35 protein-coding genes, 1 tRNA gene and 2 pseudogenes (1 of these 38 cut by a window edge) are annotated in these 43,773 nt (G+C 60.3%); 24 read left to right on the top strand and 14 right to left on the bottom strand.

Annotated features, from left to right (window positions below):
* Nucleotides 1-91 carry the end of an exopolysaccharide biosynthesis polyprenyl glycosylphosphotransferase gene (locus AC0L3P_RS25755; protein ID WP_473306161.1) on the top strand. The gene continues 1,379 nt to the left of window position 1, outside the view, so 91 of the gene's 1,470 nt are visible here — the last part of the coding sequence; its start codon lies off the left edge, out of view; it ends in the stop codon at nucleotides 89-91.
* A 63-nt stretch (nucleotides 92-154) separates the two neighbouring features.
* On the opposite strand, the gene AC0L3P_RS25760 is transcribed toward AC0L3P_RS25755, so the two are convergent.
* Entirely contained in the window at nucleotides 155-523 is a 369-nt protein-coding gene (locus tag AC0L3P_RS25760; protein ID WP_473306163.1) for an H-NS histone family protein, read from the bottom strand.
* 713 nt (nucleotides 524-1,236) lie between these two features.
* Between AC0L3P_RS25760 and AC0L3P_RS25765 the strand changes: the two genes are divergently transcribed.
* A complete protein-coding gene (locus tag AC0L3P_RS25765) occupies nucleotides 1,237-1,620 on the top strand; it encodes an H-NS histone family protein (RefSeq protein WP_473306167.1) in 384 nt (127 codons plus the stop codon).
* A 70-nt stretch (nucleotides 1,621-1,690) separates the two neighbouring features.
* Here AC0L3P_RS25765 and AC0L3P_RS25770 read toward each other — a convergent pair whose 3' ends face one another.
* Both AC0L3P_RS25770 and AC0L3P_RS25775 read right to left on the bottom strand, forming a co-directional pair.
* Nucleotides 1,691-2,716 (bottom strand): nucleotidyltransferase family protein, encoded by a 1,026-nt coding sequence (locus AC0L3P_RS25770; protein WP_473306169.1) that lies wholly within the window; start codon nucleotides 2,714-2,716, stop codon nucleotides 1,691-1,693.
* Between the two features lie 37 nt (nucleotides 2,717-2,753).
* A complete protein-coding gene (locus tag AC0L3P_RS25775) occupies nucleotides 2,754-3,872 on the bottom strand; it encodes a serine/threonine protein kinase (RefSeq protein ID WP_473306171.1) in 1,119 nt (372 codons plus the stop codon).
* A 1,153-nt stretch (nucleotides 3,873-5,025) separates the two neighbouring features.
* Between AC0L3P_RS25775 and AC0L3P_RS25780 the strand changes: the two genes are divergently transcribed.
* From AC0L3P_RS25780 to AC0L3P_RS25815, 8 genes are all read left to right on the top strand, one after another.
* On the top strand, nucleotides 5,026-5,241 hold the full coding sequence (locus AC0L3P_RS25780; RefSeq protein WP_246649160.1) for a hypothetical protein: 216 nt from the start codon (nucleotides 5,026-5,028) through the stop codon (nucleotides 5,239-5,241).
* 2,397 nt (nucleotides 5,242-7,638) lie between these two features.
* Nucleotides 7,639-9,039 (top strand): coiled-coil domain-containing protein, encoded by a 1,401-nt coding sequence (locus tag AC0L3P_RS25785; RefSeq protein WP_473306174.1) that lies wholly within the window; start codon nucleotides 7,639-7,641, stop codon nucleotides 9,037-9,039.
* A gap of 124 nt (nucleotides 9,040-9,163) precedes the next feature.
* Nucleotides 9,164-10,183 carry a TAXI family TRAP transporter solute-binding subunit gene (locus tag AC0L3P_RS25790; RefSeq protein WP_473306176.1) on the top strand — a complete coding sequence of 340 codons (1,020 nt, stop codon included), beginning with the start codon at nucleotides 9,164-9,166 and terminating at the stop codon, nucleotides 10,181-10,183.
* Nucleotides 10,180-10,740: a hypothetical protein gene (locus AC0L3P_RS25795; protein ID WP_473306179.1), complete on the top strand. Its 561-nt coding sequence runs from the start codon at nucleotides 10,180-10,182 to the stop codon at nucleotides 10,738-10,740. The genes AC0L3P_RS25790 and AC0L3P_RS25795 overlap by 4 nt, the downstream gene beginning before the upstream one ends.
* 34 nt (nucleotides 10,741-10,774) lie before the next feature.
* On the top strand, nucleotides 10,775-11,371 hold the full coding sequence (locus AC0L3P_RS25800) for a DsrE family protein (RefSeq protein ID WP_473306181.1): 597 nt from the start codon (nucleotides 10,775-10,777) through the stop codon (nucleotides 11,369-11,371).
* A gap of 484 nt (nucleotides 11,372-11,855) precedes the next feature.
* Nucleotides 11,856-12,152: a hypothetical protein gene (locus AC0L3P_RS25805; RefSeq protein ID WP_473306183.1), complete on the top strand. Its 297-nt coding sequence runs from the start codon at nucleotides 11,856-11,858 to the stop codon at nucleotides 12,150-12,152.
* 135 nt (nucleotides 12,153-12,287) lie between these two features.
* Nucleotides 12,288-12,575: a DUF7662 domain-containing protein gene (locus AC0L3P_RS25810; protein WP_473306187.1), complete on the top strand. Its 288-nt coding sequence runs from the start codon at nucleotides 12,288-12,290 to the stop codon at nucleotides 12,573-12,575.
* Nucleotides 12,544-12,786, top strand: coding sequence for a hypothetical protein (locus tag AC0L3P_RS25815; RefSeq protein ID WP_473306226.1), 243 nt, complete (start codon nucleotides 12,544-12,546; stop codon nucleotides 12,784-12,786). Before AC0L3P_RS25810 ends, AC0L3P_RS25815 begins: the two co-directional genes overlap by 32 nt.
* On the opposite strand, the gene AC0L3P_RS25820 is transcribed toward AC0L3P_RS25815, so the two are convergent.
* Nucleotides 12,767-13,297 (bottom strand): hypothetical protein, encoded by a 531-nt coding sequence (locus tag AC0L3P_RS25820; RefSeq protein ID WP_275173771.1) that lies wholly within the window; start codon nucleotides 13,295-13,297, stop codon nucleotides 12,767-12,769. The genes AC0L3P_RS25815 and AC0L3P_RS25820 overlap by 20 nt on opposite strands.
* A gap of 181 nt (nucleotides 13,298-13,478) precedes the next feature.
* Between AC0L3P_RS25820 and AC0L3P_RS25825 the strand changes: the two genes are divergently transcribed.
* On the top strand, nucleotides 13,479-13,637 hold the full coding sequence (locus AC0L3P_RS25825; RefSeq protein WP_275173770.1) for a hypothetical protein: 159 nt from the start codon (nucleotides 13,479-13,481) through the stop codon (nucleotides 13,635-13,637).
* A 661-nt stretch (nucleotides 13,638-14,298) separates the two neighbouring features.
* Here the strand turns inward: AC0L3P_RS25825 and AC0L3P_RS25830 are convergent.
* The 3 genes from AC0L3P_RS25830 to AC0L3P_RS25840 all read right to left on the bottom strand — a co-directional run bounded on the left by AC0L3P_RS25830 (nucleotide 14,299) and on the right by AC0L3P_RS25840 (nucleotide 17,210).
* A complete protein-coding gene (locus AC0L3P_RS25830; RefSeq protein WP_473306191.1) occupies nucleotides 14,299-14,553 on the bottom strand; it encodes a hypothetical protein in 255 nt (84 codons plus the stop codon).
* Between the two features lie 122 nt (nucleotides 14,554-14,675).
* A complete protein-coding gene (locus tag AC0L3P_RS25835; protein ID WP_083926448.1) occupies nucleotides 14,676-14,990 on the bottom strand; it encodes a hypothetical protein in 315 nt (104 codons plus the stop codon).
* Nucleotides 14,991-17,003: 2,013 nt separating this feature from the next.
* Entirely contained in the window at nucleotides 17,004-17,210 is a 207-nt protein-coding gene (locus AC0L3P_RS25840; RefSeq protein WP_473306196.1) for a hypothetical protein, read from the bottom strand.
* Between the two features lie 1,690 nt (nucleotides 17,211-18,900).
* On the opposite strand from AC0L3P_RS25840, the gene AC0L3P_RS25845 reads away from it, so the two are divergent.
* Together AC0L3P_RS25845 and AC0L3P_RS25850 are read left to right on the top strand one after the other, a co-directional pair.
* Complete coding sequence (locus AC0L3P_RS25845; RefSeq protein ID WP_275173764.1) at nucleotides 18,901-19,113, top strand: hypothetical protein; 213 nt, start codon at nucleotides 18,901-18,903, stop codon at nucleotides 19,111-19,113.
* Nucleotides 19,114-20,352: 1,239 nt separating this feature from the next.
* Nucleotides 20,353-20,690 (top strand): annotated as a pseudogene (locus tag AC0L3P_RS25850) (SAM-dependent methyltransferase); the annotation flags it as partial.
* Nucleotides 20,691-20,970: 280 nt separating this feature from the next.
* Here AC0L3P_RS25850 and AC0L3P_RS25855 read toward each other — a convergent pair.
* Together AC0L3P_RS25855 and AC0L3P_RS25860 are read right to left on the bottom strand one after the other, a co-directional pair.
* A complete protein-coding gene (locus AC0L3P_RS25855; RefSeq protein WP_473306220.1) occupies nucleotides 20,971-21,924 on the bottom strand; it encodes an ABC transporter substrate-binding protein in 954 nt (317 codons plus the stop codon).
* Between the two features lie 168 nt (nucleotides 21,925-22,092).
* Nucleotides 22,093-23,820 carry a cache domain-containing protein gene (locus AC0L3P_RS25860; protein ID WP_473306200.1) on the bottom strand — a complete coding sequence of 576 codons (1,728 nt, stop codon included), beginning with the start codon at nucleotides 23,818-23,820 and terminating at the stop codon, nucleotides 22,093-22,095.
* A 515-nt stretch (nucleotides 23,821-24,335) separates the two neighbouring features.
* On the opposite strand from AC0L3P_RS25860, the pseudogene AC0L3P_RS25865 reads away from it, so the two are divergent.
* Nucleotides 24,336-24,491 (top strand): annotated as a pseudogene (locus AC0L3P_RS25865) (transcriptional regulator); the annotation flags it as partial.
* 262 nt (nucleotides 24,492-24,753) lie between these two features.
* On the opposite strand, the gene AC0L3P_RS25870 reads toward AC0L3P_RS25865, so the two are convergent.
* The 5 genes from AC0L3P_RS25870 to AC0L3P_RS25890 all read right to left on the bottom strand — a co-directional run bounded on the left by AC0L3P_RS25870 (nucleotide 24,754) and on the right by AC0L3P_RS25890 (nucleotide 29,318).
* A tRNA-Lys gene (locus AC0L3P_RS25870) sits at nucleotides 24,754-24,829 on the bottom strand.
* A gap of 179 nt (nucleotides 24,830-25,008) precedes the next feature.
* Nucleotides 25,009-25,632 (bottom strand): Spy/CpxP family protein refolding chaperone, encoded by a 624-nt coding sequence (locus AC0L3P_RS25875; RefSeq protein ID WP_473306202.1) that lies wholly within the window; start codon nucleotides 25,630-25,632, stop codon nucleotides 25,009-25,011.
* A gap of 194 nt (nucleotides 25,633-25,826) precedes the next feature.
* Nucleotides 25,827-26,831: a TRAP transporter substrate-binding protein gene (locus AC0L3P_RS25880; protein WP_354208896.1), complete on the bottom strand. Its 1,005-nt coding sequence runs from the start codon at nucleotides 26,829-26,831 to the stop codon at nucleotides 25,827-25,829.
* A 223-nt stretch (nucleotides 26,832-27,054) separates the two neighbouring features.
* Nucleotides 27,055-28,617: a 2-isopropylmalate synthase gene (locus AC0L3P_RS25885; RefSeq protein WP_354208897.1), complete on the bottom strand. Its 1,563-nt coding sequence runs from the start codon at nucleotides 28,615-28,617 to the stop codon at nucleotides 27,055-27,057.
* A 437-nt stretch (nucleotides 28,618-29,054) separates the two neighbouring features.
* Nucleotides 29,055-29,318 carry a hypothetical protein gene (locus AC0L3P_RS25890; RefSeq protein ID WP_354208943.1) on the bottom strand — a complete coding sequence of 88 codons (264 nt, stop codon included), beginning with the start codon at nucleotides 29,316-29,318 and terminating at the stop codon, nucleotides 29,055-29,057.
* Nucleotides 29,319-29,597: 279 nt separating this feature from the next.
* Between AC0L3P_RS25890 and AC0L3P_RS25895 the strand changes: the two genes are divergently transcribed.
* The 10 genes from AC0L3P_RS25895 (at nucleotide 29,598) to AC0L3P_RS25940 (ending at nucleotide 43,636) form a co-directional block, all read left to right on the top strand.
* Entirely contained in the window at nucleotides 29,598-30,821 is a 1,224-nt protein-coding gene (locus AC0L3P_RS25895) for an SMP-30/gluconolactonase/LRE family protein (RefSeq protein ID WP_354208898.1), read from the top strand.
* A 198-nt stretch (nucleotides 30,822-31,019) separates the two neighbouring features.
* Complete coding sequence (locus tag AC0L3P_RS25900; RefSeq protein ID WP_473306205.1) at nucleotides 31,020-32,201, top strand: calcium-binding protein; 1,182 nt, start codon at nucleotides 31,020-31,022, stop codon at nucleotides 32,199-32,201.
* Between the two features lie 9 nt (nucleotides 32,202-32,210).
* On the top strand, nucleotides 32,211-33,314 hold the full coding sequence (locus AC0L3P_RS25905) for an NAD(P)/FAD-dependent oxidoreductase (protein ID WP_473306208.1): 1,104 nt from the start codon (nucleotides 32,211-32,213) through the stop codon (nucleotides 33,312-33,314).
* 316 nt (nucleotides 33,315-33,630) lie between these two features.
* On the top strand, nucleotides 33,631-34,809 hold the full coding sequence (locus AC0L3P_RS25910; protein ID WP_473306223.1) for an ABC transporter substrate-binding protein: 1,179 nt from the start codon (nucleotides 33,631-33,633) through the stop codon (nucleotides 34,807-34,809).
* Nucleotides 34,810-34,913: 104 nt separating this feature from the next.
* Nucleotides 34,914-35,789 (top strand): branched-chain amino acid ABC transporter permease, encoded by an 876-nt coding sequence (locus AC0L3P_RS25915; RefSeq protein ID WP_247358895.1) that lies wholly within the window; start codon nucleotides 34,914-34,916, stop codon nucleotides 35,787-35,789.
* 1 nt (nucleotide 35,790) lies between these two features.
* Nucleotides 35,791-36,717: a branched-chain amino acid ABC transporter permease gene (locus AC0L3P_RS25920; RefSeq protein ID WP_027570853.1), complete on the top strand. Its 927-nt coding sequence runs from the start codon at nucleotides 35,791-35,793 to the stop codon at nucleotides 36,715-36,717.
* A complete protein-coding gene (locus tag AC0L3P_RS25925; RefSeq protein WP_354201254.1) occupies nucleotides 36,717-38,198 on the top strand; it encodes an ATP-binding cassette domain-containing protein in 1,482 nt (493 codons plus the stop codon). The genes AC0L3P_RS25920 and AC0L3P_RS25925 overlap by 1 nt, the downstream gene beginning before the upstream one ends.
* Nucleotides 38,199-38,239: 41 nt before the next feature.
* A complete protein-coding gene (locus AC0L3P_RS25930) occupies nucleotides 38,240-39,481 on the top strand; it encodes an ABC transporter substrate-binding protein (RefSeq protein WP_473306213.1) in 1,242 nt (413 codons plus the stop codon).
* A gap of 174 nt (nucleotides 39,482-39,655) precedes the next feature.
* Nucleotides 39,656-42,169 carry an excinuclease ABC subunit UvrA gene (gene uvrA / locus AC0L3P_RS25935; protein ID WP_473306216.1) on the top strand — a complete coding sequence of 838 codons (2,514 nt, stop codon included), beginning with the start codon at nucleotides 39,656-39,658 and terminating at the stop codon, nucleotides 42,167-42,169.
* 156 nt (nucleotides 42,170-42,325) lie between these two features.
* Nucleotides 42,326-43,636, top strand: coding sequence for an ABC transporter substrate-binding protein (locus AC0L3P_RS25940; RefSeq protein WP_354060746.1), 1,311 nt, complete (start codon nucleotides 42,326-42,328; stop codon nucleotides 43,634-43,636).
* Nucleotides 43,637-43,773 lie beyond the last annotated feature (137 nt).

Raw genomic sequence — 43,773 nt, forward strand, 5'->3', positions numbered from 1 at the left:
CTGGTACATCGACAACTGGAGCCTTCGGCTTGATCTCGTAATCCTGCTGCGAACTCCCCTCGAAGTGCTGCGGGGACGCAACGCCTATTAGGCCCACAGGATCACGGCACTGCGGCGGCCATTTTAACCACCCCGTCGAACAGTGCAGATCAGGTTACGCGCGCTGACGAAGCTTCGGACTTGCATCCCCTATGCGAAAATCCTCAATTCTCCGGCCAGACTTCATGGCAGCAACCAACCACCGCGGCCGCTTGCCGCGCCCCGACCAGGTCTCGGAGGTCTGGGGGTTCCGGTATTTCGGCAGCACACGCGGATATTTTCGTCTCGCCTTGGTAGTCGGAGACACGCCCGGTCCGCTTGAGTCCGCCAAAACAGCCACCCCGCCCCCGAGAACCGCCAAGCGCTTCTCCAGTTCGTGCTTTTCTGCCTTAATTCGGTCCGATAAGATCCCGCTAATTTCCTCATGAAGCGACCAGAGATCGTCAAGGGACATCGATTCTAACTCGAGTTTCTTAGCTGGCATGCTCGCACCCTGTAGTTGCGCCAAACTTAATATGTCCCGGATCGACATTAATCAAGATGGTGAACTAGATTTACCCAACAAAATGTATGGAACCGTACTTAAATCCGCATTCCCAGATAACTGCGTCGCAGCAATCAATCAAGCCGAAACGATGGGCTATCCGCATAATTTAATTGCGGAGCGGGTAAATTCACACGTCCAGCGGGCAGCCGTGGAACCATTCAAGCGAACTGATATGACGGGATCACATCAAGCGCCCTACGCGTCATCCGCGCCGCAATATTCTCGATGAATATGGTTGGCGCGTTGGCTGCCCCCGTTTTGGGCAATCTCGATATTGCAGCCTTCGGATATGCACGAGCGCCAACCAACTCAATGTCCCTCAGCGCTAGCCGCCTGAACTCGATTTGAGCTTCAGGTCCCGAATGTCCGAGGGTCCAGCCGGGGAAGGATGCTCCGAGTTGAAGACGCCGAGAGGAACTCGATTGAGAGACTCCCCTTTCTTGCTTTGCAGCAAGTCATTGATCTGCCTATCCCCATTTAATAAAATAACCCTGGTAATAGTTATTAAATAATATACCATTTATTTATTGTAGCGTGGATTTGAAACACTGACTTTGGTCCATCGTTGATTCGGGTGCTGGGGCAATAATTGCTCGAAAGCTGAGGATGACAGATGGATCAGGAGTCAGTCGAACGGTGACGAGAATGCTATGCGTCGGCAAGATCTCGAAGCCATGGACTTTGAGGAACTTTGGCTCCTTCACGAAGAGCTAACAAAGATACTTGCCGAAAAGATCACAGTCGAGAAGCGAGAGCTCGAAAAGCGTCTTGCGCAACTCAACCAGCCGGATCAATTCGGTGAAGCTGAACGCCGGGCCGCCAATGCCGGAACGAGCGAGCCGCCGCGCCGCAAATACCCGAAAGTCGTGCCAAAATACTTCAATCCACTCCGCCCGACGGAGACCTGGTCGGGGCGTGGTAAACAGCCTCGCTGGCTAGTTGCCGCGCTCCAATCGGGGCACACGCTCGAAGAGTTCAGGATTCGCGAGAACGACGAGTCGCCCGATCGGAATGCCGGTGGACAAGGGCATTAACTCCGCGCAACTGCAGACATGTCGTTTGCTAAAACTGTTTGGCCTTGAAGGCGTGCGAGCGTTGCTGGCTTTACACCTTTCCGACACGAACGGCGGTGGCGGCCCTCAACAGGAACTGTAAGGTGTCCGTTCTTGGCACGGACCACAATCCGGGCCGGCGCATACCGGTTTGCGTGCAATCAGAGGTTGCTTCCCGCCGGTAGTTTCTGAGGTCCAGGACCGTCATTGCGAGGAACGGCACACGTGTGGCCGGAAAGCGCGCTTGCATTAATTGTCGCATGAACTGCAGACGAGGAATCAGCCGGGTGCGCATTGAGCGCGGGATATCGACCCCAAGCAGCGCAGCAAGGGCGAGCAGTTGGGTTTCGACGGCGTTCTTCATCAATTCGCCCGAGACATGAGAGGCAAGTTCCTGCCAGTCCAGCCCTTCGGAATCATTCAAGTCGCGCAACTCAACCAGATGCCGCAGATCGAGTTCGCCAAGCCAGTAGCCGTAGTCTTGAAACTGATCGTGGATGATCAACATCAGCGCTCGATAAGTGGGCGTCGGGACGTACACGCGTCCCCGCCCCAGCAGCGCGGGGACGCAATGGTTCAGGGCATGTCCGGGGCCAGCATAGAGGTACGCGGGGCCTGGAGCGGCCCGTTGCAGATCGATGGTTCCGACATCCCGCGGTCGAGTTAGCTCGACATACCACCTCGCACTTTCGGGCCGCGCTTGATCATGAACTTCATAGCCAATTGCGCCCAGAGCGGCGACCGCCCTTTCAGCTTCGTCCGGCACGACCATGATGTCCAGATCGGACATCAGCCGAACTCCTCGCCGCTCGACAGGTGCTGTGGCTAGCGTTGCCGCACCTTTGAGCAACACCGGCGTAACTCCCTGGCCGTTCATCGCAATGACAGCCTCTTCCAATTGACCGGCCAACCGGTCGTTGCGCAGCACGTTTCGGCGATGGATCTGGCGGATATAGGTGCACACGTCCTCCGGCAACACCGATGCAAATTGATCGACGAAGCCAATGAGCGCAGGCGTCGTCAACGTCTGGTTTGCGAGCCCGATGACGGAGGTCCACTCCACTTCGACGGGCGGCAAGCCTCGCAAGCAGTTGCAAAGGCTTATCAGTGCCGCACTATGTCTTGTCATTGCACAAGTCCATCAGCAGCTGTCGAGCCTGCGCCGATTCCGAATAGGTAAGTTGGAACGATCGTGCGCCCGCAACAATCCGCTTCAAAGCGAAAAAGCCGGACTGCGACAGCTTCCCGTCTGCGGCAAACGCGCCCTCAATGAGTCGCTTGATTGAATCAAGCTGATCCAGGGGGATCAGCTCGACGGGGCCGCTTGCAACCCGGTTCAGAAAGATGATCCAGTTGGCAGAGAGGCTCCCATTGTGCGCATCCGGAATCGGCAAATACCGCACTTCGGCGCCATCGGACCGGCGGTGCGTCACGTCGTTCCAATCGCCATACAGTCGGGATAGCAACCGCCACGATCCCTGCTTGAGGGTGAGGGCAAATGGGATGCCGCAGATCGTTCCGTCAGCCCCAATCAGCGCAACGTCATCGCCGGCATACTGAAATCCAGCGTCTACGAGTTCTAGTGCAAGAGTCGACTTGCCGGCTCCCGGTTGGCCGCACAGCAGCAAGCCCATGCCGCACTTTGCAAGAGAAGCGGCGTGGAGCGCGAAAGCCCACTGATTGCTTCGGATAAGTCGCTCGGTGATGTGAGCTTTGATTGCAGGGGCCAGAGCTGCGGCTTCGCATCTTTGGATGTTCGCGTCATTCCCGCGGAAGAATACCTGATCGTCCAGCACCGTTGTCTCGATCGCAATATCCTCCGCCTCCCCGCCGCTGCCGTCCGGAACACAAAACAGCGAAATCAACTGTTGCAGGAGGTCCCAATTTGAGGCCCGGATACTGATCCTGCGCCGACCAAGAATCGTTGAGAAGGCGCAATTGGCCGACATTCGCCAGTCGAGCTCGAGCACCCCTCGATCGATCCAGACGTTCATCGCCTGCCACGTGAACTCGCGCGCTGCGCGCTCGCCAATGCCTAGCTGCCCAAGCTCCTGATGGACGTCTTCCAAAGAAGCACCTTGTGCCAACTTGCACCAAATGAATGCCCCTAGCTGGTCCAACTCATAGAGCTTCTGCCTTGTCTCGCTGAAAAGCACTGATCGACCGTCCACCAGCGCGAAGACTGCACCCGCGGCGGGTCTCAACACCATCTCTGCCGATGTTTTTTCCAGCATGGCTATGCCCGATAGCAACGATATCTGTTTCGCCGCCGTGTCGACGCGGTGGCGACAACATCCTGCAATGTCCTGTCCGCGGCGCGTTCAAACGAGCTGCAGTTGCCGAGAAAATTCGGCTTGATCGCCGTGCTACAGCGGTGCAAATCCACCTTCAGTGCGGCTGCACATCGCCTGACTGGGATTCGTTCGAATGACCGTACGGCCCCGGGTCACGCCGCCAGCTGACCACCCTCGTTCACCCCAGATGGAGAAATATTCAACACTTGTCCTCCGAGAAAGGTCGCCGGCGCGGTCAACCGGTGAGAGTCCAGCAGATAGCGGTAAACTTCGCGAGCAGCACTCCGCTCTCGTAGAACGTGCTCCCTCTCGCTGATACTCGCTAGTTTCTCGCGCATTTGAGCCAACTGCTTCGCAGCCGAGGTGGAGTTGCGCTTCTTCTGGACTGATTCCCGCATCGTCTCCTCCGACCAAAAAAAATGACGAAAACAGCTTACGTCATTGACAACAATTAACAACGAGATTTATATGATCTCAATATAATAAATATTTATTTCATGTTTGAACCGGATGCAACGGTTCAAATACCAAGAAGCGGGCCCTGCGTCGAAATAACAGCCGACCGAGAACAGCGTCGCAGAAATTGCCGCGATGATCTTGGCCTCCTGCGTGCGGGACAGCAAAAAATAGAAACTTGACGAGAGTCGCAAACCAGACCGACAGCGCAAGGCTTAATTTGCAGGATTAAATCCTAACGACGAATATTCGCTGACGAGAGTGGGGTGAAACCGGTGATCGAATTAGCCAATTTGCCCATCACGGGCGACATGATCGTCTTCGTCGCGAGCGGCATAGCACGCGCAAAACTCCCACCCGCTCAGATTCGCCGATTTTCAGTGGCGCCCCAGGAGCTTTCGAGAGACGAATAATCAACGCCCGCGCTGCCGAGCCAAAGAGCGGCGGCGTCCAAGGAATCGCTCAAGCAGCGATCCGGCCGGTTGGAAAAACGTCGTCACGAGCAACCCGCCCTGCTCGAACAAGCACTCCCAGTGTGCGATGCCCCCCAAGTAACCCACACTGAGATGACGACGCACTCCAGCCGGCCGGTTCTCTTTCGTTCGACAACGAATAATAATTTCCTAGGGAGGCTCGCATGGGAATGATCATGGTCAAATGTCCGCAAACCGGTCGCGCGATTCCTACTGGTATTAGGTCGGACCGTGAGGCTTTCCTGCGGAGCGTTGTGTTTTATGGCAATACTCGCTGCCCGGTGTGTCGCGCCAATCACAACTGGTTCGCTCGCGAGGCCTGGGTCGATGAGCCGGTCGTGCGGCCCAGGGAGATATTCGAGGAAGCGCCGCTGTGTTGATGCGTAGCGGGCTTCGGTACAGACGCGGAGCCGAACTGACTAGCATTACACGAATTTAGGCCGACCGCCTCATTTGACGCCGCGTGTGCGGAGTTGATCTGTTGCGGCATGGCTGCCGCACCGGCTGGGAGCTAATCTTGGTACGGACTGGATGCGCTCAATCATGGCGCAGCGTTCCTCTAAATTCCTGTCTCGGCGGCTATTTCTGCCAGGGCTTACTGGAGGGATGCGAAATATTTTGGCCTATCGTCGTAAAGCGAACTGACGCCCTCATGAACCGTAAGTTAAGCGTCACACCGGCAGATCGGCGCAAACTAACGATTCCGATCGCTGATCCTGCAAGGGCCTGTTTGGGGGTATTGTAGTGAGTAGTGGGGTTTGCAGCCGCTTGGCTGTTCTGCGTCAAACGGCGATGGAGCTCGTTAGCCTGCTTGCCCAGTTGCACAGGCTACGAGAGCAAGTGCGAAGGGCGGAAGGGCGAAGCCGCGGAGAAAGAGCGAGACTAGGGCCGGCGTCACGGATGCGTAGGCCCCGGTTTGGGACGAGTTGCCGCACGCGGATCCAATGATGGCGAGCGGCGCGCGTAATTTTAGCGAACTCGAAGACGATCGTTTTACGGATCGACCTTGAAGCCTCCGGTAACCCCTTGGCACAGCTTCAAGCCGCCCGATCGCTCCCCGATGAGGCGTGCGCGCAGCGGAGTTTCAAGGCAGGCCGATGCGAGTGAAGGCTCTGCGCCAGGAAAAGTGCTGCACTTGGATCCGGCGTCCCTTTCCGGCTCTGACCGAGATCATCCACGAGCGGCATGCTGCGGATCATGTCCCGCACCTGAGTCGGTTTAAGCCTGACTTTTTACCTGTTTAGTTTTATGAAGCAGCACTTCATCTGAAAGACAATTTGAAAGAAAAGCGAAAGTCGTTCGCGTCAATCGTTTCGGTAGTGCGCCATGGAAGGAAAATTAGTTATCCGGTATAATCATAATTAATATGACGCAAAACAGAAAATAAGGTGAGGAAAAACTAATGGGAGGAGTGGATGGAGACCGTACGCCGCTTGCGCGCGATGGCGTCGCTGTGCCGACAGACTTCTGCGCATCATCCTGATCGAAGCTGGAAGCTTCTCGCCGAAGCTGAGTTCTGGGAGCACTTGGCTAATGACATGCTTCGCGAGCATTTCGAACATGCACGGCTGGCTCCTCGCTCCGACCGATCGGACATGATCCGAATGCCGCGGAATCGAGCGCTCGCATAACCGCGTGAATGCTCTCGCCTAGCCCAAATCCCGCTCGGCCGCGTGCCGGGCGTCAGTCCTCTTCAAGGCGCCCCATGGAGTACCAAGCCCTGCCGGCGCCTTTGTCTGGCGGCGCGCAGACCTGAGCAGGGACGCCAAAGGGCGCTCGGCTGCCCGGCTCGGTCCGCTCAGACTACCGAGTTCTGTTTTCTGGGTCGGGAATACGCTTATGCGAAACTGTCGTTCGCCGTTGGACTTGCACTTTGGCGTCCAGCACTTTTTCCCCAGCTCGTGCGGCGCGCGGCCGGCTCACCTGGTCCGAAAGGCTGGAGCCCCTACCAACTGTTCCAGCGATATTTCCGTCGACCTTCGCTGCCGGTATTTTTCGGTTAGGTGACGGTCCAGCGATCATCTGCTCCTCGTTGCTCGTGCCGGTGCCAATAGCTCCGATCGGCAGACCATTTTGAGTGTGGCCAGCGCCGGCATTTCTTTTGGCCTGCGCCGCCGCCCGCGAGTTCGACGTGGCGGGTTGAACGTCCGGGCTGTTGGTTTGACTGGTGCGGTTCAGGTTTGCACCGGTACCAACGTCTCGTGTCCCCATTCCTGGAGGCGCCGATGGAGCAGGGTTGGCGCTGCTCGCATTTGTACCCATGCCGGACGGAGCTGACCCACCAGTGTTGGCGCTCCCCGTGCCCGTCCCAGTGCCGGCACCCGCGGAGCCCGCCACTGCGCCGCCTGCTTGGGCCAGGGCCAGCACAGATACGCTCGTGATAGGCGCAACGATCAGCGAAGGGATTCGGTGGAGCATTGGACGATCTCCTTCTCAAGCGACCGGCCGCATCGGCCGAAAATTAAATTACGATATAAATCATTGAATAAAGTATAATATGGTTTATTTTTGCCTATGGATAAATAGCAATTGGGAAACGGATTGACACATTAATGTCGCGGATGTGGGCACAAGCGCCGATGCAGGCAGGGTCGGGCCTTGGATCGCCCGTTCGCCGCGCAGACGTGTGGATTGCCTCGGATTGTGTTCGTAGCTGTGCGCGCACCTGCGCAACAAGGTCGGCGTGGGTTGCACCGACTGTCCTGACGGTAATATCGGTTTTGACCATACCCGTTCTCGCGCAGCAGCCAAACCGGCCGGCGAGCGACGCCCATGTCATGGCGACGCACTTGCGCGGCGCGACCGGCTCGGGAGGGTGGCGCGCGGCGCGGCTGAAACCATCTGCCGACACGACACCCCTGAAGCTTGCACAAGCCACAATCAGCAATACCGAGCGATCGCGGCAAGTGCTCGCCACAGAACAGGAGAGGATACAGGCCCTTGCTGCTGACCTTCGAACATGCCGACGGGAGCAGGATACCGTGCTGGGGCTGTTGCAGCATGCACGCGAGCAATGGACCAGCATTGCGGAGGCCACCGAGAATGAAACTGATAAGCTGCAGAAATCGCTCCGGGAGGAGCGCTTGCACACGGAGCGTCTGGAACTGGAACTTTTCAAGGCGCGCAACGATTTCGAAGTGCAGGCACGGCTAAGCCGCGAAATCGGCACCGAGGGTCGCGAACCCGAACGCCGGGCACAGAGTGATCCGAGAGAGCTGCAACAAGCTGTCGAGCGGGAGAAAGATCGGGCAAACCGGCTGGAGCAGAATCTGACAGCCGCTTATCACGACCTGGAGATCCAGTCGGCAGAGGTAACCAGACAAGCCGCAGAGATCAGTGCAAAAGAGGCAGCGGAGGCTCAGGTACAGGCGGGCCTGCGACAGGAGCACGATCGTACCAAACAGCTGGAGGAGACGCTCGCGACGATGCGAATCGAGCTCGACAGCCGTGCCTGGCAGATCGCGAAGGCGACAGAAGAAGCGGCGCAGACCAAGCGAGCGACCGAGGATACCTCGGCTAAACTGAAGCTCGCATTGAAGGAAGAGCAGGAAAAAGCAGATGCACGGGCGCAAGAGCTCTCGTGGGCGCGTTCCAGACTCTTCGCGTATGAAGCGCAAGCCGCAGCAGACGATGATCGAGCCGAACAGTTGAAAGAGGAGCTTCAGCGAGAAAGCGATCGACCTAGCGGAGGTGAGCAAGAACTTGCCGCAGCACGCCCGAATGTCGGACCGCGGCTACCCGAGGGGGCGGCGGATGAAGGCGGAACCAGCACTTCGCCGACAGGGGAGCTGCTCAGGACACTGCTGCCGGGGTCGCCGCAGCCCGCGCCCGAGCAAACTCCGCGAGAACTCGTGATGATACCAGCTGAGCCAAAGGCGCCATCCCCGGTTCTCGGGAACGAAAACGCCGCCGAGCTCGTGCGATTGATCGCTCGCGCAACCGGATTGCTTCGACAAGGCGACATTGGCGCGGCACGAGTTGTCCTGGAGCGTGCTGCTGAATTAGGGAGCGCACCGGCAAGTTTCGCGCTCGCCGAAACGTATGATCCGAGCCTGCTTGCAAAATGGGGCGCGAGCGGAACGCGCGGCGACACGTCCAAGGCGCGAGAGCTTTACGCCAGAGCAGCAGCCGGAGGGGTCAAGGAAGCAAGGGAGCGGTTCGACGCACTTGGTCGTTAGCAGCATCGGTGCAGACAAATGGTCGTGCGCTGTATCAACTAGTCAGATCGAACTTAAACTTACGTGTCGAAGTGAAGAGCGCAGCGGACAAAACAGAACAGACGTTCCTAGGGGAGCCGGATCGATGAAGCAGCTGGTTGGAATACGCTCTTGGTTTCTCCTCATCGTGATAGCCGCTCCGCTTCTGATCATGGGCTGTTGCCTAGCAATGGCCCAGCAGACTCCGCGGGCGCGTGCGGATCATGCAAGGGCGGAAATTGCGGCCATGAACGATTGGACTGTTGGAATTGCCGGAGGTCTGCTGGAAGGAGCTCCCATTCGGCTTGCCGCGGAAATGGCGCGAGTGGCCGATGATGGAACGGACCTCCACGTGTTGCCCATCGTGACCCGTGGCGCAACCGAAAATGTCAATTCGCTGCTGTATTTGCGGGGCATTGATGCAGCAATCATCAATTCCGACGCACTTGACGAGTACAAGAGCCAAGTGCCGGACATCCAGCGACGGATCACCTATGTGCTCAACCTGTTTCCATCTGAACTGCACGTATTCGTCAGGCCCGAAATTCAGAGCTTGAGTGATCTAGTCGGAAAGAAGGTCAATTTCAACACCCAAGGTACCGCCGCAGCTTATTCGGGCCCGCTGATCTTCAGCCGGCTGGGGATCGAGGTCGATAAGGCATTCATCCCACATCAGGTTGCGATGGAACAAATGCGCAGGGGTGAGCTGGCCGCCGTCGTTTTCATAACATCAAAGCCGGTGGATGCATTCATACGTGGTCGCTGGGATGCCGGATTCAAGTTCTTGCCGGTCCCCTACGAGAGCAAATTCGAAGATTATTATCTGCCATCTTGGCTGGACGCAGCTGATTACCCGAACTTGATCAGGCAGGGGGAACGCGTGACAACTATTGCCGTTCCAACCGTGCTAGTCGCTTTCAATTGGCCGATCAAATCCAATCGCTTTCATCGTGTGGCGCGCTTTGTTGACCGCCTGTTCTCGCGGATCAACAAGCTGCAGGAGCCCGGTTTCGATCCGAAATGGAAGTCGATCAACTTGGCGGCGACGGTCCCTGGCCTGACGCGTTCTCCCGCGGCGCAGGCCTGGCTCGATCGTCTACCGCGTTCGAGCCAGGCGGCACAATGACGTTCACCCTGATCGCTCTCGTCGTGACCCTCGCGATCGCAAATGACCTCGCTCCGGCCCGAGGCGCCGAAGACCCTATGGCGCCGGTTCGCGTCTCTGATCGGCCCGCAAATGGAGCCGGGGCGTGGATCGTCAGCGAGACCACCTCGCCAGTCGATTATTCATCGATCATCAAGGCTACACTACCATCTCAAGGGGGCAGTTCCGACGCAGCAATGAGCCTGTCGATACGCTGTCGCGGCGGCCTGACCGAAGTGTTGCTTGATGGAGCCGGCCTGTCGGGCCGCCGCGAGGATTACACCCTTTCCCTGCGCATCAATGATGATCCACCTTTTCAGGTCTCGACAATCACGTCGGCGCGCGGTGTCGCGCTTGAAAGCGATGTCGTTCGCCTGTTGCAATCGATCCCCGGCCACAGCGCACTTTCCGTGCATGTGTCACGCCGAACGGGGACCGGCGCCGGTGCAGTGTTCGCTCTCGATGGTATCGAGAGCGTGCGTGCAAAATTGGCGGCAACATGCAAATGGCCACGCGCGATCGCGAAGCCCAACAATTGATCATGAACCTCAGCTTGTCTGGAGAAACAACATAATGCCCAAATTTCCGAAGATTATCACAGCGATGATCGCGACAATCATCTCGCTCCTGGTCGGGCTGTCTAGTTCCGCGGCACAGGAGACTCGCCTGCTCCCGGCACAGCCTAGTTTGCCTGCAGCCTCACCACATGGCGTGGCCAGAACGCACGCGAATTCATCGGCGCGGGCCGCGACGCCAAAACAATTTGAGCTGGCGCGCATCGCGCCATCGTCTGCTGCCAAGAAAGAGCACCGCCTAATCCTTCAGGTCAACACAAGCGACTCCGCGTCAATGAATCTTGCATTGAACAACGCACTCAACGTCGCGCAATACTACAAGGAGGTTGGTGAAGGGGTGAAAGTTGAGGTGATTACCTTCGGCCCCGGCCTCCATATGCTCCGCGATGACACGTCGCCGGTGAAAGCGCGAATTGAGGAAATGGCTCTGAGCACGCCGGAAGTATCATTCAAAGCCTGTGGGAACACGCAAGAGAAAATGCAAAAGGCCGAAAACAAAGACATTCCGATCGTTGCCCAAGCCCAAGTGGTGAGGTCGGGCGTCGTTAGGGTGATGCAGTTGCAGGAGCAGGGATGGACCTACGTCAAACCATAAAATGGCGACCAGACAATGCCTATCGAGCGGCTAGGTGCCGGCCTGCGGTCGCGCCACTCCGATCGAGTGGGTCGCCGCAGCCGATGCAAATTGAACTGGCCTCGATCGGGGACAGATCTATCGCGCGCTATTCACCGGGCAGCGCCAGACCGACTGTCTGATCATGCGCACGAGAGCGACTTCGGGAGAGGGTTGAGCGAACATCGGTTCGTCTCAGTCACTTGCGAGGTCTGGTAGCAATTTTGCGGGGCAGCCCTTGGCCCGCCCGTCCTACCCGGCCGCCTGCTAAGGTCGACTGTCCCGTAGCAGCATAGGGTATCGGAGACGCAGGACGGCGCGAGCTGTGACACACGGTGCTTCGATTTACGTCAATTCTGATGACCTCTTTTTCGAAGGCAAGTGATTAAATTCCACTGGATTTTATTTTGTTAACGCGTCAGATTTCTAAACTTAAAGCGAGTCGATTTACGTTGGGGAATGTTAAATGGCAAAGGCTGCCGTTTCCCGTAGTACCTTTCGAGGGTTATTCGCTTTTTATGCGAAAGCTGATCACAAGCACGATGGCGAATATTGTGCGTTGAAGCTGTTTGGATCCGCTCAAGACATTCCGGATCGGCTGCTACAGCAGTGGTCGCACCAGGCTGATCTACCCGGCGCGGAAGCCATCGCCAACACACTGGAGCCGCGCACCCGCAAGATCGTGAATGGTCGTAAACGCTATGACCACGCCAGCGACTTTCTCCACGTGCTACTGAGAGACCTAGAGCTAAGGGAATACTGAAGAGACATCGCTGCGTCAGGCTCCGCGAGGTCTTGCAGACCAGAATGATAATGCCTTTTGCCTCCGCGCTCTATATGCACCAGACTGCTATTCTAATGCCGGACAGCCGGCCCATTTTGTCGACATAGTGCTCGCATGCCGAGGTCGATCTACCAGCCATTGCATGAAAGGCTGCGAACGGAGAACGGTCAAAGTCTCCGCCTGACCTTTTCAGAAATTGAAGCGATCTTGGGGAAGCCTCTGCCGAGATCGGCCTACACCTTCACTGCGTGGTGGAGCACACTGAAGAGAGCAGGTCCTCAAGCGAGAGCGTGGATATCCGCTGGTTATCGTGTCCGGGTCTCAATGAAGCACCGCATCGTCGAATTCTATCGTTCTGAAGTGAACACCAATGATCGTCATGGAACGCCTTGGCTGCATTGAAGCTTTCCATGATGGCGGACCTATCAACCTTGGTGTTCGGGACAAACTGCGAGAACAAGCCGGCGCAGAATCAAGTTGCCACTTCAGTGCCGCAGCGAAAACCGCTGCGGCCCTGTTTTTGGGCGGAAGCCGCGAGCCGAATGCTCCGGAACGTGGCGAGAAAAATCTAATGGGAACGCTGCGCGATGGCCCTAGGCCGCATGAGGGTTGACGATGGTGTACCCTCGCAGGGAGCGCGGGTGAATTCGCGTTGCATGCCCACCTGAGTTGGCATCGTACGCCTTCCAGATGTCACCGGCGATGTGCTGTTCAAGGACGAAGACGTGTCCACGTCGCGCGGCAACCATTCCCGGTGCTGGCGAGGTGCGGGGAAAGCGCAGCCAATTGGCTGCGAGGTTCAGTTCCGGTACTACCCGACCAAACACTCGTATCGCCGCACCACATCCGCAGAACGAGCGAGGGCAACCGGCCGGACGACCGCTGACGATCTCACTAGTTAAGGCCCCTGAGCTGGCCACAGACATCCGTAGGCTAGCAACGGCACTTCGCTGCAGGCGCGGTGCCGGTCTCGTGTATCTCTGCGCCTGCACCAGCGAAGATGAAAAGTCGCACGGCATAATCACGTTGCATTCAGGTGGCGAAGCGGCGCGCAAGGGGCGCGCTTCAGAAGAAATGGATGTCGCAAAAACGAGCACTAAAGCTACGACTACTCGATTGAACATGCAGGACTCCGGGTTAATAGCCCTGCCCCAGTGCGCAGAAAGCGCCTTTTAATTTGGCGAAATTAAGTCACAAAACCAGAATTAAATAGAATTTGAAACCGAATTAAATCGAGAAAGGAACGTTTCGATTTGCCTCGAGTCCTGCTTGTGCGACCGATCCCTTGTTGTCGTGGATCGACAGATGGAAAAGGCAGTCGCCTACGCAATCTCAGCGGCCCTCGTGGGTATCGGTGTTTTGATACTGGTCGTTGGCCTGTCCTCCAACTCGCCCGCTTTGTGGGTGGTGGTCGCGCTCGTGCCGATCACGATCGGGATCGTGAGCGCTTTTGGCCCCGTGTAAGGATGGGGAAAACGGCCGATGCGTCAGATCGTCTGCATTTTCCGAATCGGGCCTCTGTGCACGCTCTCAACTGGTTTCAGATTTGCGGGTACACGCGCGTGAGCCATTTCGTCTCTATGCTTCTGCTTGCCCTCGCCCTGACCCTGACCTTGTGCTTCGGGGTGGCAGCCTGGCGCGTGTCGGCGGGCAATGACGTCGAGATCACCGCAACGATTCCGCATGGGGAACACGGATGGAGAGCGAGGTCGAGGAACTGAATGCCTTGCGTCACCCTTCGGCTACATCCTGGCGACTATGAACGTGGACCTTGACGACTCGCCATCGAGCGGAGGCTGCCCCGCGCCTTCTACCGTTCCTGCCTCCGGCTCGCCAGCAGGCCTTTAGGACCGCGGGTCCTCCGTTCGCAACATAGCGATCAGGTTCGCGACCATTAGCTCCAGGTATGGCAGGGCATCGCTGGACTCGGCGACGTCGAGATCGTCCACTTGCCAATATAGGACCCGATCCGCGACGGCCGGAAAGCGGCGTTCGACCATCGATCGATGCTCCGCCTCTTTCAATCCTATGACGTATCTGCTTGCCGGCAGTCAGCTAAGGTGCACGGCTGCGGAAGTTCATCAGCATCGCTGCGGAGAAATCCCAGACACGCGGCGAGGTACCGTCAACTATTCTGACGAACGAGGAATGGCACCAGTTTTTCAAAGATTTCTGTCCGAAAGCGATCAATCTCCCAACTGAGCGCATCGCTAAATCCCGCGGCATACGCATGGATGATCGCTCGGTCCGCAGTCACTTTGGTCGCCACGCCATTTACGACCACCGAACCTGTCAGAATCTTTCCGTCCCATTCAACAGCGCGACCACAACCTACCAACATGGCAACTCCAAACACTAAAGGGTTGGTCTTATGCCGCACGAGGCAGTTATCTCACACCCGACGTTGTCGCTTGTTTGTTCGTGCTGCCGCTCATCATCCTCGTCTTGGATAAATTTTTGAGATTAGCGCAAACCAAAGCAAGGCACGACTGCGCACGACAGTCAGTTCCTTCCGATTCTCTCGATGAATTCCAACGCGGCTGGCGCAATGTCATCGAACTCGACAAAGCAGCGGCGCAGTTCATCTGCGATCTCTACGGTTACGTCACGCGACCATCCCTCCACCGTGTTGAAGACCACGATCCGAGCAGGATGCTTGTATTGACCTTCCATTATTTGGCGCATCAGCGTCGCTCGACCAGTGTCGTCTTCGGAGGTTTCGCTCCAGGCACGTCCGAGCCCACCTCCATAATCCTCGAGCACAAGATAGACGTCACGTGGATATGGATGGGGCACGATGGACGGAGAATGAGGCATGATCCCAAAACCCTGGAAATATCATCGCGATTTAATTTTCGATATTAAACTATATTAAATACGGAATTTCAATCTAATTTACAGCCGTCCGGCTGCGCTTTCGATCGGTCGAGACTGCCTATCGATCGACCCACTCCGCGGCGCACGCGCTTATGGAGGCGAGCAATAGCGAGCCGTGGGGGTAACGGCGGCGGGGATGGCAGCCCCAACGGGAAGGACGAAAGAGGCCGCTAACGATTTTCGGAGGCACGGCGGTTGGAACGGGCTCGCAGATTACCACATTTTCCCGATTTCTCTCCCAAAGTGGCGATGCAGTCAGGCCAGATTTCCCCATGCTCCAAGGCTATGGCTCGTTTGTTCGGCTTGGAACGACTTGCCGATTGCCAAGTTTTCCCGTGCCCGCCCCAAGGGGCGGCTGCCTTCACCAAGGCAGCTCGATCGCCCCAGCTTCACCGCCCTGAGGCTGGGGTCCTTTTGCTGTCTGGATAGCTGCAGACTCAGGAGGGCGTTGATGCACGGTTATAGCTCGATCCTTCTTGTCCAACGGTTGAACAACCTCGTTTGTCAACTGTCAGAGCTGGAAGATCTGCGGCTTAAAGTCCAAGAGGCGGAGCGACGCGCCTCGTCTGTGCCTGCATTGCAATCGCCGCCGAGCACTCAATCGCAGCGAGGCCAGACGCGGGGCAGCAGACCCCCGAGGAGTGACCGGAACCCGATTTAACCTGCGTTAGCGAACGAGCGTGGAAACTGTGCAGCTCGACTGCCCTGAAGGGAGTGAACTTCACAGCGTCACCGTCCCTCCAAAGGGGCTTGGAAAGGCTTCGAGGTCGAAGTGAAAGGCAAGCTCGCCACACTAAAAGGCGGGGAGGTCTTTCTGAGGCCCACCGCAATAGTGGGGGATACGTGGTAGCGGGAGAGGGACTCGAATCCCCGACATTTCGATACTTTGTTCTTGTACCGAACCAAGTGAGCCCCTTTCCGACATCAATACGAAGAGCTTGTCCATTCTCCGTTTCCCATGAGCGAGTGTAGCTTTTGGATTGCAGTACGCGGCTTTTCACGACCACATCCCCTCGCGTCCCCCTTTACAACGCGCTTCGGAGCAACCGCTCAAGCTTGCCGTTGTTAGATTTTCGTGATCTTTCGGTGCACACGTCGTGCACACGCCGCCCTCTACGAATTGGAAAATTTGAACTCTCGGCCCAGTCCATCATGGGCAAGTTTGAGCTAGCTTCAGCAATCGGCGTCCGATTGGAGCCAATCAAAGAACGTTCGTTCACTCCCCTGCCCCACCGTACGTTCAAATCGTGGAGCTGCCGCCGCTTCGACCGCAAGCGGCTTGGACTTTGCGTGCCGTGCGAGATCCGTCCTACGGGTTGCGTGGACAACCAGTGGGGCGGAAGGGGTGTCCTGTCAACCGCCCGAATGGCTCGTCTTTTCCGCCTGCGCCGGGAGCAATCTACGATCCTGATCACGGTCCTCTTCGCAACCTTGAGGCCGTGATTTTCAGCCAATTCGCGCAGTGCACCGGCCCTCGCCGGCACCCTTGTCTGCTCCGCCAACACCGGGCAGATGCGCTCCATGCACGCGAGCTCGTCCATATCGTGCTGATGCTGCCCCATGCGGCCGATCAGACTCACGCAGGCCCTGACGATCAATAGGTGGTCAGCCCCGTGCGGATCGGTGGCGGTCGGCTTTATGCCTGATCCAATGAAAAACCCCAGTGCCTTGGAGGGAGCACTGGGGTGTTCTCAAATGAATTGGTCAAGCAATGACGCCTTTGTAGCAGCCCGCGCGCTCGTCGCCTGTGAGCTAGTTCACACGTGCCCATTTCCAACCCACAACGCGCAGTAGCTAGCGGGGGCGCCTCGACCAACTAAGATTCGATAATTTGCGAGGTAACTAGGATGCCGCTTTGATAGCGGCATGTCCCGCTCCGTCCGCCGCCACACGCCGACGGCCGGCCGATCAATATCACCTTCGGCCAGATGCGCGAGATGAGCCTGCGTGGCGTCATAACGTTGCTCTCAGCGCCGATCGCTGGCCAGACGATGTTCGCTTGTCGGATATCGAGCCGCGCTTCGTTTGCGGCGGATGCAACAACCGGGGTTCTGAGGTGAGACCGGATTTCAGCAGCGGCAAGCCGCCTCGCAATGCCAATTCCTCCCGGGTGAGAGGTTCACCCGCGTCGGCGGGCCGCAATTGCAGGAAGCGCAGCATGTCAGGCCCGCCAGCAGCCGGGCCTTTTGTCGCAGGAGCCGCTCTGGTGTAGCCCTGCGGTCGATGCCGCAACGTTCCGCACGATCGGCGCGGCACCCTCGTGGTGTAGCACAGGGCCCGCCAGCGTGAACCGGCGGACCTCGAATTGCAATGAAGGGAGAGGTGCACTGAAACTTCGCGCGCTTCTGTCCTAGTATCAGTATCCTGGATTCTGTTGATTCCTCTCGGGGCTGGATCGAACCCATCGCCGCCGGGCCAAGGTATTGTTTGCCCGGCGCTGGCCTCATTTTGTTTGCCGGCTCAGGCGAGCACCTGCCAGCGTAAACCGTCAGAGCTTCAAGCAACTTTTCCCAACCCACGACAAGCGGTAGCTTGAGCGCGTTCCGAGCTACTAGGAATCGATAATTTGCGCGCTACTTGGGATGCCGCTCGGATGGCGGCACGCGCACTCGCCGATACACGAAATGGGCAGGCCATTCTCCGCCCCACAGCCCTGCGGAATGGCTCGCCGACGGCCATATGACTTGCAACATCCGATGCCTGAACGGCCGCTGCGATCGCAGGGTGGAGGTGCGGTTCGATACGCTCCCTCAGGATCAGCCGTGGTCGCGCGTCGGCGTGCGCCTGGTCTGCCCGGCATGCAGCGCTGCAGGATCTATGCATATCGTCCCGAACTGGCATGACAGTCGCGGGCAAGTCAGGCCACGCCGCCGGCATCAGGTGCGCCGTCGGGCTGGCTGGAACTGCACGAGAGCGGTACCTACATGGGGCTGCTATCAACTGGCGATGGTCTGCTCGGTCAATAGATCAGCGTGAAGGAGAACCACGCCGCGAGTGACGCGCAGAGACAAATTCCGAGATAAGGCAATGCCAAGCGCATCGGGCTTTCCCTCCGAAACGCAAATAAGAATCATTATGTCATGCTGGGACGACGACTGCTAGGAATCTTGGGTTGCAATCGCGCGCCTTAGGACCCCTCCAATGGGACGCTGTTTAACCTTCGCTGGCTCGGTTGAGCTGCCTTGAAGTAGGCGTTGGTGTCGTAGGTGCGCGCACCAACTTGGCGGGGCAGGTGGTTCAGCAATGCCTCGAAGACATGCGGGCCACGCCGAGCAGGCTCAGCCCGGTCCGGCCAGGTGCCCGCTTTGCCGGTTGCCGAGCATAGAGGCAGACGCTGCGTCCAACTCAGCAGGTGGCGTACCAGCCATCAGGAAACGATAGCAGAGGCCAGGCGCCCGTGTTGTCGTTCGCGGCCTCGGGCCCGGCGTCGATCGGCCGACTTGGCGGAGGACGCGGCGCAGGGGGCGCACCCAGCCCGCGATCATAGGGGTGCTGGTCGGAAGGTCCTGTGCTGAAGTGCACCCGGCACATTTAATATTTCACAATCAACATTTCAATACACCATTTAAATAATTAAATATTTGATTTGTACAATCGCGAAATGGTTGATAGGTTTCGTCATAGCGCCTGTATTCAAGGGCAGGACCATGTCCTTCATTTCCCCACTAGCTGATGATCGCAGGGGCCCTACTGGTGGGTGCCGACTATATCAGTGTCCTCGTCAGCGGAAGAAAACGAACAGAGTTGATCGACCTCCGGGCGAGCCGATCGATCTGCCGGCTTTGCCGCTCCTCAACTCTCATGACCCGCGGTAGCTCACGCGCGTGCCCCCCAAGAGCGAGGGTTAGCAATGGCTGTCAAAATCGAATGGGGCCTGCTTGAGGCGATGACGAACGTCCGCAACGAAGCGTGCAAGGCCCGAGACTTCATCATCCAATCCCACGATGGACACGTGCAGGGGCAGATCGTCGTGCCTGACGACGCCGATCAGTTCGTCATGGGGGCATGTGAAATCCGGCTTCTCGAACTGCTAAAGGACGCCATCAAGGAATTGGAGAGGTGAAAGCGCCGAAAATAGCAGCCTGAGCGTGTACCCAATTTGATACACGTGATCAAAGCGGGTGCCGGCCCGCCAGCGTGCACCGTCTGGAGCGCACGCTCGGCTTTGCTTCCCGTGCATGCAAACGATCACAAACTCTCGCTTCGCGTGCCTTGTTCCTTTGCTCTTCCGCCCGCACTGGAATAACCACGTTCGCTAGCGAGCTAGTGGCGTCTTCCCAATTTTTGAGAGTTGCGAGGCGCGCCCTTCATATGACGCCAAGTACCCAGGCGCCTGGTTGTCGTCGCTTGGCGGCCTTGCATTATCGGCGCCCGGATAAATCAGCGCTTGGAGCGCGCTGATTGCCTTCGGCGGGGGCCTCTTTGCGTTCCGTTTGGCTACGCTCGATTACCCCCGGGGCATAGTCACCCGAGAATCCTCTTAGGCCCGGGTTGATAACACCTCGGTGAACGAAACCGTTTGCTGAAGCCTCGAAGCACCCCGGAAACAGACCGAGCCTACGTTTGTCTTCGCGACTTAAGAGGGGATGTCAAATGATGACGCTCAAAGTGATTGTAGCTGCTCTCGGCGCGGGATTTCTGGTTTCTATGTATTCGGGAGACTTCGGCGCCGACGTCATTTTCGCAATTGCCACGTGCCTTTCGTAGTTGTGCGATTACGCACTCGCGGCCCGACGCGTCGTTGTCCGGTAACACGCGGTGGGCCTAACGCCTAACCATTCCCTGCTTTCCCCGTAAGGTTTGGCCGATCCAGCGTAGAGCGATTCTACAAGCGATGCGAAGGGGAGGCTTCACATTGAAGCCTCTGCTCATGTTGCTAAATCAAGGGGCTCAATGACGCGCAACAAGCTGCAGTTCCATTTCCGGAACTGATAGCAGCGCGAGCGGTGGCAGGACCGATAGCTTTACAGATCACTTGCTTTAATCCGCCTCGCCGCTCTTAGTGAATTTTTCAGAATGGCGTGATGGGAGGCGCATTTGCAGAATTTTCGCAAATTCCGGTTTGCCCAGCGATTGAACGAAATCGCTTCTAAGTTCTCAGAACTCGAAGACCTTCGATCCAAAATCAAAATTGCAGAGCGGCGCGCCAAGGATGCAGTACGGTCGCCTGTGACCACTCCATCGTGTTGCGGGATCAGCTTGCCAAAGCGTCCGCCCCGCCCGCTGAGTGGACGGAAACCTACTGCAGTCGATCGGTCTTGATACGCCATGACGGCGACGGGACCGACACAAGTCGTCTTAAGACTTCGATCTCGTAACCTGCTTGGATTGTCTGCATGACATGGGAGACCCGGCCGGCGCCGCCGCTCACATTCGTCAATCGCTGAATCCGATGGGACCTGGATGATGCCGATGGCAGGCGATACTCTGGAGCAGAATATGAACCCGGTCGGGCGTCTCTACTACGCTGGCTCGACCATGATCTGCCTGCCTACTTCACGATCTCAAGAAGTTGGCGCAACTCTTGGTGCACAGGCGGGTGAAGCAAAATTGCGCGAAGTCATCCACAACGGCGGGTTCTCCAGCGTGCGTCGAGCTACGGAGACCCCTTTTCAACAAACTCTTGAAGCGCGACCTTAGGCAGCTGATCGCGCTAAGTCTCCAATCAGCCGAAATCCCGGGCGATGGCCCGTCGACGGCAAGTAGACGGTCTACGCATCGCCTGGCTGAAACAACTTGTCGAAATAAAGACCGTCGTCGGACGGTCTTTATTTCAGAGGCTTGTGTGAATCGGCAGATCGCCACGTTGGCTCATGCTGACTGTAGCTCGGAGCGGCGCAAGGTCTACTTCGTGAGGTGACACGAACAATTAGCCGTCCAAGATAGCCTATGAGAGCCGACGACAGCCGGACCGCGTAGTTTACTCGATCACCTCGTCTGCGCCGGCAACGAATGCAGAGGAGAACGCGTGACCTAGCAGTTTGGCCGCCTTCAAGTTGATAACGAGTTCCACCTTCGTAACGAGTTGGACTGGAAGATCAGAAGGTTTCTCACCCAACAGTACCCTTCCAGCATAGAGCCCCGCGCGCCGATGCGATTGCATGAAATCTCCTCCATAGCTCATCAAACCTCCAGCAACGGGAAAGTCTCGGGTCTGTGTGATCGCGGACACACGATACTTTGTCGCGAGATGAGCCAACTGCGAACTGCGAAAGGCAAAGTAGGGATCGGAGGTAAATACAAGTCCACTTGCCGTGTCCTTAGCCACGGTATCAAACACCGTTTCAAATTCATCTTCCTTACTTGCGTCCAAAATATCTAATCGAACGCCCAAGGTGCCCGCAGCTGCGTGAAGCTTCTGCAATTGTGACTGTGCGGTCGGACTTGTCGGGTTGGCGACAACCGTCAGTTTCGTCGCCGTGGGCACCAGATCGCACATAAGTTCAAGCCGCTTTGGCGAAACGTCGACACTCAGGCTCGAAACTCCCGTGATGTTTCCTCCCGGCCGCGACAAGCTATCGACCACCTGTAGCTGGACGGGGTCGCCGCCCATCTCAAAAACGATTGTCTTGGTCGAACTCACAGCTTTCGCGGCAAGTGCCACGGGAGCGCCCCCAGGTGCTACGATGATATCCACATTGCGGGCGACCAGTTCGGCTGCCAACGCACGCAATCGGGAATACTCACCGCGGGCCCATCGATAGTCGATTTTTACATTGCGGCCCTCGACAAAGCCGGCTTCTCCAAGCCCCTGCTGAAAAGCCTGAAGTCGAGTGGCAAAGAGCTCGGGCGATTCTGGACAAAGATAGCCAATGACGGGCAAGGAGGGTTTCTGCGCAAACGATTTAGTTGTCCACGTCGCAATACCTGCCATCAGAAGCAGGACATCACGCCGCTTGGCACGTCTTCGTAGCGTTACCGCTCTGGAGTTGGCGCACTTCATGGCTACGATCCGCTGCCGTGGGCCGATTGCCACAGCATAGCCCTGAATGCCCAGACAGTCCTCGACGAGATTGTGCAGGCATCCGGCGGTCAGGCTCTGCTAGAGACAGGTGAAGGATATCCCGAAGATCGGAATAGCTTCGTCGAATCCTTTGATTTTGCGGTCCCCAAGCTCCTCAAGGGGCCGTTTGCCCTTGGCGGCTGCTGCGACTTCGGCGTCGATCAGAACTTCCTTGTCTGCGGCAGATGCGCACAGTCGGGCAGCGAGATTCACAACACTGCCAATGGCAGTGTAGTCGAGCCGGTCCTTGTAGCCGATCCGGCCGACTGTCGCGGGCCCGCTAGCAAGGCCGACTCCGAAACCAACGTGGTAGCCATGCGATTGCCAGCCGGCGATCAGGGCTTGCACGTTCTTCTGCATGTCGACGGCGAGATCGATTGCTCTCAAGGCAGGCTCTTCGATGGGGACTGGTGCGTTCACCAAAACCATCAGCCCGTCTCCAGAGAAGTTAATCAGCGTTGCTTCAAATTTCGCAATGACCCTGCCGAGGGTTTCATAGTACTCCGACAGTACGCTCATGACCTCTTCAGGCGCAGCTCCTGCTGAAAACGCGGTGAAACCTCTCAGATCGCAGAACACAACGACGACTTCCGTACGGCGACCGTCCAGCACACTGTCGTCGCCAGCTCTATCGACGAGATCGGCGACCTGGGGGGCAAGGAAACGCTTGAGCTTGGCTATGCGCTCCTGGTGCTGTTGTGCCTGCTCCAACTCGGAAGCCATTCTGTTAAAACTGTTTGCAAGGCGCTGGAACTCATCCCGGGTGTGGATTGAGATGCGGTGGTCAAAGGACCCGGCACCAATCTTCTCCGTGCCCTCCTCGAGCAATTTAATCGGCACCGTCATCCGGTCCGCCAGTACATAGGCCAGAATGCCTGCGAGTATGCTGCTCATTGCCAGAAGCATGACGGTCCGCCATAGGGCGGCATAGAGCGGCGCGTAAGCTTCAGATAGGGGCTGCTCGACCACGACGGTCCAATCGGGACCCTGTACGGGAGCCGCGCTGGCAGCAACATAGTGCCCCTGTGCATCCCGGCTCGTTGCGAAACCCCGCCCCGGACCTATAGCGTCCCGTATGGCGCGGAAAGGTTCGGAGGTTGCTTCTTCCGCCCCGCGCAGAACGAGGCTGATATCGGGATGGGCGACTAGGCGGCCCGATCGGTCCAGAACGAAGGCGTAGCCGGTTTTTCCAAATTTGATCGCGGAGATCACGTCCCAAATCAGCTTGAGGTTGACATCGGCGACGACAGCGCCGACAGCCGGTCGATTGCCGACAATCGACACCGTCAGGTACGGTTCGGAGCCTCGATTGTAGCTGACCTCGCTAAACCAGACCTGAGCTACCCGGGCACCAGCCAAGGCGGGATCGGCTGATCGATCCGCGCGGCTCTCAATTCGATTGAGGCCGATCCGAGAGATGTAGAGACGTTCCAGACCATTGCCGTCGAGGAGCGTAAGACTGGTGATGGCGGGCGCTTGGCGAAGGAGGCGCAACGCGTCGGTTCGCCGGCGTTCGTCGGGCTCCTCAGTCCACGGAAGCTGAACCAGCCATCCAAGCTGAGTTGTGACACCGTGGATGAAATCGTGTATTTCGGCAGCCGCAGATGCTGATTGGAGACCAAGCCACTGGTCAAGCCTCGCGCGCTGATCGCGATAGCCGAACCACCCTTCGATAACGCCGTTGAAGGCTAGCGGGATTGCGACAGCCACGAAAAGCGCGAGCAAATATTTAGGAAAGAGGCTGCGAAACCGATCTTGAGCAATCATGATCCGGTCTCCTGTACAATCAAAAATAGAGACTATCGATCAGAATAACATGTCGCTCTCTCCCCAGCGAAGTTCATTTGAGCTTTGGATTTCGCAACACCGGGGTCCCTCCTAACGCACTGACCGTGACAGCCGATTGGGCGGCGTCCGCGTATCGAACAGGCGCACAGCGTGCGCCATGCCTTCCCAGTCGATCATCCGCACCAAAGAGACAAAACACGACTGTTGCATTCCGGCCTTTAGCACCGGAGGATCGCCAGACCATCGCAACCGGCATAGTCGGACATGAGAAGGCTCGTCTAGGCTCGCCGCTTGTGACCCGAAACGGACTTCAACGACGATACGGGTACGGGAGGTTCGGCCGCAACATCTCCTTCGGGCGCGGGAGCAGCGAGTATGGCGAACTCGGGCGCGCCAGCGAGCCCGTCGGCTGCTGCCCCGAATGCAAATACAAATCCAACAACGGGAACTACCGATCAAGAACCGGGGTTGCCAATTGGCACTCCAACGCCCCAATGCTGCGCGCCGTGGTCCCCGACATGCAGTGCTACGACGTGTTCTACAAGAAGCTGATCAACGCCGTACCGCTCAAAAGCGTCACCTCGCGCTTTGCGACGGAGAAGATGAAGTCGATCACGGCGCTGCCGAGCCCGGCCCTGATGACCGAGTAAACACACACAGCTGCAGGACGATTACTCCGTACGGACAGCCCGCACAGATCGTCCGTGTGCTCGCCCTAGTATCCTATTCCAGTAGAGCGGCCAATCGGCCTGTACCATTCGGACTGCACGCTCTATCGAACGGGTAGGGATATAAAACGGAGGAGAAGTCGTGCCGCGCTGGCGATGCGGTCGATTTGGAAAACATCGCACGAGACCCATTTTGCTCTCGGCGACCACTCCGCGAAGGTCTTGGAAAATAAGTATTTTCCTTTGGTGGGCGCACCAGGGCTCGAACCTGGGACCCGCTGATTAAGAGTCAGCTGCTCTACCAACTGAGCTATGCGCCCGAAAGGCGGTTAAAAGCCTTGCGAGGCCGGTCGTTTAGCAAAGCGATCCGGGTCTGGCAAGCGATGGCACGCAAGTTTTCCAAGGGTATGCCAAGGGTTCGTCCACATCCCTCAAAAAAGCGAAAAGCCGCTGGATTCCAGCGGCTTCGCCAGGGCTGATCGCGGCAACCCTTGCGGGCTCAGAGCCGGCCCTCGCGGTCCCGGTCCGGGCCGCCGTCGCGGTCGAAACGGTCACGGTGGAAGTGGTCCATGCCGCGCTCCATCATGCGGTCCATGCCACGCTCCATGAAGTGGTGGCGCGGGCCGTCTTCGCCGCCGCCGAACGGGCCGCGGTGGCGGGTCAGCACGGCGAGGCGCCGCTTCTGGCCCTCGTCCAGGGTCTTGTAGAGCGGATCGGCGGCATCGGCGATCTTCTTCAGGGCCGCCGACATCGCCCCCATGTCCTCGGCGCGCTGCCGTAGGCGGGCAACCGGATCCTCCGGCCTGTCGGCATCTTTGTTGGCGTCCTTGCCGGCATCGCCGGCACCGGCATTCATCCGCGCATTGGCGCGGTCGATGCGCAGCTTGGCGAAGTCGCGCACGGCGGCCTCGACCGGCGGCCACAGCTTCTCCTGGTCGGCGTTGAGCTTCAGCCCGGCATGCACGGCGGCGATCCGCGCGTCGACCATGGCGGCGCGGTCTTCCGGATTCATGCGGATGTGGCGCATGTGATCGTGCATCCACGGGCGATGATAGTGGGCATAGACCGCGCCCGAGCCGGCGATGCTGAGCACGGCGATGGCGGCGATGGTGAACTTCCTCATGCGAACTCTCCTCTGGAAGGATGTCGTGAGGATGGGCGCAGCGCGGCTTACGCGCAACTTACAAGTTGGACAGGGAGCGCGTCCTTTCCAAGATGTAACGCTCCTGAATTTTCGTTCAGTCGCAATCGGAAATCATTCGCAACAAAAGGGGCTTCCGTGCCGGCACGGAAGCCCCCATTCGTCGTCCGGTCAAATCAGTTCGTCGTGCCCTTCGCTTCCTTCTGGAACTCGTCGATCAGCGGTTGGCCGATGCGGCTTGCGGCGTCCTTGTAGACCGGCTCCATCGCCTTGCGCATCGCCTCGTCCTGCTCCGGCGTGAGCTTGATGATCTCGCTCTTGCCGCTCTTCCTGATCTCGGCGAGCGCGTCCTCGTTCTCCTTCTGCGACTGCGTGTTGTTGAAGTCGGTCGCTTCCTTCATCGCTTTGGTAAGCTGGTCGCGGATATCGGCCGGCAAATCGTCCCAGAACTTCTTGTTCACGATCACGACGTAGCCGATATAACCGTGGTTGGTCTGGGTGATGTACTTCTGCACCTCGTGCATCTTCTGGGTATAGATGTTCGACCAGGTGTTCTCCTGCCCGTCCACGACGCCGGTCTGAAGTGCCTGGTAGACTTCGCCGAACGCCATCACCTGCGGCAGCGAGCCGAGCGCCTTGAACTGGGCCTGGAGCACGCGCGAGGACTGGATGCGGAACTTGACGCCCTGATAGTCGGCCGGCGTCACCAGCTTCTTGTTGGCGCTCATCTCCTTGAAGCCGTTGTCCCAATAGGCAAGGCCGGTGATGCCCTTGGAGTCCAGCAGCTTGAGCAGCCTTGCGCCGAGCGGACCTTCCGTCACCTTCCGCAGCGTCTTCAGATCGGGCAGGATGTACGGGAGATCGAACACCTCGAACTCGCGGATCCCGAGCGGGCCGAACTTGGAGTTGGACGGCGCCAGCATCTGCACGCTGCCGAGCTGGAGCGCCTCGAGCTCTTCCTTGTCCTTGTAGAGCGTCGAGTTCGGGTAGATCTCGACCTTGACCTTGCCGCCGGTGTACTTCTCGGCAAGCTCCTTGAACTTCTCCGACGCCTTGCCCTTCGGCGTGTCGGTAGCCACCACGTGGCTGAACTTGATGATGATGGGCGACTGGGCCGATGCCGGCCCGGTCAAGCCAAGTGCCAGGACCGCCATGGACGCAGCGATCGCGAAGATGCGCATAATCTCTCCCTTTGTTGTTTGGGCCACCCGTCGCGCGGGTGGCCTATCCTTATGCCGGTTGCATCAATAGCGGCTGGGAGGCGGAGCCGCTATTGGCCCTTAGCAGGGCAGGTATTCGCCGCCACATGCAGAGTCATTCCGGGGAGGTCCGTTAGGACCTAACCCGGAATCTCAAGATTCCGGGTTCTCGCTTCGCGAGCCCCGGAATGACGAACTCCGTTCGTCAGCTCGCCGCCGCGGTCGTCACGGTGTCGCGCTGGCGCTTCATGACGATCTTGTTCAGCGCGCCGAGATAGGCCTTGGCCGAGGCCACCAGCGTATCCGGATCCGCCGCGCGCGCGGTCATCGCACGTCCCTCATGCGACAGCCGGACCGAGACTTCGGCCTGCGCGTCGGTGCCTTGGGTCACTGCGTGGACCTGGTACAGCTCGAGCTTGGCTTCGTGCGGCACCAGGCGCTTGATACAATTGAACACCGCGTCGACCGGACCGTTGCCCTCGGCCTCCTCGATCTTGATCTGGCCGTCGACGTCGAGCTTCATGGTCGCGCGCTGCGGGCCATGGGTGCCGGCGATCACGGTCAGCGAGGTCAGCTTGATGCGGTCGTGCGAAGCGGCCATTTCCTCGTCGACCAGCGCCTCGATGTCCTCGTCGTAGATGTCCTTCTTGCGATCGGCCAGCGCCTTCATCCGGGTGAACGCATCTTCCAGCTGGTTCGGGCCGAGCTTGTAGCCCATCTCCTCCAGCTTGTGCACGAAGGCATGGCGGCCGGAATGCTTGCCCAGCACCAGCGAGGACTGCTTCAGGCCGACCATCTCGGGCCGCATGATCTCGTAGGTCGAGGCGTCCTTCAGCACGCCGTCCTGATGGATGCCGCTCTCATGCGCGAACGCGTTGCGGCCGACGATCGCCTTGTTGTACTGCACCGGGAACGAGGTCGCCGCCGACACCACCTTCGAGGCGCGGGTCAGCTGCGTGGTGTCGATCTTGTTCCAGTAGGGAAATTTGTCGTTGCGGACGTTGATCGCCATCACGATCTCTTCCAGCGCGGCGTTGCCGGCACGCTCGCCGATGCCGTTGATGGTGCACTCGACCTGGCGCGCGCCACCGACGACGCCGGCCAGCGAGTTCGCCACCGCCATGCCGAGATCGTTATGGCAGTGCACGGAGAACACCGCCTTGTCCGAGTTCGGCACGCGCTCGATCAGCGTCTTCATGAAGTGGGTGTATTCGTCGGGCGTGGTGTAGCCGACGGTATCAGGAATGTTCACCGTGGTGGCGCCGGCCTTGATGACGGCTTCGACGATGCGGCACAGATAGTCCATCTCGCTGCGGGTGCCGTCTTCGGCCGACCATTCGACGTCGTCGATCTGGTTGCGGGCACGCGCGACCATGGCAACCGAGGTCTCGAGCACCTGCTCCGGGGTCTTGTTCAGCTTCACCCGCATATGCAGCGGCGACGTCGCGATCACGGTGTGGACGCGGCCACGCTTGGCGAATTTCACCGCCTCTGCGCAGCGGTCAATGTCGGCCGGATGGGCGCGCGACAGACCGGCGATGATTGCGTTCTTGGAACGGCGGGCGATCTCGCTGACCGCCTGGAAGTCGCCTTCGGAGGTGATGGGGAAGCCGGCCTCGATGACGTCGACGCCCATATCGTCCAGCATCTCGGCGACCTCGAGCTTCTCCTCGAAGGTCATGGTGGCGCCGGGGCACTGCTCGCCGTCGCGCAGGGTGGTGTCGAAAATGATGACGCGGTCCTTGTCGGACTTGTTCACGGGAGCCATTTCGAAAATTCCTTTTGAGCTTTTGCGCCGACAGTCTTCTGGGCGCTTGAGGTGTCCGGTGATCTCGACCAACCCCTGAGCGCCCAGGCGCATGGCGCCCAGCCGGCCCTCAGGGGCAAGTAAGAAGGAGGCCGCCAATCAGGAGGGTGGGCAGCAGCGCGGCCGGGATCGTGGCGGCGGCCAGAGCCACCTCCCCCGAAATCCCATCGATTTGGCCGCGAATCAGCATTGCCAGACCCTTTGAGCCCTCAAATCCTCGGTCAAAACCGTTGACGGTTGGTTGCCGGGAGGCTCGATCTTCCGTTTCTAGACGAGAAATGGCAGCAACTGCAACGCCAAAAGATGGACAGAAGGGCTGACATGATCGCACCGCCGGATGCGCGGAAGGACCCGGTGCCGGTGTGTCTGGCCGATTGGACCTAGGCGAGACCGTCGAGCTACGCCGTACGGCGAGCCCGAGCCCTGCTCTCCCAGCGGTTCAGCATCTGGCCGAGCTCGCCGTTGGCGATCGGCGCAGCCTTGCCGGCGATGGCGATCTCGTTGGTATTGGCCGGTGCGTTGGCACTGAGCCAATCCGGCTCGCTGTACTCACGCCAGCGGCGCGCCTCGGCTCGCCTTTTGCGGGACACGTAGTCGCGGGTGAAATAGCCAGCCGCAAATGCAATCCCGAGCAGCAAAACCAGTACGACGACAGCGACCACAGCAAACTCCGACTTACGCCCCGGATGACGTTCTGCCAGCATCGCGCAGGAGGTCAAGGCTTGACATTTCTCCCGCTTGGCAATGTCCCCGAAGGCAGCTCCGGTAAACCCCGTCACGCCGGATGAATTTGTCGTTTCCATGTTCAATGTTGCAGCGCTTTTGCCGCCCCGATCTCGCTGAGGATGCGTACCTCCCCCTCGCAACCGTCATCGGCCCGGACTAACGTTGCCCTGCTCGGCCGGATCAACCGGCTAGCCGAACATGATCGGGAGGACGCGATGACACGCCAAAAGCAGCGTGACCAGGATGCTGCGCTTTCACGACGAACGCTCGTTCAGGGGCTCGCGCTCGGCGCCGCCGCCACAATGGTCGGCGCCGGCTCCGCGCAGGCCCAGACCGGACCGGCCGCGCCGCCGACGACGATCACCACCCCGCCACGCGATTTCGGTCCCAACGGCGCGCCGACCACCTATTTCTGGGACCCCGACGTCATCGCGGTCGATCCGTCCTTCAACGATCTCGCGCAGCCCAACACGGCGATCAAGCGTCTCTATACGGGGCTGCTGTGGGCCGAAGGCCCGGCGTGGAGTGCACAGGGCCGCTATCTGCTCTGGAGCGACATTCCCAACAATCGGCAGATGCGCTGGAGCGAAGACGACGGTCGCGTCAGCGTATTCCGCTCGCCGTCCAACAACTCCAACGGCAACTCGTTCGACTTCCAGGGTCGTCAACTCTCCTGCGAACATTTGACCCGGCGGGTGACGCGCTATGAGCATGACGGCACCGCGACCGTGCTTTGCGACAACTACAACGGCAAGAAGCTGAACTCGCCGAACGACGTCGTCGCGCATCCCGACGGCAGCTACTGGTTTACCGATCCGCCCTACGGCGGCCAGCTCTACGAAGGTGAGCCCGACGCCGCGGGCGGTCCGAGCAATTCCGGCGGCAAGCTCAATCCGCGGATTGGACAACCGGCCGGCTTCGCACCGGGCAAGCGCGAGCTGCCGACCAATTGCTATCGCATCGATCCCAGCGGCCGTGTCGATCTCGTCGTCACCGAGGAGCAGGTGCCCGATCCGAACGGGCTATGTTTCTCGCCGGACTTCAAGAAGCTCTACGTCGTCTCAACCGGCAAGGGACCCGGCGACACCGGTCCCGGCGGCAAGGGCGAGATATTCGTGTTCGACGTCGGCGCTGACAACAAGCTCACCAACCATAAGCGGTTCAGCGAGTGCGTGATCGATGGCGTGAAGTGCGGGCCGGACGGCGTGCGCTGCGACGTCAACGGCAATGTCTGGGCGTCCAGCAATGCCGGCCGTGCCGTCGGCTACAGCGGCGTCACGACGTGGTCACCGGACGGCAAGCTGCTCGGCCGCATTCGGCTGCCCGAAGTATGCGGCAACGTCTGCTTCGGCGGCCCGAAGCGCAACCGCCTGTTCATGGCCGCGAGCCAATCGCTCTATGCGGTGTACACCGCCACGCAAGGCGCAGGCCCGGGCTGAGCCCCCGCGCGAGATCGCAAGCATGGGCGTCGGCATGGACCGCCGGCGCCGGCGGTTCCCTGATCGCAATCAAGTTACGCCCCGGGCAAATCTCCGCCATCAATCCAACGAAGATTGAATACGCGCGGCAGGGCCGCAACGCGGCGCGAGGCATGATGCTCTTCGTTCCCGCGTCCGACTTGAACCGGGAGTTGCGCGATGCGCCGTATGCCAAACGACACCATCATCGTCAGCGTTGGGAACCAGCAATTCGTGACTGAGTTCGGAGACCCGGGCCTGCCGAACGACGGCCGGGGCGGCAGCGACAAGATGATCGCGACCGTCGACGGGAGCAACGCGGTCCTGACATTCGTTGGCGACGACCAGACCCTGCAAGGACATTCTCACGGAGGAAACGACCATCTCGCTGCGACCGTCACAGGCTTCGGCGACTACGCGATCCTGGACGGGGATGCGCAGGCGATGTCCGGCGACGCCCATGGCGGCAACGATGTACTTCATGTCGATGCATCCTCATCGATCTACGCGACTCTCGGCATTTCTGGCGATGCCGAAAGCGCCATGTCGGCCGACGCGAGGGGCGGCAATGACGTCGTCATTGCATCGATGGGAAACAGATCGTCCGGCACGTTCAGCGGAGACTCCGGTTCCATGAGCGATCATGCGCGTGGCGGCAATGATATCCTCAGCGTGACCCAGGTCGGCAGTTACGGCGGCGCTTCGATATCGGGCGACGCTCTCGTCTCCATGAGCGGCGATGCGGGCGGCGGCAACGACATCCTCATCTACACCGTCGGTGCCGCCGCCCAATCCGGAGGCGCGTCTCTGGTCGGAGACGCCGGCTATATGAGCGACGATACCCGTGGCGGCAACGATATCCTGATCGCGGCGGTCGACGGCAACCCGGACTCCACGTCCATCGTGCTCGTCGGAGATGCCTCGAACATGTCAGGCAATGCGCATGGCGGAGATGATATCCTCCACGGCAGCAGCCGCGACGATTTGCTGTATGGCGATGCACGGACCTACGCCCCGTTCACGGCAGGCTCGATCACGGGCGGCAACGACACGCTGAATGGCGGTGGCGGAAATGACCAGCTCTGGGGCGGACCGAACGACGACAGATTCGTCTTCGACCAAAATTCGGGTCTGGACGTGATCAACGATTTCGACCAGGGCAACAAGGCGGTCGGCAGCACGGCGCGAGAGCATGACGTGATCAATTTGCACGATTACGGCTTCGCAGACTGGGCGGCGCTGAAGAGCCTGATCAGCGATGACAGCACGGGAAACGCGGTGATCCACCTGACCGCGACCGATACGATCACGCTGGCGGCAGTCCATACCGTGGACCTCCATGCGAAGGATTTCATTGTGTAGAGGGAATTCATGCGCGTTGTGATCTGCGGCGGCGGCGTGATCGGAGCCTGCACCGCCTGGTTTCTCCGCCGCCGCGGCATCGACGTCGTCGTCGTGGAGCGGATGGACGTCGCGGCCGCGGCGTCAGGCAAGGCGGGCGGCTTTCTCGCGCGCGACTGGTGCGAGGGCTCGCCGCTCGATGCGCTGGCGCGACGGAGCTTTGCGATCCATGCGCAACTGCCGGAAGAGATCGCAGACGATTGGGGCTATCGCCCGATGACGGCTTATAGCGGCTTCGTTGCCGCCGATGGCCATCCGCGCCGGGATGCACCGTCCGCGCTCGGCTGGCTCAGCAACGGCGTCATCATCGCGCAGCGCATCGGCACGATGGAGACCACTGCGATCGTTCACCCCAAAAAATTCACCTCAGCCGTGATGAATGCGGCGCTCGCGCAAGGCGCCGAGCTTCGCACCGGCCAGGTGACCGGCATCATGCGCGATGCGGACGGCACGACCGCGACGGGCGTCGAGGTCGACGGCCGCATCGTCGAGGCGGACGCCGTCGTGATCGCGATGGGACCATGGTCGTTGCTCGCCGCGCAATGGATGAGCCTGCCCGCCGTCTATGGCCAGCGCAGTCCGAGCATCGTGTACGACACCGGCACGGATGTGCCGGGCGATGCGCTGTTCCTGGATTACGAGGAGAATGGCAGTGCCGTGTCGATCGAGGTCTTTCCTCGCGCTGACGGCAGCACGCATATCACCGCGCTCTCCGACATCGCGCCGCTTCCGCTCGATCCGGCGGCCGTGACGCCGGACCACGATGCGATCGCGCGCCTGCAGACCATGTCCGAGCGGCTGTCGCCGCTGTTCCGCGCCGAGAAAATCATTGCGCGACAGGCCTGCTTCCGGCCGGTGACACAGGACGGCCTGCCGCTGATCGGCAAGGTGCCGCGAAGTGAAGGTCTTTATGTTGCGACCGGGCACAATGTGTGGGGCATCCTGAATGCGCCCGCCACGGGCGAGGCCATGGCGCAACTGATCGCGGAAGGTGCGACGCGCAACGTCGACATCTCGGCATTCGATCCGGCCCGCCTCGAGCCGCTCGATCCATCGCTGCTGCGAGCGCGCTGAGCCGACGCAAACGGCATCGCAATCCAACGATTGGGTTGCTGCGCGCGTGCGATAGCTGCGCATGCCTACCAACGAAATCTGCATGACTGCGCGTGAAACGGGTCCGGCAGCTTTCCTGCCAGCTATTTGCGCAGCGCTAGACTTTAGTCCGTGCCTCACAATCCTGAACGCGGTTTCACTTGCCGAGAATGTCTCCGCCGGTATAGTCGCGCGCATAATGGCTCATAAGAGGCCTGTTAAGGGAGAGAACAAGATGAAGAAACCGCTCTCTGTTGCGTTGCGAATAACATTCGGTACCGCCGCGGCCGTTGTGTTGATGAACTCAGGCGCGGCACTCGCGGCCGACTCGATCAAGATCGGTGTGATCGCGGAAGCGCAGGCGATTGCCGGCGCCTCCATCCCTCAGGCGGCACAGCTCGCCGCCGACGAGATTAACGCCAATGGCGGAGCCGAGGGCCGCAAGATCGAGATCGTCTCTTACGACAATCACTCGTCCTCGGCAGATTCGGTGCGCGCGTTCCAGCGCGCGGTGAACGAGGACAAGGTCAACGCGGTCATCGCCAGCTACATCAGCGAGGTCGTGCTGGCGCTGGAGCCCTGGGCCTCGCGGCTGAAGACGCCGTTCGTCACGCCCGGTGCAGCCTCCAACGAGATCAGCAAGAGCGTGCATGCCGACTATGAGAAGAACAAGTACACCTTCCACGGCTATCTGACCTCCGCCGCGCTGGCGCTTTCTGTCTGCGACGGCGCCAAGGACCTGCTGGTCGACAAGATGCACATGAAGACCGCGGTCATCATGAGCGAGGACGCCGCATGGACCAAGCCGCTCGACGTCGGCTACCAGGAATGCCTGCCCAAGATCGGGCTGAAGGTGCTCGACCACATCCGCTTCTCGCCCGATACCACCGACTTCACGCCGATCTTCAACAAGATCGAAGGCTCCAAGCCCGACGTGATCATCACCGGCATCTCGCATGTCGGCGTGCAGCCGACGGTGCAGTGGAAGAACCAGCAGGTGCCGATCCCGATGTTCGGCATCGCCTCGCAGGCCACCAACGAGACTTTTGGCAAGGACACCAATCAGGCGGCGGAAGGCGTGCTCTACCAGGGTGTCTCCGGTCCAGGCGTCGCGGTGACGCCGAAATCGGTGCCGTTCGCCGAAGCCTTCAAGAAGAAGTTCGGCAACTACCCCTCCTATGCCGGCTACACCGCCTATGACGAGGTCTACTACATCGCCGACGCCGTGAAGCGCGCCGGCTCGACCGACGCCGACAAGCTCGTCGATGCCTTGGAGAAGACCGACTGGGAAGGCACGATCGGCCGCGTGCAGTTCTACGGCAAGGACGATCCGTTCACGCACTCGATCAAATACGGCAAGGGCCTGATCACCGGGCTGATGCTGCAATGGCAGGGGGGCAAGCAGAGCGCGGTCTGGCCCAAGGAAGTCGCCAAGGTCGACATCAAGTTCCCGAGCTTCATCAAGCTCTCGAACTAGCAGGACACGCTCCCGGGACCAACTCCCGGGAGCTTCCACATGCGGCTCCCGCCGCACGTGGCTCCAGCAACATCGTCTCTCATCAATCAGATTGCCAACCCTAGATGCGTGCTTTCCAGATTCTGATCGATGGCTTTGCCATCAGCGCTCTCTATGCTCTCGGTGCCACCGGTTTCACGCTGATCTTCGGCGTCTCCGGCGTCCTCAATCTCTCCCACGGGGCCATTATGGTGGCGGCAGCGGTGGCGGCCTGGGCCGCCGCCAGCATCCTGAATGTCGGCACCTATGCCGGCGCACTGATCGGCGTCGGTGTCGCCCTCCTCACATCCTTCGCGACTTATTTCGCGGTGGTGAAGCCGATCCAGGACTCCCGGCGCATCCCGAATGAAGAGAAGGAGATCTTCGTCCTCACCGGCACGCTGTTGTGGGGGATCATGATCCAGGAGGTGATCGCTTACTTCTTCACCAACAACGCCAAGACCGTGCTGCCGATCGTCGAGGGCGTCGTCGAGATTCTCGGCGTACGCACGCCCAGGAACGAGATCTTTACCGCGATTGTGTGCTGCTTCGTCATCGCGCTGTTGTGGCTCCTGGTGAACCGCACCCGCACCGGCAAGGCGGTGCTGGCGGCCTCGATGAACCCGCGCGGCGTCACCCTGCTCGGCCTCGAGCTAACCAACATCTACGTCGTGGTGTGGGCGATCTACGGCATTCTCGCCGGCATCGCCGGCGTGCTGCTCGGGATGTTCCTCGGCGTCAGCTCCTACAGCGTCGGACCGCTGACCGCGAGCGCGTTCTCGATCGTCGTGCTCGGCGGTCTCGGCAGCGTCTCCGGCTCGCTGATCGCGGCCTTTGTGGTCGGCTATCTCGAAACTCTCACGGCCTATCTGGTCTCGCCGGCCTACCGCACCATTCCGGCGCTGCTGCTGCTCGTGTTCGTGATGTACATCCGGCCCCAGGGCCTTCTGGGGAGGCGCTGAGATGGCCAGCTTCTTTACGACTCGCCTGTTCTTCATCTCGCTCGCGCTGGTCGTGATCGCGGCGACGCTGCCGCTCTACGTCTCCGGCTACGTGCTCGGGCTTCTCACCGTCGCCTTCTATTTCGGCGTGTTCGCAATGGCATGGGACCTGCTGTTCGGCTTCGCCGGCGAGGTCAATTTCGGGCCGACCTTCCTGATCGGCGTCGGCGCCTACACCGCCGGCATCCTCAATGCCCAGTTCGGCTGGTCGGTTTACGCCTGCATCGTGCTCGGCGCGCTCGCCTCCGTCATCGCCGGCCTCGTGCTGGCACTGCCGGCGCTCCGGGTGCGCGGACCGTATTTCGGCCTGACCACCCTGGTCGCGGTGCTGATGCTGCAGAATTTCATCGTGGTGTTTGCCGACCTCACCGGCGGCGAGATCGGCCTGACCATCCCCGACGTCATCTCCATCAACGCCGGTGTCAATTACTGGATCGCGCTCGGCTTCATGACGATCTCGGCGGCCATTCTTTATGGCCTGTCGCAATCGCCAATCGGGCTGGTGCTGCAAGCCAGCGGCCAGGATCCGGTGCAGGCCGGCGCGCTCGGGTTCAACATCGTCAAGCACAAGCTCGCCGCCTTCATCGTCAGCGCGTTCTTCTCGGGGCTATCAGGCGCGCTGCTGGTGTTCTATTTCGGCACCGCCTCGGTCGGCACCGTCGTCGACGTCGCAGTCGGCGTCAACGTGATCGTGTCGGCCGTGCTCGGCGGCCGGCGCACCGTGCTTGGCGCGGCGCTGGGCGCGATCTTCCTGATCGTCGCCGGCGAGTTCTTAAGGCCCACCGGCGAGCTCGCGACCTTCATCGTCTCCGCGGTCGCGCTCCTCGTCGTGTTGTTCTTCCCCGGCGGCTTCCTCGGAGCGGCCCTCTCGCGTGAGGCTCGCTCGTGATGGATATGCGATCTTCAAACAGGGCCGTGCTCGAAGTCCGCGGCCTGACCAAGCGCTTCGGCGGATTGACGGCAGTGAAGAACCTCGGCTTCGAGGTCAATAGCGGCGAGATCTTCGGCCTGATCGGGCCGAATGGCTCGGGCAAGTCGACCGCGATGAAGAGCGTGATGGGCATCGAGCGCCCGACATCAGGCGAGGTGATCTTCGAGGGCGAGGACGTCGCCGGCCTTCCCGCGCACAAGATCGCGCGCAAGGGCTTTGGCATGGTGTTCCAGCATTCGCGGCCGCTGAACCGGCAGACCGTGCTGGAGAACATCATGGTCGCGCTGCTGCCGGACAGCCTGTTCATGCTGTTTCCGGACAAGGCGCTGGTTGAGCGCGCCAAATGGATCGCCGACCGCGTCGGCCTCGGCAACGTGATGAACCGCCGCCCGCCGACGCTGCCCTTCGCCGACCTGCGCCGGCTCGAGCTCGCCAAGGCGATCGCGCGCGACCCAAAGGTGGTGCTGGTGGACGAGCCCTTTGCCGGGTTGACGCGGGCCGAGGTCGAAATCTTCTCCGACCTGATCCGCAGCTTTCGCGACGAAGGCCGCGCGGTGATGCTGGTCGACCACAACGTCAAGAGTGTCGCGGCGCTGGTCGACCGCGTGCTCGCGATGTATCTCGGCGAGGAGATCGTCACCGGCAAGGCCGAGGACGTCATGAAGAACGAGACGGTGCGGCGGGTCTATCTCGGCGGCGCCATCGAGACCCATGCGCGGCCCGAGACCAGCTTCAAGGACAAGGTGCCGCTGCTCCAGGTCGAAAATGTCAGTGTGTTCTACGGCAAGGCGCAGGCGCTGGAGAACGTCTCGATCCACGTCCATGAGGGCGAGTTCGTCTCGATCGTCGGCCTCAACGGCGCCGGCAAGACCACGCTGTTCAACACCATCTCCGGCTTCCTGCCTTATAGTGGCGAGATCGTGCGCAATGGCGAGAAGCTGCGCGGCACGACGCCGGCGAAGATCGCCCGCAGCGGCCTCGTGCAGTGCCCGGAATCGCGCGAGCTGTTCGGCGAGATGAGCGTGCGGGAAAACCTCGACCTCGGCGGGCAACATCTGGCCGACGACAAGCGCGCGGCACAACTCGCGTGGCTGTTCGAGCTGTTCCCGATCCTGAAAGAGCGTCAGGGCCAGATGGCGCAAACGCTCTCCGGCGGCGAGCAGCAGATGCTGGCGATCGGCCGTGCGCTGATGATGCAGCCGCAGATCCTGATCCTGGACGAACCGACGTTGGGCCTCGCCCCCGTCATCCTCGAACTCTTGTCCAAGGCCCTAACGAGGCTGCGGCAGACGACGTCGATCACGGTGCTGCTCGGCGAGCAGAACGTGACCTTCGCGCTTCCGCATGCCGACCGCGTCTATGTGCTCGAACATGCAAGGATCGTCTGGGAGGGCGATCCCGGCCGCTTCGCCGCGGAGGCTGGCGCCGATTTTCTCTAGTTCGCAAGCATCAACAAGAAACAAACGAAAGGGAAACGACCATGCGACCATCGACGAATCCGAGCAGCAGCTTTCTCCTCGCCTCCGCGCTCGCGTTGTGCCTTGCCGCTCCCGCCTACGCGCAATCTAAGGATCCGATCAAGATCGGCGTCATCGCTGAAGTGCAATCGATCGCCGGTGCCGCGACGCCCGGCGGCGCGCAGATCGCCGCCGACGAGATCAACGCCAAGGGCGGCATTCTCGGCCGCAAGGTCGAGATCGTGACCTACGACAACAAGAGCTCCTCGGCCGACTCGGTGCGTGCCTTCCAGCGCGCGGTGAGCGAGGACAAGGTCTCGGCCGTGATTGCGAGCTACATCAGCGAGGTCGTGCTGGCGCTCGAGCCCTGGGCGGCGCGGCTGAAGATGCCGCTGATCACCCCCGGTGCCGCCTCGAACGAGATCACCAAGGCGATCCATAACGACTACGAGAAGAACAAGTACACCTTTCACGGCTATCTGACCTCGGCAGCGCAAGCGCAGCTCGTCTGCGACGCCGCCAAGGACCTGCTGGTCGACAAGCTCAAGTTCAAGACGGTCGCGATCATGAGCGAGGACGCCGCCTGGACCAAGCCTCTCGACGTCGGCTACGAGGCCTGTCTTCCGAAAGCAGGCCTCAAGGTCGTCGAGCACGTGCGGTTCTCGCCCGATACCACCGACTTCACGCCGATCTTCAACAATATCGAAGCCAAGAAGCCGGACGTGATCGTCACCGGCATCTCGCATGTCGGCGTGCAGCCGACGGTGCAATGGAAGAACCAGCAAGTGCCGATCCCGATGTTCGGCATCAGCGCGCAGGCGCTGAGCCCGACCTTCTGGAAGGACACCAATGGCGCCGCCGACGGCGTCCCGTCGCTGGCGGTCGCAACGCCCGACGTCGCCGTGACCTCCAAGACGAAGCCGTTCGCGGCCGCCTTCAAAGCCAAGTTCGGCTCGCCGCCGGCCTATACCGGCTACACCGCCTACGACGAGGTCTACTTCATCACGGAGGCGATCACGCGCGCGGGCTCGACCGATCCCGACAAAATGGTCACTGAGCTCGAAAAGACCGACTACGAGGGCACGATCGGCCGCATCCAGTTCTACGGCAAGGACGACGAGTTCACCCACGGCATCAAGTCGGGTCCGACGACCGTATCCGGCCTGGTCTTCCAGTGGCAGGACTCCAAGCAGGTCGTGGTCTGGCCCGAGAAGATCGCGGAGGGCAAGCTGAAGTTTCCGAGCTTCGTGAAGCTGTCCCAGTAACGCGCCGGGCCGGCCACCGGGCTCGGTACCGAGCGCCCCATCACCCTTGCAAGGCCCGTCGCTTCAATCGCGACGGGCCTTCGTTGTGTGCAGAACGCAACCAGTGCGCTGGCATCGGTGGACCCATCCTGCGATCCTGCCGTTAACCTTCCATGCGTGGGCCGGAGCAGCCAGATGGACGACCGACCAAGACAACCCGATGGCCTGGTGCAGGACGACGGCTACGTTCGCGTGCGCGGCGCGCGTGAGCACAACCTCAGGAACATCGACGTCAGCATTCCACGCAACGCCCTCGTCGTGTTCACGGGCGTGTCGGGCTCCGGAAAATCGTCGCTCGCCTTTGGGACGATCTACGCCGAGGCGCAACGGCGATATCTGGAATCGGTGTCGCCCTACGCGCGGCGCCTCTTCCACCAGATGCAAATCCCGGAGGTCGACGACATCGAAGGGCTGCCGCCCGCCGTCGCGCTCCAGCAGCAGCGCGGCGCGCCGACGACGAGGTCGTCCGTCGGCAGCGTGACGACCATCTCGAACCTGCTCAGGATGCTCTATTCCCGTGCCGGCGATTACCCGCGCGGACAAAAGATGCTCTATGCGGAATCGTTCTCGCCCAACACGCCGGAAGGCGCGTGCCCGACCTGCCACGGTATCGGCAGGATGCTCGACGTCACCGAAAAATCCATGGTGCCCGACGACACCCTGACTATCCGCGAGCGCGCCGTCGCGGCCTGGCCGAGTGCCTGGCAGGGACAGAACCTCAGGGACATCCTGACCACGCTGGGCTACGACGTGGACAAGCCCTGGCGTGAGCTGCCCAGGAAGGACCGCGACTGGATCCTGTTCACGGAGGATCAGCCGACCGTTCCGGTCTATGCCGGTTACACGGCGGCCGAGGTCAAACGGGCCCTGCGCCGCAAGGAGGAGCCGAGCTATCAGGGCACGTTCACCGGCGCCAAACGCTACGTGATGCAAACCTACGCCAAGTCCGAGAGTGCGATGATGAAGCGCCGCGTCGCGCAATTCATGATCACCCAGGACTGCCCGACCTGCCACGGCACGCGATTGAAGCCGGAGGCGCTCAAGGTCAAGTTCGCCGGCCTTGATATCGCCGAGATGTCGCACCTGCCGCTCAAGCAGCTGCAGGAGATGATGAAGCCGTTCGCGAAGACTGCGACCGAGGGAGCATCGGAGAAAACCATCGTCGCCAGGCGGATCTGCGAGGATCTGTCGGCGCGACTGGCCGTCCTGCTCGATCTCGGCCTCGGCTATCTCGCCTGCGAACGCAGCACTCCGACGCTGTCGCCGGGCGAGTTGCAGCGGCTACGACTTGCGACACAGGTCCGCTCCAACCTGTTCGGCGTCGTCTACGTGCTCGACGAACCGTCGGCGGGTCTGCATCCCGCCGACACCGAGGCGCTGCTGCGGGCGCTGGACCGGCTCAAGCACGCGGGCAATTCGATCTTCGTGGTCGAGCACGAGATCGAGGTGATCAGGCATGCCGACTGGCTGGTCGACGTCGGGCCGGACGCCGGCGAAGGCGGCGGAAACATTCTCTATAGCGGGCCGCCCGCAGGGCTCGGGCAGGTCGCGCAATCGCGAACCGCCCATTATCTCGCGCATCCACGAAAGCCGCTGCCGACGCTCCGCCGCGAGCCGAAGGCGCATCTGAAAGTCCGGGGTGTGACCCGCAACAATCTTCGCGGCCTCGACGTCGATATCCCGCTCGGGGTTCTCGCCAGCGTGACCGGCGTGTCGGGCTCGGGCAAATCGAGCCTGATCAGCCAATTCCTCGTCGATGCCGTGGCCGACCATCTCGGCCATACACCGGCCGCGGAAGCGGACGACGACAGCCTGGCACCCACGGTCGAGACATTGGGTGGCAAGATTGTCGCCGGCCTCGACCAAATCGATCGCCTCGTTGTGGTGGATCAGAAGCCGATCGGCCGCACGCCGCGATCCAACCTTGCGACCTATACCGGCCTGTTCGACCACGTCCGGAAGCTGTTCGCCGCGACGCCGCAGGCAAAATCCCGCCGCTACGATGCCGGGCGCTTTTCCTTCAACGTCGCGAAAGGTCGATGCAGCACCTGCGAGGGCGAGGGATTTGTCTGCGTCGAGCTTTTGTTTCTGCCCAGCGTCTACGCACCCTGCCCGACCTGCAAGGGCGCGCGTTACAACGACAAGACGCTGGAGGTGAAGATCCGCGGAAAATCCATCGCGGATGTGCTGGCGATGCGCGTTGAGGAGGCCTTCGAATTCTTCCGCGAAGATTCAACACTGAACCGGTCGCTATCGGTCGTCCGCGAGGTCGGGCTCGGCTATATCCGCCTCGGCCAATCCGCCACCGAATTGTCGGGCGGGGAAGCCCAGCGCATCAAGCTCGCGACCGAACTCATGCGGCCGCAACGCGGTCACACACTCTATGTCCTGGACGAGCCGACCACGGGTCTTCATCCCAGGGATGTCGAGCGGCTGATCGCCCAGCTCGAACGTATCGTGGACGCCGGCAACAGCGTGGTCGTGGTCGAGCACGACATGGATGTCGTCTCTCATAGCGACTGGATCATCGACCTCGGTCCCGGCGCCGGCGACGAAGGCGGCCGTATCGTGGCGTCGGGGACGCCGCGAGAGGTCGCCGAAGCCGGCGGGAAGACCGCCAGCTATCTCGCCCGTCGCTTGAAACAGTAACGCGCGATCTCGTCGCCGCCCATTTCGCAATTGCGTTCTGCGACGCGGAGGCCGGCCCCCGACTTTCGCCATGTTGACTTTCCGGCGCCCCGCTCCCCATACTTCGAAAAAGAATAACAAGACCAAATCATAAGACGGTTTTTGAGGGAGGATAGAATGCCGACTTCACGCAGGCAGCTGCTGAAGAGCTCGGCGGCTGCGGCCGCCGCACTCAGCCTCGATTGGACACGGGCCCAGGCGCAAGCCGAGAATTTACGTATCGGCCTGATCTACGACCTCACCGGTCCGTTCGCCGCCGGCGGCTCGGTCGCCTCCTCGGTCGGTGCCCAGATCGCCATCGACCTCGTCAACGAAAAGGGCGGCATCGGCGGCAAGACCAAGATCGTGCCGGTCGCGGCGGACTCGCAGAGCAAGGCGGACGTGGCGATCAACGAGGCCGAGCGGCTGATCAGCCAGGAAAAGATCGACATCATCAACGGCGTCTATTCCAGCGCGCATGCGGTGCCGATGGCGGCGAAGGTCGAGCAGCAGAAGAAGATCCTCTGGATCACGACCGCGGTCTCGACCGCCGTGTTCAAGGACAAGAACCTGCAATACGTGTTTCGCGCGCAGATCCATTCCGATCAGTACGGCCAGGCCTTCGCGGGCTTTGTCGCCGAGCACGCGCAAGGCAAGCTCGGCATGGACCCGAAGGACGTCAAGGTTGCGCTCATCCACGAGGATGGCCCTTATGGCGTCGGCGTCGCGGCGGCCGACGAGGCCTATGCCAAGCAGGCGGGCATCCAGGTGGTGATGCGCGAAGGCTATTCGGCTTCCGCGCCCGATCTCTCGGTGCTCGTGACCAAGCTCAAGCGCGCCAAGGTCGATGTGATCTCGCATGCCGGCTACAACCCCGACATCACCCTGTTCCTGCGCCAGGCGCGTGAGAGCGGCTTGCGCTTCAAGATGCTGTTCGGCGCGGGCGCCGGCTACAGCCAGCTCGACAAGCTGCGCGCGACCTTCGGCCCCGACATCGACAATTTCTGCAACATCGATCCGGTGCCGGCGCAACTGCTCGATGCCGCCAAGCTTGCGCCTGGAATCGGCGACCTCACCAAGACCATGGTTTCGCGCTACCAGGCCAAGACCAGCGCCACCGACGTGCCGCCGCACTGCTCGATGGGCTTCAACCAGACCTGGATCTTGCTCAACAACGTGCTGCCGGTCGCCAAGGAGAAGTACGGCAGCTTCGAGCCCGAGGCCATTCGCAAGGCCGCGCTCGACGTCGACATCCCCGCCGGAGGCACCATCCAGGGCTATGGCGTGAAATTCTTCCCGCCGGGCACGCCGCTCTCCGGCCAGAACGAGCGCTCGACCCCGGTCGTGATGCAGAATGCCGGCGAGCACATCTCGGTGGTGTGGCCGACGAACATCCGGACGCAAGACCCCGTGTTTCCACTGCCGAAGGGGTCCACTTACGGGACGTAGGTTGAAGCCGCGCAGACGGTGCACCCTCTCCCCCTTGTGGGAGAGGGTGGCTCGCCCCTCAGCGGCGAGACGGGTGAGGGGTTGTCTCCGCGAATTCATACGACAGTTGGACTCGCAGAAAGAACCCCTCATCCGGC

This window comes from Bradyrhizobium sp. WSM4874 (assembly GCF_055811835.1).

Excerpts from the sequence above, each read along its gene's own strand:
- AC0L3P_RS25760 (WP_473306163.1), bottom strand. The coding sequence starts at position 523 with ATGCCAGCTAAGAAACTCGAGTTAGAATCGATGTCCCTTGACGATCTC.
- AC0L3P_RS25765 (WP_473306167.1), top strand. The coding sequence starts at position 1,237 with ATGCGTCGGCAAGATCTCGAAGCCATGGACTTTGAGGAACTTTGGCTC.
- AC0L3P_RS25775 (WP_473306171.1), bottom strand. The coding sequence starts at position 3,872 with ATGCTGGAAAAAACATCGGCAGAGATGGTGTTGAGACCCGCCGCGGGT.
- AC0L3P_RS25780 (WP_246649160.1), top strand. The coding sequence starts at position 5,026 with ATGGGAATGATCATGGTCAAATGTCCGCAAACCGGTCGCGCGATTCCT.
- AC0L3P_RS25785 (WP_473306174.1), top strand. The coding sequence starts at position 7,639 with ATGGCGACGCACTTGCGCGGCGCGACCGGCTCGGGAGGGTGGCGCGCG.
- AC0L3P_RS25790 (WP_473306176.1), top strand. The coding sequence starts at position 9,164 with ATGAAGCAGCTGGTTGGAATACGCTCTTGGTTTCTCCTCATCGTGATA.
- AC0L3P_RS25795 (WP_473306179.1), top strand. The coding sequence starts at position 10,180 with ATGACGTTCACCCTGATCGCTCTCGTCGTGACCCTCGCGATCGCAAAT.
- AC0L3P_RS25800 (WP_473306181.1), top strand. The coding sequence starts at position 10,775 with ATGCCCAAATTTCCGAAGATTATCACAGCGATGATCGCGACAATCATC.
- AC0L3P_RS25805 (WP_473306183.1), top strand. The coding sequence starts at position 11,856 with ATGGCAAAGGCTGCCGTTTCCCGTAGTACCTTTCGAGGGTTATTCGCT.
- AC0L3P_RS25810 (WP_473306187.1), top strand. The coding sequence starts at position 12,288 with ATGCCGAGGTCGATCTACCAGCCATTGCATGAAAGGCTGCGAACGGAG.
- AC0L3P_RS25815 (WP_473306226.1), top strand. The coding sequence starts at position 12,544 with ATGATCGTCATGGAACGCCTTGGCTGCATTGAAGCTTTCCATGATGGC.
- AC0L3P_RS25820 (WP_275173771.1), bottom strand. The coding sequence starts at position 13,297 with ATGTTCAATCGAGTAGTCGTAGCTTTAGTGCTCGTTTTTGCGACATCC.
- AC0L3P_RS25825 (WP_275173770.1), top strand. The coding sequence starts at position 13,479 with ATGGAAAAGGCAGTCGCCTACGCAATCTCAGCGGCCCTCGTGGGTATC.
- AC0L3P_RS25835 (WP_083926448.1), bottom strand. The coding sequence starts at position 14,990 with ATGCCTCATTCTCCGTCCATCGTGCCCCATCCATATCCACGTGACGTC.
- AC0L3P_RS25840 (WP_473306196.1), bottom strand. The coding sequence starts at position 17,210 with ATGCTGCGCTTCCTGCAATTGCGGCCCGCCGACGCGGGTGAACCTCTC.
- AC0L3P_RS25845 (WP_275173764.1), top strand. The coding sequence starts at position 18,901 with ATGGCTGTCAAAATCGAATGGGGCCTGCTTGAGGCGATGACGAACGTC.
- AC0L3P_RS25855 (WP_473306220.1), bottom strand. The coding sequence starts at position 21,924 with ATGGCAGGTATTGCGACGTGGACAACTAAATCGTTTGCGCAGAAACCC.
- AC0L3P_RS25860 (WP_473306200.1), bottom strand. The coding sequence starts at position 23,820 with ATGATTGCTCAAGATCGGTTTCGCAGCCTCTTTCCTAAATATTTGCTC.
- AC0L3P_RS25875 (WP_473306202.1), bottom strand. The coding sequence starts at position 25,632 with ATGAGGAAGTTCACCATCGCCGCCATCGCCGTGCTCAGCATCGCCGGC.
- AC0L3P_RS25880 (WP_354208896.1), bottom strand. The coding sequence starts at position 26,831 with ATGCGCATCTTCGCGATCGCTGCGTCCATGGCGGTCCTGGCACTTGGC.
- AC0L3P_RS25885 (WP_354208897.1), bottom strand. The coding sequence starts at position 28,617 with ATGGCTCCCGTGAACAAGTCCGACAAGGACCGCGTCATCATTTTCGAC.
- AC0L3P_RS25895 (WP_354208898.1), top strand. The coding sequence starts at position 29,598 with ATGACACGCCAAAAGCAGCGTGACCAGGATGCTGCGCTTTCACGACGA.
- AC0L3P_RS25900 (WP_473306205.1), top strand. The coding sequence starts at position 31,020 with ATGCGCCGTATGCCAAACGACACCATCATCGTCAGCGTTGGGAACCAG.
- AC0L3P_RS25905 (WP_473306208.1), top strand. The coding sequence starts at position 32,211 with ATGCGCGTTGTGATCTGCGGCGGCGGCGTGATCGGAGCCTGCACCGCC.
- AC0L3P_RS25910 (WP_473306223.1), top strand. The coding sequence starts at position 33,631 with ATGAACTCAGGCGCGGCACTCGCGGCCGACTCGATCAAGATCGGTGTG.
- AC0L3P_RS25915 (WP_247358895.1), top strand. The coding sequence starts at position 34,914 with ATGCGTGCTTTCCAGATTCTGATCGATGGCTTTGCCATCAGCGCTCTC.
- AC0L3P_RS25920 (WP_027570853.1), top strand. The coding sequence starts at position 35,791 with ATGGCCAGCTTCTTTACGACTCGCCTGTTCTTCATCTCGCTCGCGCTG.
- AC0L3P_RS25925 (WP_354201254.1), top strand. The coding sequence starts at position 36,717 with ATGGATATGCGATCTTCAAACAGGGCCGTGCTCGAAGTCCGCGGCCTG.
- AC0L3P_RS25930 (WP_473306213.1), top strand. The coding sequence starts at position 38,240 with ATGCGACCATCGACGAATCCGAGCAGCAGCTTTCTCCTCGCCTCCGCG.
- uvrA (WP_473306216.1), top strand. The coding sequence starts at position 39,656 with ATGGACGACCGACCAAGACAACCCGATGGCCTGGTGCAGGACGACGGC.
- AC0L3P_RS25940 (WP_354060746.1), top strand. The coding sequence starts at position 42,326 with ATGCCGACTTCACGCAGGCAGCTGCTGAAGAGCTCGGCGGCTGCGGCC.